The sequence below is a fragment of the Streptomyces sp. NPDC043738 genome, from assembly GCF_056436545.1.
The window spans coordinates 373678-430871 of record NZ_JBWKCJ010000002.1; the positions used below are offsets into that span (position 1 = coordinate 373678).

51 protein-coding genes and 1 tRNA gene (1 of these 52 running past the window's edge) are annotated in these 57194 nt (G+C 72.1%); 36 read left to right on the forward strand and 16 right to left on the reverse strand.

What is annotated here, in order from left to right; translation table 11 throughout:
* Positions 1-98 precede the first annotated feature (98 nt).
* Genes AC0680_RS04810 through AC0680_RS04820 form a run of 3 tightly spaced genes read left to right on the forward strand, consistent with a single transcriptional unit; the run spans position 99 to position 1578 of the window.
* Positions 99-446, forward strand: coding sequence for a PadR family transcriptional regulator (locus AC0680_RS04810; RefSeq protein WP_384424031.1), 348 nt, complete (start codon positions 99-101; stop codon positions 444-446).
* Complete coding sequence (locus tag AC0680_RS04815) at positions 443-1159, forward strand: hypothetical protein (protein WP_478624907.1); 717 nt, start codon at positions 443-445, stop codon at positions 1157-1159. Before AC0680_RS04810 ends, AC0680_RS04815 begins: the two co-directional genes overlap by 4 nt.
* Positions 1156-1578, forward strand: a complete 423-nt coding sequence (locus AC0680_RS04820; RefSeq protein ID WP_478624908.1) for a mycothiol transferase — start codon at positions 1156-1158, stop codon at positions 1576-1578. The genes AC0680_RS04815 and AC0680_RS04820 overlap by 4 nt, the downstream gene beginning before the upstream one ends.
* Positions 1579-1593: 15 nt before the next feature.
* On the opposite strand, the gene AC0680_RS04825 is transcribed toward AC0680_RS04820, so the two are convergent.
* Positions 1594-1667: transfer RNA gene (locus AC0680_RS04825), tRNA-Gly, on the reverse strand.
* Between the two features lie 702 nt (positions 1668-2369).
* On the opposite strand from AC0680_RS04825, the gene dcd reads away from it, so the two are divergent.
* Together dcd and AC0680_RS04835 are read left to right on the forward strand one after the other, a co-directional pair.
* Positions 2370-2945 (forward strand): dCTP deaminase, encoded by a 576-nt coding sequence (gene dcd, locus AC0680_RS04830; RefSeq protein ID WP_393485405.1) that lies wholly within the window; start codon positions 2370-2372, stop codon positions 2943-2945.
* Between the two features lie 79 nt (positions 2946-3024).
* Positions 3025-3513, forward strand: a complete 489-nt coding sequence (locus AC0680_RS04835; protein ID WP_384424587.1) for a phosphoribosyltransferase — start codon at positions 3025-3027, stop codon at positions 3511-3513.
* Between the two features lie 15 nt (positions 3514-3528).
* Here AC0680_RS04835 and AC0680_RS04840 read toward each other — a convergent pair whose 3' ends face one another.
* Positions 3529-4080 carry a hypothetical protein gene (locus AC0680_RS04840; RefSeq protein WP_478624911.1) on the reverse strand — a complete coding sequence of 184 codons (552 nt, stop codon included), beginning with the start codon at positions 4078-4080 and terminating at the stop codon, positions 3529-3531.
* Positions 4081-4375: 295 nt separating this feature from the next.
* Here AC0680_RS04840 and AC0680_RS04845 point away from each other — a divergent pair, with 295 nt between their 5' ends.
* Entirely contained in the window at positions 4376-5905 is a 1530-nt protein-coding gene (locus tag AC0680_RS04845) for a ricin-type beta-trefoil lectin domain protein (protein ID WP_478624913.1), read from the forward strand.
* Positions 5906-6052: 147 nt separating this feature from the next.
* On the opposite strand, the gene AC0680_RS04850 is transcribed toward AC0680_RS04845, so the two are convergent.
* Together AC0680_RS04850 and AC0680_RS04855 are read right to left on the reverse strand one after the other, a co-directional pair.
* On the reverse strand, positions 6053-6979 hold the full coding sequence (locus tag AC0680_RS04850; protein ID WP_478625096.1) for a Yip1 family protein: 927 nt from the start codon (positions 6977-6979) through the stop codon (positions 6053-6055).
* Positions 6980-7234: 255 nt separating this feature from the next.
* Positions 7235-9502: a (Fe-S)-binding protein gene (locus AC0680_RS04855; protein ID WP_478624915.1), complete on the reverse strand. Its 2268-nt coding sequence runs from the start codon at positions 9500-9502 to the stop codon at positions 7235-7237.
* A gap of 299 nt (positions 9503-9801) precedes the next feature.
* On the opposite strand from AC0680_RS04855, the gene dnaK reads away from it, so the two are divergent.
* Genes dnaK through AC0680_RS04875 form a run of 4 tightly spaced genes read left to right on the forward strand, consistent with a single transcriptional unit; the run spans position 9802 to position 13989 of the window.
* Positions 9802-11667 (forward strand): molecular chaperone DnaK, encoded by a 1866-nt coding sequence (gene dnaK, locus AC0680_RS04860; RefSeq protein WP_478624917.1) that lies wholly within the window; start codon positions 9802-9804, stop codon positions 11665-11667.
* The gene (gene grpE / locus AC0680_RS04865; RefSeq protein ID WP_478624919.1) at positions 11664-12317 is read left to right on the forward strand and encodes a nucleotide exchange factor GrpE; all 654 of its coding nucleotides are present in this window, start codon (positions 11664-11666) and stop codon (positions 12315-12317) included. Before dnaK ends, grpE begins: the two co-directional genes overlap by 4 nt.
* A gap of 45 nt (positions 12318-12362) precedes the next feature.
* Complete coding sequence (gene dnaJ / locus AC0680_RS04870; RefSeq protein WP_478624921.1) at positions 12363-13535, forward strand: molecular chaperone DnaJ; 1173 nt, start codon at positions 12363-12365, stop codon at positions 13533-13535.
* 1 nt (position 13536) lies between these two features.
* Entirely contained in the window at positions 13537-13989 is a 453-nt protein-coding gene (locus AC0680_RS04875) for a heat shock protein transcriptional repressor HspR (RefSeq protein WP_384424016.1), read from the forward strand.
* A 102-nt stretch (positions 13990-14091) separates the two neighbouring features.
* Here AC0680_RS04875 and AC0680_RS04880 read toward each other — a convergent pair whose 3' ends face one another.
* The 3 genes from AC0680_RS04880 to AC0680_RS04890 form a co-directional block, all read right to left on the reverse strand.
* Positions 14092-14496 carry a hypothetical protein gene (locus tag AC0680_RS04880; protein WP_384424015.1) on the reverse strand — a complete coding sequence of 135 codons (405 nt, stop codon included), beginning with the start codon at positions 14494-14496 and terminating at the stop codon, positions 14092-14094.
* A gap of 399 nt (positions 14497-14895) precedes the next feature.
* Positions 14896-15300, reverse strand: a complete 405-nt coding sequence (locus AC0680_RS04885) for a pyridoxamine 5'-phosphate oxidase family protein (protein ID WP_468976429.1) — start codon at positions 15298-15300, stop codon at positions 14896-14898.
* Positions 15301-15325: 25 nt separating this feature from the next.
* Positions 15326-15907, reverse strand: a complete 582-nt coding sequence (locus AC0680_RS04890; protein ID WP_478624923.1) for a Uma2 family endonuclease — start codon at positions 15905-15907, stop codon at positions 15326-15328.
* Positions 15908-16093: 186 nt separating this feature from the next.
* On the opposite strand from AC0680_RS04890, the gene clpB reads away from it, so the two are divergent.
* Positions 16094-18724 (forward strand): ATP-dependent chaperone ClpB, encoded by a 2631-nt coding sequence (clpB, locus tag AC0680_RS04895; RefSeq protein ID WP_478624924.1) that lies wholly within the window; start codon positions 16094-16096, stop codon positions 18722-18724.
* A gap of 169 nt (positions 18725-18893) precedes the next feature.
* Entirely contained in the window at positions 18894-19430 is a 537-nt protein-coding gene (locus tag AC0680_RS04900) for a YbjN domain-containing protein (protein WP_393485382.1), read from the forward strand.
* Between the two features lie 103 nt (positions 19431-19533).
* Here AC0680_RS04900 and AC0680_RS04905 read toward each other — a convergent pair whose 3' ends face one another.
* Entirely contained in the window at positions 19534-20712 is a 1179-nt protein-coding gene (locus tag AC0680_RS04905; RefSeq protein ID WP_478624927.1) for a pyridoxal phosphate-dependent aminotransferase, read from the reverse strand.
* Between the two features lie 232 nt (positions 20713-20944).
* Here AC0680_RS04905 and AC0680_RS04910 point away from each other — a divergent pair, with 232 nt between their 5' ends.
* The 14 genes from AC0680_RS04910 to AC0680_RS04975 all read left to right on the forward strand — a co-directional run bounded on the left by AC0680_RS04910 (position 20945) and on the right by AC0680_RS04975 (position 35717).
* On the forward strand, positions 20945-21250 hold the full coding sequence (locus tag AC0680_RS04910) for a hypothetical protein (protein ID WP_478624928.1): 306 nt from the start codon (positions 20945-20947) through the stop codon (positions 21248-21250).
* Between the two features lie 364 nt (positions 21251-21614).
* Positions 21615-22136: a DUF2617 family protein gene (locus tag AC0680_RS04915; RefSeq protein WP_384424008.1), complete on the forward strand. Its 522-nt coding sequence runs from the start codon at positions 21615-21617 to the stop codon at positions 22134-22136.
* Positions 22137-22404: 268 nt separating this feature from the next.
* Entirely contained in the window at positions 22405-24123 is a 1719-nt protein-coding gene (locus AC0680_RS04920) for a polyamine aminopropyltransferase (protein WP_478624930.1), read from the forward strand.
* A 132-nt stretch (positions 24124-24255) separates the two neighbouring features.
* Positions 24256-25119 carry an SRPBCC domain-containing protein gene (locus AC0680_RS04925; protein WP_478624931.1) on the forward strand — a complete coding sequence of 288 codons (864 nt, stop codon included), beginning with the start codon at positions 24256-24258 and terminating at the stop codon, positions 25117-25119.
* A 415-nt stretch (positions 25120-25534) separates the two neighbouring features.
* Entirely contained in the window at positions 25535-26389 is an 855-nt protein-coding gene (locus tag AC0680_RS04930) for an aldose epimerase family protein (protein ID WP_478624933.1), read from the forward strand.
* 10 nt (positions 26390-26399) lie between these two features.
* Positions 26400-26942, forward strand: a complete 543-nt coding sequence (gene pyrE, locus AC0680_RS04935) for an orotate phosphoribosyltransferase (protein ID WP_478624934.1) — start codon at positions 26400-26402, stop codon at positions 26940-26942.
* A 215-nt stretch (positions 26943-27157) separates the two neighbouring features.
* A complete protein-coding gene (gene fbaA / locus AC0680_RS04940) occupies positions 27158-28180 on the forward strand; it encodes a class II fructose-bisphosphate aldolase (protein ID WP_478624935.1) in 1023 nt (340 codons plus the stop codon).
* An 87-nt stretch (positions 28181-28267) separates the two neighbouring features.
* A complete protein-coding gene (locus AC0680_RS04945) occupies positions 28268-29662 on the forward strand; it encodes an MFS transporter (RefSeq protein ID WP_478624936.1) in 1395 nt (464 codons plus the stop codon).
* A gap of 531 nt (positions 29663-30193) precedes the next feature.
* Positions 30194-30607 (forward strand): DUF3151 domain-containing protein, encoded by a 414-nt coding sequence (locus AC0680_RS04950; protein ID WP_384424002.1) that lies wholly within the window; start codon positions 30194-30196, stop codon positions 30605-30607.
* Positions 30608-30755: 148 nt separating this feature from the next.
* Entirely contained in the window at positions 30756-31598 is an 843-nt protein-coding gene (locus tag AC0680_RS04955; RefSeq protein WP_478624938.1) for a tryptophan 2,3-dioxygenase family protein, read from the forward strand.
* Positions 31591-32853: a kynureninase gene (gene kynU, locus AC0680_RS04960; protein WP_478624939.1), complete on the forward strand. Its 1263-nt coding sequence runs from the start codon at positions 31591-31593 to the stop codon at positions 32851-32853. Before AC0680_RS04955 ends, kynU begins: the two co-directional genes overlap by 8 nt.
* Positions 32850-33611, forward strand: coding sequence for an alpha/beta hydrolase (locus tag AC0680_RS04965; RefSeq protein ID WP_478624941.1), 762 nt, complete (start codon positions 32850-32852; stop codon positions 33609-33611). The genes kynU and AC0680_RS04965 overlap by 4 nt, the downstream gene beginning before the upstream one ends.
* Before the next feature lie 85 nt (positions 33612-33696).
* On the forward strand, positions 33697-35064 hold the full coding sequence (locus AC0680_RS04970) for a sensor histidine kinase (RefSeq protein WP_478624942.1): 1368 nt from the start codon (positions 33697-33699) through the stop codon (positions 35062-35064).
* Positions 35061-35717, forward strand: a complete 657-nt coding sequence (locus tag AC0680_RS04975; protein ID WP_478624943.1) for a response regulator — start codon at positions 35061-35063, stop codon at positions 35715-35717. Before AC0680_RS04970 ends, AC0680_RS04975 begins: the two co-directional genes overlap by 4 nt.
* Before the next feature lie 110 nt (positions 35718-35827).
* On the opposite strand, the gene AC0680_RS04980 is transcribed toward AC0680_RS04975, so the two are convergent.
* Positions 35828-37468, reverse strand: a complete 1641-nt coding sequence (locus AC0680_RS04980; protein WP_478624945.1) for an ABC transporter permease — start codon at positions 37466-37468, stop codon at positions 35828-35830.
* Positions 37465-38424: an ABC transporter ATP-binding protein gene (locus tag AC0680_RS04985; protein ID WP_478624947.1), complete on the reverse strand. Its 960-nt coding sequence runs from the start codon at positions 38422-38424 to the stop codon at positions 37465-37467. Before AC0680_RS04985 ends, AC0680_RS04980 begins: the two co-directional genes overlap by 4 nt.
* 93 nt (positions 38425-38517) lie before the next feature.
* Here AC0680_RS04985 and AC0680_RS04990 point away from each other — a divergent pair, with 93 nt between their 5' ends.
* Positions 38518-39030, forward strand: coding sequence for a GbsR/MarR family transcriptional regulator (locus tag AC0680_RS04990; RefSeq protein WP_478624949.1), 513 nt, complete (start codon positions 38518-38520; stop codon positions 39028-39030).
* 45 nt (positions 39031-39075) lie between these two features.
* On the opposite strand, the gene AC0680_RS04995 is transcribed toward AC0680_RS04990, so the two are convergent.
* The gene (locus tag AC0680_RS04995) at positions 39076-40092 is read right to left on the reverse strand and encodes a diacylglycerol kinase catalytic domain-containing protein (protein WP_478624951.1); all 1017 of its coding nucleotides are present in this window, start codon (positions 40090-40092) and stop codon (positions 39076-39078) included.
* Positions 40093-40298: 206 nt separating this feature from the next.
* Between AC0680_RS04995 and AC0680_RS05000 the strand changes: the two genes are divergently transcribed.
* Positions 40299-41582 carry an adenylosuccinate synthase gene (locus AC0680_RS05000; protein ID WP_478624953.1) on the forward strand — a complete coding sequence of 428 codons (1284 nt, stop codon included), beginning with the start codon at positions 40299-40301 and terminating at the stop codon, positions 41580-41582.
* Positions 41583-41721: 139 nt separating this feature from the next.
* On the forward strand, positions 41722-42306 hold the full coding sequence (locus AC0680_RS05005) for a Uma2 family endonuclease (protein WP_478624955.1): 585 nt from the start codon (positions 41722-41724) through the stop codon (positions 42304-42306).
* Positions 42307-42338: 32 nt separating this feature from the next.
* Here AC0680_RS05005 and AC0680_RS05010 read toward each other — a convergent pair whose 3' ends face one another.
* Both AC0680_RS05010 and AC0680_RS05015 read right to left on the reverse strand, forming a co-directional pair.
* Positions 42339-44150, reverse strand: a complete 1812-nt coding sequence (locus AC0680_RS05010) for a serine/threonine-protein kinase (protein ID WP_478624957.1) — start codon at positions 44148-44150, stop codon at positions 42339-42341.
* A gap of 161 nt (positions 44151-44311) precedes the next feature.
* Positions 44312-45949 carry a serine/threonine-protein kinase gene (locus tag AC0680_RS05015; protein ID WP_478625099.1) on the reverse strand — a complete coding sequence of 546 codons (1638 nt, stop codon included), beginning with the start codon at positions 45947-45949 and terminating at the stop codon, positions 44312-44314.
* A 402-nt stretch (positions 45950-46351) separates the two neighbouring features.
* Here AC0680_RS05015 and AC0680_RS05020 point away from each other — a divergent pair, with 402 nt between their 5' ends.
* Entirely contained in the window at positions 46352-47047 is a 696-nt protein-coding gene (locus tag AC0680_RS05020) for a DUF4956 domain-containing protein (RefSeq protein ID WP_478624958.1), read from the forward strand.
* The gene (locus AC0680_RS05025; protein WP_478624960.1) at positions 47044-47838 is read left to right on the forward strand and encodes a polyphosphate polymerase domain-containing protein; all 795 of its coding nucleotides are present in this window, start codon (positions 47044-47046) and stop codon (positions 47836-47838) included. The genes AC0680_RS05020 and AC0680_RS05025 overlap by 4 nt, the downstream gene beginning before the upstream one ends.
* Before the next feature lie 18 nt (positions 47839-47856).
* Here AC0680_RS05025 and AC0680_RS05030 read toward each other — a convergent pair whose 3' ends face one another.
* Positions 47857-49170, reverse strand: coding sequence for a sensor histidine kinase (locus AC0680_RS05030; protein ID WP_478624962.1), 1314 nt, complete (start codon positions 49168-49170; stop codon positions 47857-47859).
* 2 nt (positions 49171-49172) lie between these two features.
* Positions 49173-49886, reverse strand: coding sequence for a response regulator transcription factor (locus AC0680_RS05035; RefSeq protein WP_478624964.1), 714 nt, complete (start codon positions 49884-49886; stop codon positions 49173-49175).
* A 226-nt stretch (positions 49887-50112) separates the two neighbouring features.
* On the opposite strand from AC0680_RS05035, the gene AC0680_RS05040 reads away from it, so the two are divergent.
* The 3 genes from AC0680_RS05040 (at position 50113) to AC0680_RS05050 (ending at position 53061) form a co-directional block, all read left to right on the forward strand.
* Positions 50113-51477, forward strand: coding sequence for an aminotransferase class III-fold pyridoxal phosphate-dependent enzyme (locus tag AC0680_RS05040; protein WP_478624966.1), 1365 nt, complete (start codon positions 50113-50115; stop codon positions 51475-51477).
* 127 nt (positions 51478-51604) lie between these two features.
* On the forward strand, positions 51605-52273 hold the full coding sequence (locus tag AC0680_RS05045) for a GntR family transcriptional regulator (RefSeq protein ID WP_478624968.1): 669 nt from the start codon (positions 51605-51607) through the stop codon (positions 52271-52273).
* Between the two features lie 137 nt (positions 52274-52410).
* Positions 52411-53061, forward strand: a complete 651-nt coding sequence (locus AC0680_RS05050; protein ID WP_478624970.1) for a hypothetical protein — start codon at positions 52411-52413, stop codon at positions 53059-53061.
* Positions 53062-53616: 555 nt separating this feature from the next.
* On the opposite strand, the gene AC0680_RS05055 is transcribed toward AC0680_RS05050, so the two are convergent.
* Entirely contained in the window at positions 53617-54378 is a 762-nt protein-coding gene (locus AC0680_RS05055) for an SLATT domain-containing protein (RefSeq protein ID WP_478624972.1), read from the reverse strand.
* A gap of 326 nt (positions 54379-54704) precedes the next feature.
* Between AC0680_RS05055 and purD the strand changes: the two genes are divergently transcribed.
* A complete protein-coding gene (purD, locus tag AC0680_RS05060) occupies positions 54705-55979 on the forward strand; it encodes a phosphoribosylamine--glycine ligase (RefSeq protein ID WP_478624974.1) in 1275 nt (424 codons plus the stop codon).
* A gap of 354 nt (positions 55980-56333) precedes the next feature.
* Positions 56334-57194: the 5' end (the start) of a hypothetical protein gene (locus AC0680_RS05065; protein WP_478624976.1), read on the forward strand. The gene runs 963 nt beyond the window's last position; only the first 861 of its 1824 coding nucleotides appear in the window; the start codon lies at positions 56334-56336; the stop codon falls past the right edge of the window.

Here is a 57194-nt window from a genome sequence, read left to right on the forward strand (position 1 = left end):
GCTCTGGGCTTGGGAATCAGGGGGCTTCGCCGAGCCGGAGACTACCTTGCACCGCACTAGCTTGTTGTGCATGACTCATGCTGTGTAAGGTACTGGTCATGGAGGAGACATCCGCTCTGCACGCCCAGTGGCTTCGGGGCGTGCTGGACATGTGCTTGCTCGCCTTGATGGCGGAGGCTCCCGTCTACGGCTACGAGATGACCGTCCGGCTCGGCAAGGCCGGACTGGACGTCGCGGACGGTTCGATCTACCCGGCCTTGGCGCGCCTGCGTAAACGCCAACTCGTCGAGGTCGAACGCCGCACTGGCGAGGGCGGCCCCGCCCGCACCTACTACAAGCCCAGCGAAGCGGGTTTGCAGTTGCTCCGGTCGATGCGCCGTGACTGGAGCGAGTTCGCCATGAACGTCACCACCATGATCACCGAGGCGGGACGGAAGGGACTGTGACGATGCTCGTCGAGGACGCGATATCCCAGGCCACGAAGGCGTGGCGCCGCCTGGGGGTGAACGAGGAAACGGCTCAGGAGATGGCCGAAGAGCTGGCCGCCGACCTGGACGCCGCGGTCCTCGACGGCCGGGACGTCAGCGCCTACGTCGGCGGTGACGTGGACGTGCTCGCCGGCTCCTGGGCGGTCGAACGCGGTCTGATCTCCCCCCACCCGCGCTTGAAGGAGACCGCCACCGCGGCGGCCAAGGGCGCCGCGCTACCTGCCCTTGCCGCCACGATCTTCTGGTTCGTGGGATGGGCCGGGGTGTTCGACAGCAGCTACGAATCCCTCGTCACCACGCTCGGCGGAGGGGTGCGGGTGGACGTGCGCCATTACCCCGATCCCGGCATCCCCGTGATGTGGGTGGGATGGGGTGTGTGCATGCTCGCCGCCTTCTTCTTGGTCCGGCGCGCCGTGGCCGCGCAGCTTCAGCAACTTCTCGCCCCCGCGCGCGAAGCGACCATGCGGGCCCTGGCCAAGACCCTCCCCCTCATCATCCTGGCGGCGGCCCTGGTCGCCGGTGCGATCGGCTTCCTGGCCCCTTACCTGTTCGGGTACTACGCCATCATCGGCTTGCCGGTCGGGCTGGCCGGGATGCTCGCCACCGTCGCAGCCGGAGCGGCCCTGGTCCGGCACCGGATCTGCCCGACGGTGGAATCACCGGCACGGTGACCAAGGGGCTGCACGAGAGGCCGAAAGGCCTGCGGCCGCCAACACGGCACGCGACGGGGCTCCTTACGGCACGCGCAGGGCCCACCGGAAGTCGGCGGCCTGCCGCCCTGCCGCGCAAGCCGGACGGTCTGTCCGACGAGGCTCTACGGGGCAGCCGGCTGCCCTCCGGCTGTGCGGCGCTGGAGCTGTTGAAGCATCTGGCCCATGTGGAACCGCGCTGGCTCCAGTGGGGCTTCGCCGGCCAGCGGTCGAACACCAGCGAGACTTCGACCCCGCTCTCCTCGGATCTTGAACGGCGGTGTGCGACGGCGAGCGGACGGCACGACCTCGTCCGAGCCGCACGTACGAACCCGCACCGTCCCCTTCTGGTGCGCGACGCCCGAACTGGTCCAGCCAACGAACAAGGCCCAGGTCCGTGACCTGGGCCTCAACTATGGAGCGGGTGACGGGAATCGAACCCGCGCTCTGAGCTTGGGAAGCTCATGTTCTACCATTAAACTACACCCGCGTAATCCCGCCTCGGATCGAGTGCGGAACATCGTCGCACACTCTACCTCATCGCCGCCGGGCGGTGCATTTGGCATGTCTGGGTGAGGGGTGTTGGCATGTCCGGGTGGGGGCTGCGGGGTGCTCGGTGAAGGTGGGGGCGGAGTGCGGCCCGTGGGTGGGATGCGGGTGCGGGGGGCGGGAGTTGAGGCGTACGGTTGGGCGTCGGAGTGCCGCGTGCGGTAGCACCCAGTTCATCCCCTAATGTGGCTTTTGTTGTCCACGCAGTTGGGAGAGGGACTTGATGGAGCGCACCGTCGTACGTTGTGCCGAGGGCCACGTGTTCAGCACCGCTTCGTTCCCCATGCAGACCACCGACCGGCTTGGTCCCGGACGGCTGTTGCGCTGCCCGCGCTGTGCTCGGCTGCGGCATTCGGTGCCCGTGGAGCACGCCAAGCGGTAAGACGCAGTGGTGGGGAAGCAGCGCAGTGGTAGGTGAGCAGCGCACGGAGAGCGGCAGGGAGCGGCATTAGGGGGCCGCAGTAGGGGGCCGCGGGGGTGAAGCGGTAACGGCGAAGGGCCGGAACGCGGCAGCCGGCAGCGGCCGAGAGAGAGCGACGAGGATCCGGAGGGGTCCGAAGACGGATGGGTGGGCCCGGTTCCCTGGTGGGAGCCGGGCCCTCGTCGTGCGGTGGGGGTGGTGCGGGCGCGTATCCTCGTGTGCGTGCTTCTCTCAGACAAGGACATCCGGGCCGAGATCGACGCTGGTCGGGTGCGCATCGACCCCTATGACGAGTCGATGGTGCAGCCGTCCAGCATCGACGTGCGCCTCGACCGGTACTTCCGGGTGTTCGAGAATCACCGCTATCCGCACATCGACCCCGCCGTCGAGCAGTCCGATCTGACCCGTGAGGTCGTTCCGGAGGGGGACGAGGCGTTCATCCTGCATCCGGGCGAGTTCGTGCTGGCCTCGACGTACGAGGTCATCTCGCTGCCGGATGATCTTGCTTCCCGACTGGAGGGGAAGAGCTCGCTGGGGCGGCTGGGGCTGTTGACGCACTCGACCGCCGGGTTCATCGACCCGGGCTTCAGCGGGCATGTGACGCTCGAGCTGAGCAATGTCGCCACGCTGCCGATCAAGCTGTGGCCGGGCATGAAGATCGGGCAGCTGTGCATGTTCCGGCTGACCTCGCCGGCCGAGCACCCGTACGGCAGCGAGCGGTACGGCTCGCGATACCAGGGGCAGCGCGGTCCGACGCCGTCCCGTTCGTTCCGGAATTTCCACCGTACGCAGGTGTGAGGCAGGCGCAGGCGCACAGCGGGCGCCGGGGCGCGTGGGTACAGGGACACAGAAGGTCTGAGAGAGATACGTGAGTGACGTGCGGGAGAACCTGACGTACGAGCGCTTCGGCGGCGCGATCCGCGAGCTGGCGCAGATGGTCGCCGACGACGGGTACGAGCCCGATGTCGTGCTGTCGATCGCCCGGGGCGGGGTCTTCGTCGCCGGGGGCCTGGCGTACGCGCTGGACTGCAAGAACATCCACCTGGTGAACGTGGAGTTCTACACCGGGGTGGGGACCACCCTGGAGATGCCGGTCATGCTGGCGCCGGTGCCGAACGCGATCGATTTCAGCGAGAAGAAGGTGCTGATCGCCGATGACGTCGCGGACACCGGCAAGACGCTGAAGCTGGTGCGCGACTTCTGCCTGGAGACCGTGGCCGAGGTCCGCAGCGCGGTGATCTATGAGAAGTCGCACTCGCTGGTGAAGTGCGAGTACGTGTGGAAGCGCACCGACGACTGGATCAACTTCCCGTGGAGCGTCGAGCCGCCCGTGGTGCGTCGTGAGGGGCAGATCCTCGACGCGTGAGGTGTCCGCGGAGGGTCAGAACAGCCAGGCCAGATAGGCGGAGACGGCGATTCCGGCGAGGGATGTGAGCGCCAGGCGCTTGGCGAACCAGGCGATCCGGGTGCCGCGTACCGCCGTGAAGAGGTCCTGACCCGACGTGCCCCTGCGGGGGAGGACGCCGCTCGCCGCCACGGGGAGCGCCGCCGAGCCGATCAGCAGGCCCAGGAAGGCGAAGGCGATGAGGGCCCAGGCCGAGCCCATGCCGGTGACGACGTAGCCGCCGCTGCCCTTGCGGACGTCGATCGTGTCGCCGGGGTCGGCCTCCCGGGTGTTCACCCGGGCGTGCGGGTCGCTCGGCAGGCCGTCACCGCCATCGGCCTCGGCCGGGCGGAAGGTGCCGTAGCAGTGGCGCAGGCCGCGGCCGTTTTGGCACTGGCTGACGGTCAGCTTGCCGCCGGTGCCCGCGAGTCCGGTCGCGGCGGCGGCCTGGGCCAGGGATACGCCGCAGATGCCGAGGGCCATCAGCAGGCCGATGACGCCGGCGGCGCGGCCCGCGACGGTGGGCCGCACATCACTCGTTGTGGGCATGGACAGACCATATGGCAGGGGGCGCCGCTGAGCGCGGGGGGTCCGGTGGTGCGGCGTGCGGGGAGGGGCTCGGCGGGTGAGGGGGAGTTCCTCGACGTGAAGGGGCGTGTGGGGCGCTGATCGTCCGTGGGGGTGAGGGAGTTGGCCGTGGGCCGGCTCCCTTTCGCATGTGCGTGGGCAGGTTTCGGCCAATCGCGCTCCCGGTGTTCCGCAGTTGCTTACCTGCGAGTAAATACCGGCGGTAACAGCGGGCGGGCAGGGAACAGCCGACCCGCGGAACCGGAGGGGAGGCCCCGTGGTGCGTGCGAGACGCAGGCGGCGGGTGAGGGCTGGGCTCGCGGTCGTGACCGCGGCCTTGACGGTGGCGTTCACCGGGGCGGCGGGCGGGGCGAGCGCCGCAGCGCCCCGGGCGGCCGGCGCCACACCGCTGCCGCCCGCCCTGGAGACGATCCGGGCGCAGCAGGCCGTCGAGCTCTACGGCGACCCGGCCGAGCGGCCCGTGGGAGAGCGGAAGACCTCGTTGATCTCGCTGGGGGACAGCGAGATCTCGGGGGAGGGCGTCGGGACCTACGAGCCGGGGACCGACGGGCCCGACAACTGGTGCCACCGGTCGCCGGACTCGGCGATCCACCGGACCGGGATCGCGGCGGACGTGACGTACAACGTCGCGTGCTCGGGCGCGTACAGCGGCAACATCGTGATCGGCGGGAGCAAGCAGTACGCCGACGAACTGGTGCAGAGCGACAGTCTGGCCATCGCGGCCCGCAACACCCGGCTGAAGATGGTGCTGCTGGTGGCCGGGGCCAACGACGATCTGCAGTTCGGGCCGGTGATGACGGACTGCGTGGAGCGCTGGTTCCTGCTGCAGGGCACCTGCGAGCCGAAGTACCAGCCGGGCTGGCAGGCGCGGGTGGACGCGCTGGTGCCGAAGGTCGAGCGGACGGTCGGCGATCTGCGGACCGTGATGCGCGACGCCGGGTACGCGGACGGCGACTACCGGCTCGTGGTGATGTCGTATCCGAGCCCGATCGGTCCGGACGTGGAGGACAACCCCCACTACCCGGGGAAGCTGCCGGGCGGCTGCACCGGCTACACCTCGGACGCGGCGTGGGGCCGCAATGCCGCGGTACCGGCCTTCGAGCGGGGCGTGCGCAAGGCCGCGCGGGACTCGGGGGCGACCTACCTCGACGCTTCGCGGCTCTTCCACGGGCACGAGGTGTGCATGGAGGAGACCTGGGCCCGCGGACTGTATGTGAACCTCTCCAATCCCTTCCCGCCGAACGCGAATTCGGTGCGGCAGTCCTTCCACCCCAACGCGCGCGGGCACGGCGCGTTCGCCTCGTGTCTGACCCAGCTGTACGCGGCGCCGGGGCTGCGGGAGGCGTCCTGCGCGGACGTGGCCAGCACCGGGCGGCCGAAGCTGTACGCGGGGGCCTGGGACGACGCGTACCGGCCGCTGAGGAACGCCGGTACGGGCAGCTGTGCGGACGCGACGGGCGGGGCCAGCCGCAACGGCACGGCGGTCGTCGGCTGGGACTGCAACGGGCAGCGCCATCAGGACTGGTGGTACGACGGCGAGCAGGGGTCGGTGCACGTGGGGCTGACCCAGGACCGGTGCCTGGACGTGCCGGGTGCGCGCTACGAGGCCGGCGCCGGGCTGGTGCTGTGGAACTGCTCGGGCGCGGCGAACCAGCGGTTCGTACGGGCGGACGGCGGTTCGATCCGGCCGGCCGCCGCCTCGTCGCTGTGCCTGACGCTGGACGGGGCGAAGGAGCCGCTCAGGCTGCGGGCCTGCGACGGGTCGGCGGGGCAGCGGTTCGCCTGAGGCCGGTGCGGTGCGGCGGGGCGCCCGCCGCCCGGCGAGGCGGGCGGGCGGCTCGGGAAGCCCGCCCGTGGTCGGTCGGGTACGTCGAAGGGGCCCGTCCCGGAGTCGAGTGCTCCGGGACGGGCCCCTGACGTGGCCGGGTCCGGCCTACAGCGTGCCGAGCTTGACCAGGGCCAGCAGCGCCACCAGCTGGATCGCGGCGGCGCCCAGGGCCTTGGGCCACGGCAGGTCGTGGGACCTGCTGACCATCGACGTCAGCAGATAGCCGGTCGCGAGCCAGGTCAGCCAGCCCAGGACCTGGACCAGGGTGGAGTCGCCGCCGAGGAACATCGCGAACAGCAGGCGGGGCGCGTCCGGGATCGTCATGATCAGCATGGACAGGCCGATGGTCGGCTGCCAGGCGCCGTCGCCGCCGAGCTGGCGGGCCATGGTGTGGGTGACCGCGCCCAGGATCAGGCTGCCGATGATGAACATCACAGCCGTGATCAGCACCCAGGGGATGCTGTTGGAGAGCGTGGCGTTCAGCACGTCCTCGCGGGCCTTGTCGAAGCCGAAGACCGCCAGCAGGCCGTAGACGAACGTGACGATCAGCGCCGGGGCCCAGACCTGGTGGTCCCGCATCTGCCAGAACGTGGCGTCGGGGCGCAGCACGATGCCGGGCAGCAGCTGCTTCCAGTGCAGCCGGGGGCCGGCGGGCGGCGCGGAGGTCTGGCCGGCGCGGTAGGTGCCGCCGGCCGCGTACTCGCCGTCGCCGTACTGGTCGGGGTGGTCGCCGTGGTCCGGCGCCTCACCGATGCTGAACTGCCGGGTGGCACCCGGGTTGTTGTCCTGGGCGTACGGCGCGTAGGACTGCTGCTGGGGCTCGTAGCCGCCGTCGCCGAAGTACTCCGGCTCGCCGTACTGCCCCTGCGGCTGCGGCCGTCCCTGCGGGCCGCCGCCGTACTGCTGCGGTGCCTGCTGCCACTGCCCATGCGGTGGTGGGGGCTGCTGCCCGTACGGTCCTTGCTGTCCGTACGGGGCCTGCTGCCCCTGCTGTCCGTTCTGCGCGGGGCGGGCATCCCGTCCGCGACCCATCCTGAATCCAGCCACGCCTTCGAAAGTACCTGGTCCGCGCGGAACAGGTGGCCGAGCCGGGCTCAGGGCCGGGGTTTGCTGCGGAGCTGTGACATCCCCTAGGGGGAGCCCGGAGGGGGCGGTGCCGGGACCGGGGGGCCGGCGGTCACGAGGAGGCTGCCGATGCCGGTGCGGCGGATTCCCGGAACACGCCGACGGCCGGCCCCCCGAACCTCTGGGGGAACCGGCCGTCGGTCAACGCTCCTACGGGCGCCGCTACTTCACCGGCTCGGGCTCCGGAGCCGTCTCCGACTCCTCGTCACCCGCCGGATCGATGGGGGTCTTGACGGAGTCCAGCAGCAGCTGGGCGACGTCGACGACCTGGATCGACTCCTTCGCCTTGCCGTCGTTCTTCTTGCCGTTGACCGAGTCGGTCAGCATCACGAGGCAGAAGGGGCAGGCCGTCGAGACGATGTCGGGGTTGAGGGAGAGGGCCTCGTCGACACGCTCGTTGTTGATGCGCTTGCCGATGCGCTCCTCCATCCACATGCGGGCACCACCGGCGCCGCAGCAGAAGCCGCGCTCCTTGTGGCGGTGCATCTCCTCGTTCCGCAGGCCCGGCACCTTGGCGATGATCTCGCGCGGCGGGGTGTAGACCTTGTTGTGGCGGCCCAGGTAGCAGGGGTCGTGGTAGGTGATGAGCCCCTCGACCGGGGTGACGGGGATGAGCTTGCCCTCGTCGATGAGGTGCTGCAGCAGCTGTGTGTGGTGGATGACCTCGAACTCGCCGCCCAGCTGGGGGTACTCGTTCGCGATGGTGTTGAAGCAGTGCGGGCAGGTGGCGACGATCTTCTTCTTGGACTTCGGCTTCTTCGTCGACTCGTCCTCCGAGTCCTCGCCGAAGGCCGTGTTCAGCATCTCGACGTTCTGCTGACCGAGCTGCTGGAAGAGGAACTCGTTGCCCAGGCGGCGGGCCGAGTCACCGGTGCACGCCTCGTCGCCGCCCATGATCGCGAACTTCACGCCCGCGATGTGCAGCAGCTCGGCGAAGGCCTTGGTGGTCTTCTTCGCCCGGTCCTCCAGGGCGCCCGCGCAGCCGACCCAGTACAGGTAGTCGACCTCGGTGAGGTCCTCGATGTCCTTGCCGACGACCGGGACCTCGAAGTCGACCTCCTTGGTCCAGGCGAGGCGCTGCTTCTTGGCCAGGCCCCAGGGGTTGCCCTTCTTCTCCAGGTTCTTGAGCATCGTGCCCGCCTCGGACGGGAACGAGGACTCGATCATGACCTGGTAGCGGCGCATGTCGACGATGTGGTCGACGTGCTCGATGTCGACCGGGCACTGCTCGACACAGGCGCCGCAGGTGGTGCACGACCACAGCACGTCCGGGTCGATGACGCCGTTCTCCTCCAGCGTCCCGATCAGCGGGCGCTCGGCCTCGGCCAGCGCCGACGCGGGCACGTCCTTGAGCTGCTCCTCGGTGGCCTGCTCCGTGCCCTCCATGTCCTTGCCGCCGCCGGCCAGGAGGTAGGGGGCCTTGGCGTGCGCGTGGTCGCGCAGCGACATGATCAGGAGCTTGGGGGAGAGCGGCTTGCCGGTGTTCCAGGCGGGGCACTGCGACTGGCAGCGACCGCACTCGGTGCAGGTGGAGAAGTCGAGGATGCCCTTCCAGGAGAAGTGCTCGATCTGCGAGACGCCGAACTGGTCGTCCTCGCCCGGGTCCTCGAAGTCGATCGGCTTGCCCTGGCTGGTCATCGGCGGCAGCGCGCCCAGCGCCACGTCGCCGGAGGCCTCCCGCTTGAACCAGATGTTGGGGAAGGCCAGGAAGCGGTGCCAGGCGACACCCATGTCGGTCTTCAGGGCGACCGTGATCATCCAGATGAAGGAGGTCGCGATCTTCAGGCCGGCGAAGAAGTAGGTGAGGTTCTGGAGCGTGGAGACGTCCATCCCCTCCAGCCACGACACGACCGGGTACGAGATGAAGAACGAGGCCTCGTAGCCGTCCACGTGGTGCTGGGCGCCTTCGAGCGCGTGCAGCATGAAGATGCAGACGCCGACGATGAGGATCACGGCCTCGACGAAGTACGCCTGGCCGATGTTGGAGCCCGCGAAGCGGGACTTGCGGCCCGGCTTGTCCGGCCGGTTCAGCTGCCGGATCACGATGAGCGTCAGGATGCCGAGCGCCGTCATCGTGCCGAGGAACTCGACGAAGACGTTGTACGGCGCCCAGTCACCGATGATCGGCAGGAGCCAGTCGGCCTTGAAGAGCTGCCCGATGGCGTTGACGATCGTCAGCAGGAGCGAGAAGAAGCCCACCGCCACGAACCAGTGCGCCACGCCGACGATGCCCCAGCGGTTCATCCGGGTGTGGCCGAGGAACTCCTTGGCCACCGTGACGGTGCGCTGTGTGGGATCGTCGGTGCGGGTGCCGGCGGGTACGGGCTGGCCTAGCCGCATGAAGCGGTAGATCTGCAGGAGGGCGCGGCCGAACAGCGCGACGCCGACCGCGATTAGGACCAGCGACACGATGATCGCGGCGAGTTGCATGACGGGCTCCTCGAACCTGCGAGAGCGGAAGACTGAGAAAGCTGAGCGGTAACTACTAAGCGGTAACTTTTTAGTTCTGCGGCTGAGGTTACCCATTCTCCCGGGCGCCATGAAGCCGCCCGGCCGGTGATCTGTGTCGCGAAGGCAACCCTGTGCGGCGGCCCGGCGTCTTCGGTGGCGGCCGGGTGACCGTAAGGGCGACATAAAAGTTGAGTGGCTCAGACTCAGGTCTGTTGACAGGTTTTTCTCGGTGTTGCACTCTTGAGCCTGTTCCACTCAAGTCAGCTGGAGGAATTGAAATGGCACGTGCGGTCGGCATCGACCTGGGTACGACGAACTCCGTCGTCAGTGTTCTCGAGGGCGGTGAGCCCACCGTCATCACCAACGCCGAGGGCGCCAGGACCACGCCGTCCGTCGTCGCCTTCGCCAAGAACGGCGAGGTGCTGGTCGGCGAGGTCGCGAAGCGCCAGGCGGTCACCAACGTCGACAGGACCATCCGGTCGGTCAAGCGCCACATGGGCACCGACTGGAAGATCGGCATCGACGGCAAGGACTTCAACCCGCAGCAGATGAGCGCCTTCATCCTGCAGAAGCTCAAGCGGGATGCCGAGGCGTACCTGGGCGAGAAGGTTGTCGACGCGGTCATCACCGTTCCGGCCTACTTCAACGACTCCGAGCGCCAGGCCACCAAGGAGGCCGGTGAGATCGCGGGCCTCAACGTCCTGCGCATCGTCAACGAGCCCACCGCGGCCGCCCTGGCCTACGGCCTGGAGAAGGACGACCAGACCATTCTGGTCTTCGACCTCGGTGGCGGCACCTTCGACGTCTCGCTGCTGGAGATCGGCGACGGCGTCGTCGAGGTGAAGGCCACCAACGGTGACAACCACCTCGGTGGTGACGACTGGGACCAGCGCGTCGTCGACTACCTGGTCAAGCAGTTCACCAACGGCCACGGCGTCGACCTGGCCAAGGACAAGATGGCGCTCCAGCGTCTGCGCGAGGCCGCTGAGAAGGCGAAGATCGAGCTGTCGTCCTCGACCGAGACGACGATCAACCTTCCCTACATCACCGCCTCCGCCGAGGGCCCGCTGCACCTGGACGAGAAGCTCACCCGCTCGCAGTTCCAGCAGCTGACCGCGGACCTGCTCGACCGCTGCAAGACCCCGTTCCACAACGTCATCAAGGACGCCGGCATCCAGCTGTCCGAGATCGACCACGTGGTCCTGGTCGGTGGCTCGACCCGTATGCCGGCCGTCGCCGAGCTCGTCAAGGAGCTGACCGGCGGCAAGGACGCCAACAAGGGCGTCAACCCCGACGAGGTCGTCGCCATCGGCGCCACCCTCCAGGCCGGTGTCCTCAAGGGCGAGGTCAAGGACGTCCTGCTGCTGGACGTCACCCCGCTGTCCCTCGGCATCGAGACCAAGGGCGGCATCATGACCAAGCTCATCGAGCGGAACACCACGATCCCGACCAAGCGCTCGGAGATCTTCACCACCGCCGAGGACAACCAGCCCTCCGTGCAGATCCAGGTCTACCAGGGCGAGCGCGAGATCGCGGCGTACAACAAGAAGCTCGGGATGTTCGAGCTGACGGGCCTGCCGCCGGCCCCGCGCGGCGTCCCGCAGATCGAGGTCTCCTTCGACATCGACGCCAACGGCATCATGCACGTGACCGCGAAGGACCTGGGCACCGGCAAGGAGCAGAAGATGACCGTCACCGGCGGCTCCTCGCTGCCGAAGGACGAGGTCGACCGGATGCGCCAGGAGGCCGAGCAGTACGCGGACGAGGACCACCGCCGCCGCGAGGCCGCCGAGACCCGCAACCAGGGCGAGCAGCTGGTCTACCAGACCGAGAAGTTCCTCAAGGACAACGAGGACAAGGTCCCCGGTGAGGTCAAGACCGAGGTCGAGACCGCCGTCGCCGAGCTGAAGGAGAAGCTCAAGGGCGAGGACACCGCGGAGATCCGCACCGCCACCGAGAAGGTCGCGGCCGTCTCCCAGAAGCTCGGCCAGGCCATGTACGCCGACGCCCAGGCCGCGCAGGGCGCTGCCGGTGCCGAGGGTGCCGCTCCGGGTGCCGAGCAGGCCAAGGCCGAGGACGACGTCGTGGACGCCGAGATCGTCGACGACGAGAAGCCCAAGGACGCCAAGGGTGGTGCCGCGTGACGGAGGAGACCCCGGGTTTCGAGGAGAAGCCTGACGTCCCCTCCGACGCCGCTCCCGAAGACGCGGCGCAGGAGGCCGAGTCCGCCGACAAGGCGGGCTCGGCCCCGGCCGGGGATGTACAGGACGTAGCGCTCCAGGCGCAGCTGGACCAGGTGCGTACCGCGCTCAACGAGCGCACCGCGGACCTCCAGCGGCTCCAGGCGGAGTACCAGAACTACCGCCGTCGGGTGGAGCGGGACCGGGTCACGGTCAAGGAGATCGCCGCGGCGAACCTCCTGTCCGAGCTCCTGCCCGTGCTCGACGACGTCGGCCGCGCCCGCGAGCACGGTGAACTGGTCGGCGGCTTCAAGTCGGTGGCCGAATCGCTGGAGACCGTGGTCGCCAAGCTCGGTCTGCAGCAGTTCGGCAAGGAGGGCGAGCCCTTCGACCCGACGATCCACGAGGCGCTGATGCACTCGTACGCGCCGGATGTCACCGAGACGACGTGCGTTGCGATCCTGCAGCCCGGGTATCGCATCGGTGAGCGAACGATCCGCCCCGCGCGGGTCGCCGTCGCCGAGCCGCAGCCGGGCGCGCAGAGCACCAAGTCCGGATCCGAGGACGAGGCCAAGGCCTCGGACGAGGAGAGCGGTGGCCCGGACGAGGGCTGACGTGAGGACCAACGAGAAAATCGCAGGAAAGGAGGGACGTCGGGGATGAGCACCAAGGACTTCGTCGAGAAGGACTACTACAAGGTCCTCGGCGTCCCCAAGGACGCCACCGAAGCGGAGATCAAGAAGGCGTACCGCAAGCTGGCCCGGGAGAACCACCCGGACGCCAACAAGGGCGACGCCAAGGCCGAGGAGCGCTTCAAGGAGATCTCCGAGGCCAACGACGTCCTGGGCGACGCCAAGCGCCGCAAGGAGTACGACGACGCCCGGGCGCTGTTCGGCAACGGCGGCTTCCGGCCCGGCCCCGGCGGGGGCGGCGGCAGCTTCAACTTCGACCTGGGCGACCTCTTCGGGGGCTCGGGCGGAGCCGGCGGGGCCGGGGGCTTCGGTGGCGGGCTCGGGGACGTCTTCGGCGGCCTGTTCAACCGCGGCGGCGCGGGTGCGCGTACCCAGCCGCGGCGCGGCCAGGACATCGAGTCCGAGGTGACGCTCAGCTTCACCGAGGCGGTCGACGGGGCCACGGTCCCGCTGCGGATGTCCAGCCAGGCGCCCTGCAAGGCGTGTTCGGGAACCGGCGACAAAAACGGTACTCCTCGGGTCTGCCCGACCTGTGTCGGCACCGGCCAGGTCAGCCGGGGCGCGGGCGGCGGCTTCTCGCTGACCGACCCGTGCGCCGACTGCAAGGGCCGGGGCCTGATCGCCCAGGACCCCTGCGAGGTCTGCAAGGGCAGCGGACGCGCGACGAGCGCCCGCACGATGCAGGTCCGCATCCCCGCGGGCGTCTCCGACGGGCAGCGCATCCGGCTGCGCGGCAAGGGCGCCCCGGGCGAGCAGGGCGGCCCGGCCGGCGACCTGTATGTCGTCGTGCACGTCGGCGCCCACCCGGTCTTCGGACGCAAGGGCGACAACCTCACCGTCACGGTGCCGGTGACCTTCCCGGAGGCCGCGCTCGGCGGCGAGGTGAAGGTGCCGACGCTGGGTGGTCCGCCGGTCACGCTGAAGCTGCCGGCCGGCACCCCCAACGGACGCACGATGCGGGCCCGCGGCAAGGGCGCGGCCCGTAAGGACGGCACTCGCGGTGATCTGCTGGTCACCATAGAGGTGCTCGTCCCCGAGGACCTCGGCGACAAGGCGAAGGAAGCGCTGGAGTCCTATCGCGAGGCGACCGCGGGCCACGACCCGCGGGCGGAGCTGTTCCAGGCCGCGAAGGGAGACTGAGATGGACAGCCGGGGCGGGCAGCGTCGTAATCCGTATGAACTGACCGATGAGTCGCCGGTGTACGTCATCTCCGTCGCGGCTCAGCTCTCCGGCCTGCATCCGCAGACCCTGCGGCAGTACGACCGGCTGGGTCTGGTCTCGCCGGACCGGACGGCCGGGCGGGGCCGCCGCTATTCGGCCCGGGACATCGAACTGCTCCGTACGGTGCAGCAGTTGTCCCAGGACGAGGGCATCAACCTCGCCGGCATCAAGCGCATCATCGAGCTGGAGAACCAGGTCGCGGCCCTGCAGCAGCGGGTCGCGGAGCTGCAGGGCGCCCTGGAGGGCGCGGCCAGCGCGATGCGGCAGCGGGAGGCGGCGGTGCACGCCTCCTACCGGCGTGACCTGGTGCCGTATCAGGACGTCCAGCAGACCAGCGCGCTGGTGGTGTGGCGGCCCAAGCGGTCCGAGTAGCGGACGGCGGGGCGCGCCGCGCGTGCACGTGGCGAAAAGGGCCGGGTGATCCCGGCCCTTTTTGTCATCTCCGTGAGTGTGCTTCCCCGTGCGCCGGGCCGGTCAGCAGCCGTTGTACCCGGCCGTCGGCATCGACAGCCGCCGGTGCACCTGCGACTTCATCGCCAGCGTGTAGACCGGCTCGTCGAGGTCGGCGGTCTCCAGCCGTACGCCGGCCGCCGCGCACCGTGCGGAGAACTCGTCGGCGCCGTCGATGGCGTTCTCCAGCGCCCGGCGGTTGGGCGTGACGAACACATCGACCAGGCCCTCCTCGACGTCCCGCCACAGCGCGCGGTGGTCGGCGCGCAGCTGATGCAGGCTGAGCTGGCAGGTCAGGTGGTAGTCACGGGCCGCCGCCCACTGTTGGCACATGTCGTGCTGGCTGCGGTCGTCGACCAGGAACGGATCCTCGTCCAGTTCGGACAGCGGCATAAGGCAGGCGATCGCCGTGACTCGGACCGAGTTCATCGTGCCCTCCGGGGCGTGGCGACTGTGGGGGCGACGATACCCCCGAGGGCGGCCCGTGGTGGAGGGGCTGTGCCGGGCGGCGAGGCGTAACCGCAGGCGTGGCAGATCTTCCAGCCGTCCTGGTTCACGGCGAGTTGGCCACCGCAGCGCGGGCAGAGCTCGGCGTGCGGTCTCGGTGGGGCGGGGTGCGGTGGGCGCGGAACGGTCGTCACGATGCTCAATGCCGACGCCATGCGGCCTCCAGCTGCCGTCTCATGCACGGGACAGGTCCGATCCCGCCCGTTCATTGCGCGGAGCTGTTCGGTTTCCTGTCGTACCTGAGTACCAGTTGGGCAGTTGTCGCCTGCTGTGGAGGGTGTGTTTTCGGCCAGGGCCGGCCCGGGGTGCGGATACGGGCTCTCAGGCCCGTCCCATCGCCCGGGTCACCGCGATCTCGATCATGACTCGATCGGGGTTCGGCGACGGAGTCCGCCCGTACCGTTCGGCGTACCTGCGCACCGCGTCGGCCACCGTCTCGGCGTCCGTACGCACCCGCGCGACGCCCTCCAGGGTCGCCCAGCGCCCCTTGTCGACCTGGCACACGGCGACGGTCGCGCCGTCCGCTCCGGCGGCGAGGATGTTCTTGACCTTGGTGCTGTCCTTGCGGGTGATGACCCGCGCGATCCGCTGCCCGGCGTCGTAGGTGACGCCCACGGGGACGACGTGCGGCGTCCCGTCCGTACGCAGCGTGGTGAGCGTCGGCATCAGGTACTCGCCCCAGAAGGCGAGGTACTCGGGGGTGAGGGCGGAGAGGTCGTGGGCCATGGGGGCAAGGGTAGGCCCGGCCCGGTCAGAGGAAGTCGGTGGTGTCCAGGTCGAAGGAGAAGGGGGCGGGGAGGGGGAGGGGTTTGCCGAAGGGAGCGGTGAGGTTGCCTGCGTAGTCCTCGCCGGAAGGCTCACTGAAGAGCGTGACCGAGGACTTGTCGCGGTCGACAAGGAGGTAGAGCGGGATGCCGGCGCGGGCGTAAGCGTGGCGCTTGGCGATGCTGTCCTTCTGGGGTTTGCTCGACGTCACCTCGACGACCATGGCGACGCCGGCGCTCGGCATCCAAGGAGGGGCGCCGCGGAAGAGACGCAGTGCGCGTGGGGCGATGGTGGCATCGGGGATCACGTGGTCCGCGGGCTGGCCCTCTGCGCCGCGCAGGACGAGTCCCTTGTAGCCGGAGGAGTCCATGGTGGTTGCCGACTCCCGTCGGACCTGCCCATCGATGGTGCTGAGGTAGTCCTCGTGATCTCCGTCAGTCGGTGGCGTCACAACAATGTCCCCCTCGATCAGCTCGACCCGGAAACCCTTTGGGGTCTTCAGGGCGAGGAAGTAATCCAGGAGGGTCTCTTCGTCGGTCGCCAAGGGCTCGTGTGCCATAGCCGTCATGCTGCACCTCCTTGTGGTCGAAGGCCAGCGTTGCCCAGTGGGGCTAGTGACAGAGGCATATTCGAGTCCGTTCCCTCGCACGAGTGAGCCATGAGTGAGCCTTGAGTGGAATAGACTCAACTTATTGCACGTTGGTGCCTGCAAGCAGAAGCATCGGAACAGCACACACAGGGAGGACACCGGGCCGTGGACGCCGAGCTGACCAACAAGAGCCGGGAGGCGCTGAGCGCCGCCAATGACCGGGCGATCACCGCCGGGCATGCGGACATGACGTCCGCGCATCTCCTGCTGGCGCTGCTGGCCGGGCAGGACAACGAGAACATCATGGACCTGCTGGCCGCCGTCGAGGCGGACGCCGCCGTGCTGCGCAACGGCGCCGAGCGCCAGCTCGCCGCGTTGCCCAGCGTGCAGGGCTCGACGGTCGCCCCGCCGCAGCCGGACCGCGATCTGCTCACCGCGATCGCGGACGCGACCCAGCGGGCCAAGGAGCTGGGCGACGCCTATGTCTCGACCGAGCATCTGCTGATCGGGATCGCCGCCAAGGGCGGCCGTACCGGCGAGCTGCTGGAGCAGCAGGGTGCCTCCGCCAAGAAGCTGCTGGCCGCCTTCGAGGCGAGCCGCGGCGGGCAGCGGGTGACCAACCCCGACCCGGAGGGCACGTACAAGGCGCTGGAGAAGTTCGGCACGGACTTCACCGCGGCCGCCCGCGAGGGCAAGCTCGACCCGGTCATCGGCCGGGACCACGAGATCCGCCGGGTGGTGCAGGTGCTGTCCCGCCGGACGAAGAACAACCCGGTGCTGATCGGCGAGCCGGGCGTCGGCAAGACCGCCGTCGTCGAGGGCCTGGCCCAGCGGATCGTCAAGGGCGATGTGCCCGAGTCGCTGCGCAACAAGCGGCTGGTCGCGCTCGACCTGGGGGCGATGGTCGCGGGCGCGAAGTACCGCGGTGAGTTCGAGGAGCGGCTGAAGACCGTCCTGGCGGAGATCAAGTCCAGCGAGGGCCAGATCATCACCTTCATCGACGAGCTGCACACGGTCGTCGGCGCGGGCGCCGGCGGCGACTCGTCCATGGACGCCGGCAACATGCTCAAGCCGATGCTGGCCCGCGGCGAGCTGCGGATGGTCGGTGCCACGACGCTCGACGAGTACCGCGAGCGGATCGAGAAGGACCCGGCGCTGGAGCGGCGCTTCCAGCAGGTGCTGGTCGCCGAGCCGACCGTCGAGGACACGGTGGCCATCCTGCGCGGTCTCAAGGGCCGCTACGAGGCGCACCACAAGGTGCAGATCGCCGACTCCGCGCTGGTCGCCGCCGCCACCCTCTCCGACCGCTACATCACCTCCCGCTTCCTGCCCGACAAGGCCATCGACCTCGTCGACGAGGCGGCCTCGCGGCTCCGTATGGAGATCGACTCCTCGCCCGTGGAGATCGACGAGCTGCAGCGCGCCGTCGACCGCCTGAAGATGGAGGAGCTGGCGCTCAAGAACGAGACCGACGCCGGTTCCGTCCAGCGGCTGGAGAAGCTGCGCAAGGACCTCGCCGACAAGGAAGAGGAGCTGCGCGGCCTGACCGCCCGCTGGGAGAAGGAGAAGCAGGGCCTCAACCGGGTCGGTGAGCTGAAGGAGAAGCTCGACGACCTGCGCGGACAGTCCGAGCGCGCCCAGCGCGACGGCGACTTCGACACCGCCTCCAAGCTGCTCTACGGCGAGATCCCGGCCGTCGAGCAGGAGCTGGAGGCGGCGGCCGCCGCCGAGGCCGAGCAGGAGGCGTCCAAGGAGTCCATGGTCAAGGAGGAGGTCGGTCCGGACGACATCGCCGATGTGGTGGGCTCCTGGACCGGCATCCCGGCGGGCCGGCTGCTGGAGGGCGAGACCCAGAAGCTGCTGCGCATGGAGGACGAGCTCGGCAAGCGGCTGATCGGCCAGGCCGAGGCCGTACGGGCGGTCTCCGACGCGGTGCGGCGCACCCGCGCCGGGATCGCCGACCCGGACCGCCCCACCGGCTCGTTCCTCTTCCTCGGGCCGACCGGCGTCGGCAAGACCGAGCTGGCCAAGGCGCTCGCGGACTTCCTCTTCGACGACGAGCGGGCGATGGTCCGGATCGACATGTCGGAGTACGGCGAGAAGCACTCCGTCGCCCGACTGGTGGGCGCGCCGCCCGGTTACGTCGGCTACGAGGAGGGCGGTCAGCTCACCGAGGCCGTACGCCGCCGCCCGTACTCCGTCGTCCTCCTGGACGAGGTGGAGAAGGCCCACCACGAGGTCTTCGACGTCCTGCTCCAGGTGCTCGACGACGGACGGCTCACGGACGGCCAGGGCCGCACGGTCGACTTCCGCAACACCATCCTGATCCTGACCTCCAATCTCGGCTCCGCCTTCCTGATGGACCCGCTGCTGAAGGAGGACGAGAAGCGGGAGAAGGTGCTGGAGACGGTCCGGGCCTCGTTCCGGCCCGAGTTCCTCAACCGGCTCGACGACGTGGTGGTCTTCCACCCGCTCGGCACGGACCAGCTGCAGCGGATCGCCCGGCTCCAGCTCGACCACCTCCAGCGCCGCCTGGGCGAGCGCCGGCTGACGCTGGACGTCACCGACAGCGCCCTGACCTGGCTCGCCTGGCTCGGCCAGGAGCCGGTCGACGGCGCCCCCGCCCCCGACATGTCCTACGGCGCGCGCCCCCTGCGCCGCCTGGTCCAGACGGCCATCGGCGACCAGCTCGCGCGCGCCATCCTGGCGGGTGACGTGCTGGACGGGGACACCGTGCGGGTGGATGTCGACGGCGATCGGCTGTCGGTGCTGCCGGTGCGGGAAGGTGCGGCCTGAGCTGCGAGGACGGCTCCCCGGGCCGGTCCGGCGGACCGGCCCGGGTGCCTGATCGTGCCGCCTGGTCGTCGCCTTGACCGACACCTTGCCCGCACCGGCCCCTCCGGGCTTGCCAGGACGGGGCGGATGTGGGGGAGGATGGCAAGGACCATACGAAGGGAATTCCACGGTGAGCATCGACCCGTCCTCGATTCCGAATTTCGGGGGCCAGCCCGAACCCGAGCCGTCGGGGCCTGAGGGTCCCGTCGTGCCAGACCAGGACCTGGTCAAGCAGCTCCTCGACCAGATGGAGCTGAAGTACGTAGTCGACGAGGAGGGTGACCTCGCCGCCCCGTGGGAGCAGTTCCGCACGTACTTCATGTTCCGGGGCGAGGAGGAGCAGCAGATCTTCTCCGTCCGTACGTTCTACGACCGTGCCCACGGCATCGACGAGAAGTCGAAGCTGCTGGAGGCGATCGACGACTGGAACCGCCGGACGCTGTGGCCCAAGGCCTACACCCACACCCATGACGACGGCACGGTCCGTCTGATCGGTGAGGCATCGATGCTGATCGGCACCGGCGTCTCGCTCGAACACTTCGTGTCGAGCACGGTCAGCTGGGTCCGCGCCTCGATCGAATTCGACAAGTGGATCGTCGAGCAGCTCGGCCTGGAGGCCGAGATCGAAGGCGACTCCGACGACAAGCCGGGCGACGACGAGGCCTGAGCCCCGTCCGTCCCACACCCACCCGGCTGCGAAGGCCCCGGAGCTGTCGGCTCCGGGGCCTTCGTCTGTGCGCGGGGGACGGAGAGGAGCGTCGACGCGCCCTTCAGAGCCGCTTCAGCCGTCCCGCCGCCTCCTGCAGCAGATCGACGCTCTTGCAGAAGGCGAAGCGGACGTACGGTGCGCCCCGGTCCTTGTGGTCGTAGAAGACGGCGTTGGGGATGGCGACGACGCCGGCGCGTTCGGGCAGGGCGCGGCAGAAGGCGAAGCCGTCCTTTTCGCCGAGGGGGCGGATGTCGGTGGTGATGAAGTACGTGCCCGAGGGGCGGAAGACCTGGAAGCCGGCGTCGGCGAGGCCGGTCGCCAGGATGTCGCGCTTGGCGCGCAGATCGTCGCGCAGGCCGGTGTAGTAGCCGTCGGGCAGGGCGAGGGCCTCGGCCACGGCGTACTGGAAGGGGCCGGCGGAGACGAAGGTGAGGAACTGCTTGGCGGAGCGGACCGCGCTCACCAGCTCGGGCGCCGCCGTGACCCAGCCGACCTTCCAGCCGGTGAAGGAGAAGGTCTTGCCGGCGGAGCCGATGGTGACGGTGCGGTCGCGCATCCCGGGGAAGGATGCGAGGGGCAGGTGCTCGCCCTCGAAGACGAGGTGTTCGTAGACCTCGTCGGTGATGACGAGGAGGTCGCGCTCCACCGCCAGCTCGGCGATGGCCGTCAGCTCGGCGCGGGTCAGGACCGTACCGGTGGGGTTGTGAGGGGTGTTGAGGAGGATGAGGCGGGTGTCATCGGTGACGGCGTCGCGCAGCTCGTCCAGGTCGAGGCGGTACGTCGCGGACTCCGGATCGGCGTGCAGGGTCACCGGGACGCGCCGGCCGCCGGCCATCGAGATGCAGGCGGCGTAGGAGTCGTAGTACGGCTCCAGCGCGATGACCTCGTCGCCCGGCTCCAGCAGGGCGAGCAGCGAGGCCGCGATGGCCTCGGTCGCGCCGGCGGTGACCAGGACCTCGGTGTCGGGGTCGTAGGCCAGACCGAGGTGGCCGTAGAAGCGCTCCTGGTGGGCGGCGACGGCGGTGCGCAGTTCGGGGACGCCGGGGCCGGGCGGGTACTGGTTGCCGCGGCCGTCGCGCAGGGCACGGACCGCTGCCTCTCTGACCTCCTCCGGACCGTCGGCGTCGGGGAACCCCTGGCCGAGGTTGATGGAGCCGGTCCGTAGGGCGAGTGCTGACATTTCGGCGAAGATCGTGGTGCCGAATTCGGCGAGGCGGCGATTGAGCAGCGGTCGGTCCATGCGCGCCATCCTCCGCCGAACCTCTGGACTTCCTCAACTGTGCTTTGAGACTCCCGGGCTCGGGCATCAGCCCCGCGTACAGGACAGTGACGGCCGTCGACGCGGACGGCCGGCGGCGCGGACGGTGCCGCGAGCGGCGCACGGGGCGCCGGACGGAGCGATGCGCCCCCACTGCCTAAAGGGCGTGGGAGGTGCCCCCACTCTTCGGGGGACGAGAGGGAGTGTGAGGCAGATGGGAATCGTGGTCTTCCTGGTGATCTGCGCGGTGGTGCTCGGGCTGGTGGCCCTGGCCTCGCGGAGCGGCACCGGCGGGCGGGGCGGGAGCGGCTACCGCAAGTCGAGCAGTAGCAGTAGCAGCAGCGGCAGCTGGTGGGCCGCCGGCGGAGCGGGTTCGAGCGGCGGCCACCACGGGGGCGGACACCACGGTGGCCACTCGTGCGGCGGCGGCTCCTCCTGTGGCGGTGGCTCCTCCTCCTGCGGCGGTGGCGGTGGCGGTGGCGGTGGCGGCTGCGGCGGTGGCGGCGGCGGGGGCTGCTGAGTCGCCCGCGGCAGCACCTCCGCGCGGCGCCGGTCGGACCGGCCGAAGGGCTCGTTCAGCTGCACACATGCGGGTGGCTCTTGCCCCTTCGCATATGCGCCCGGCGGGTGTTGAAGAAGAGGCCAACACCCGCCGGTCGTAAGGATGTTGAACAGTTGAACTGCATGGCCCTCTAGGGGATGGAAACCCGGCGAAGATGGGTAAAAAGGCTGTGGGCGACCGGGCTTTCATGATTCCCTCTTCATAGAGAATCCCCCACGTTCTCCGATCCCACGTGGGCACGAGCCGGCGGGCAGACGTGCATCCCTGATCCTTCTCGGGCGGGCCGGCCCACCATTCCACTGCGTGCTTGCGGAGCCGACCCATGCTCACCACTTTGACGACGGCGTACACCGATACCCGTGCATCCGACCTGGCCTGGGCGCTGGGCAGGGAACCCCTGCCGGCCCTCGCCGTTCTCGACCTCCAACTCCACGGCGCCCAGGTGCAGTTGAGACTGCTGGGCGCCTCTCACCAGGTGCTTCTGGAGGAGGAGCACGGCACCTGTTCCGAGACGGTCGCCTGTATGCCGGGCAGCAGCACCCCGCTGCCGCTCGGTGTGGCGAAGCGCCTGGGGGACTGGGAGTACGAATTCGCCGCGCATGTGGAGACGCTCTCGCGCGGCTCGTTCGCGGGCCGCGCGCAGGAACTGCTCGCGCTGGTCGCCGAGCATCCGCACGGTCTGGCCGGTACGTTCCCCGGCTCGCCGCACGCCTTCACCGCGATGCTGGCGCAGTGTCAGCAGGGGCAGGTGCGCTGGCGGACCTGGCACGCGTATCCGCAGGAGGGCCGACTGGTGGCCACCCGTACCCGCGTGGGCGTACGCGCGGCGGTCGCGGCGGTCTAACGGGGCACCGGCGGAAGTGACCAGACGGGTCGGCGTCGCCGGCGGTCGCAGGGGAGCCGGGGGCGAAGGGTGTGGCGGCCGTCGGGAGTGCGCGCCCGGGGCCCTGAGGTGCGTTGGGGCGCGTGCAGCGTTGTGTGCGCCGGGCGCGCGGCGCGGGAGCCTTGAGCTGCCCCACGCATCGACATCGCCCCAACTGACGCGTGTAGCCCGCAGAGTGCACTCGTGTGGGTGACCTAGGGGCGTCGAATCGTCACGTAGCGTTCATTTCATGATCGACCCGCCAGAGTCCGCTTTTACCGGCGCCCTCGGGCCGCCGGAGGCCATGACACCGGCGCGACTTCCCGTGCCGGCCGGGCTCGGCAGGCTGCTGGTCCTCGCCGTGGTCTTCGTCTGCGCCGCCTGCGGCCTGGTCTACGAACTCGAACTGGTCGCCCTGGCGACGTACTTGGTCGGCGACTCGGTCACCCAGGCCTCGGTCGTCCTGTCCGTCATGGTCTTCGCGATGGGCGTCGGCGCGCTGCTCGCCAAGCGGATGCGCTGCCGGGCGGCGATCGGCTTCGGCGCGGTCGAGGCCGGCCTCGCGCTGGTCGGCGGCTGCTCCGCGATGGCGCTCTACGCCTGCTTCGCGTGGTACGGCCAGTCCCGCTCCGTACTCGTCGGCTTCTCCCTGGCCATCGGCGTGCTGATCGGCGCCGAGGTGCCGCTGCTGATGACGCTGATCCAGCGGGTCCGCCGGCAGGACGCGGGCGGCGCGGTCGCCGACCTGTTCGCCGCGGACTACGTCGGTGCGCTCGTCGGCGGACTGGCCTTTCCCTTTCTGCTCCTGCCGAGCCTGGGCCAGCTGACCGGCGCGCTGGTCACCGGCGCGGTCAACGCGGCGGCCGGTGGCGTGCTGGTGCTGTGGCTGTTCCGCCGCGATCTGACCGCCCGCGCCCGCTGGGTGGTGTTCGGCATCAACGTCCTGGTGCTCGCGCTGCTGGCCGCGGGGGTGTTGCTGGCCACGCCGTTCGAACGCGCCGCCCGCCGGGCGGTGTACGGCTCGTCGGCGCGGGTGGCGGTGCAGACCGGAGTCCAGGAAGTGGTGATGACCGGTGGCACGGGGCCCGTCGTCGGTGCGGGGCGGGGGAGGAAAGGTTCCGGCCAGCCGCTGGAGCTGTATCTGGACGGGCGGTTGCGGGTCAGCGCGGACACCGAGTTCCGCTACCACGAAGCGCTGGTGCATCCGGCGCTGGCGGGGGGACCGCACGCCCGGGTGCTGGTCCTGGGCGGTGGCGACGGCCTGGCGGTGCGCGAGATCCTCCGCCATGGCGGGGTCCGCTCGGTGACCGTCGTCGAACTCGACCCCGGCGTCGTGCGGTTGGCGCGCACGGACCCCGGACTCTCGCGCCTCAACCAGCACTCGCTGGACGATCCGCGGGTGCGTGTGGTCACCGCCGACGCCTTCGAGTGGCTGCGGCGGCACGGTGCGCACGGCCGGCCCCCGGAGCCGTACGACGTCATCGTCTCCGATCTCCCCGACCCCGGGATCACCGCCAGCACCAAGCTCTACTCCCAGGAGTTCTACGGCCTGGCGGCGCGGGTGCTGGCCCGCGACGGGCGGCTGGTGGTGCACGCCGGGCCACCGGTCACGCGGCCGCGGTCGTACTGGACGGTGGAGACGACGATGCGGTCGGTGGGCCTGGCGACGGTCCCGTACCGCCTGTCGGGCCGCCCCGCGGATTTCTCCGGCGGCCCGGACCGACTGGGGGGACCGGCCCGGTCGGCGGCCGTGGAGGCGCCCGCCACCGCCCCGTCGCCCGGCGGGCCGCAGTACTGGGGCTTCGTACTGGCCGCCCGGCGCACCCCGCGGTTCGTGCGCGCGTCCGATGCGCCGCATCTGGGGGGTCTCACCGTCGACGAGCTGCTGGCCGGCCGGAGCGGGGCGACCCGGGCCAGGCTGTCCGGACTGCCGGCGTCGACGCTGATGCACCCGCGGTATCTGGACTGATGCGACGGGCCACCGTGCGCGCGGGCGAAGGGCGGACCGGCGGGCCCGGGAGAGGGCGGGCCCGACGCGCACAGCGCCCACACCCGCCAAGGGGTCCCCTCGGCGCCGGAGAAGGAATTAGGCTCCCATGTCATGGAGCATGAGGTGTACGTTCCGTTTCCCGTCGGGACCGTGCGGCAGGCGCTCACCGAGCCGGAGCGGGTGGCGCGCTGTGTCCCGGGAGTCCAGCTCGACGCCGACGCGGCCCCGCACTGCCCCGAGGGCCGGCTGCGGCTGCGCATCGGAAGCTCCACCATCACCTACCGCGGCACGCTGACGGTCAGCGGCGCCGCGGACGACAGATCCGGCGAGGACGGCGCACCCGCCACGGTGACCGTGGAGGCGAAGGGCACCGAGGCGCGGGGCGACGGCGCGGTCGTGCTGACGCTGGCCGTACGCCTCTCCCCGGCCACCGAGCCCGGCCCCGGCACGACCCTGGCCTGCGCCGGCACGCTGCACAGCGACGGCCGGCTCGCCGAGGCCAGCGACCAGGCCGCCCGGTCCGCGGGCCGTCGGCTGCTGGACCGCTTCGCGGAGAACCTGGCGGCGGATCTGCGGCAGCGGCCGGTGGCCGACGCCGACGACTCCGACCGGCACGGCGTGTTCGACACCGAGGTGCCGCCGCCCTCCCTCGATCCGCTCAGCGACGAGGACGCCACCGGGGCGGCGGACGACCTGGCCGCGGAGGGCGCGGCGCAGGACCCGCACCCCGAGCACGCCTACGGCGAGGACGCGGACGGTGCCGCCCCCGCGGAGGCCGCGCACGCCCGCCGGACGATGATCGGGCGCAGCGCGGAGGAGGTCGACCACGCTCCGCCCCGCGGACGCTACGCGCCGGTGCCCGCACCCGAGACGAACAGCACCTCGGCGACCCTGCGGTGGGCGGCCCCGGCCGCGGCGGTCGTCCTGGCGTCGGCGGTGGTGGTGGGGCGCGTGCTGCGGCGTCGGCGCGGGTAGCCCGTTCGCTGCGCTTGGCTGGCTTCCCACGTTTTCGGCTTTCCCGCCGTGGGGGTTTCGCTTGGTTCGCCTGCGGCGGGCTGGGTGCCGCTGCGCGGGGCGTTTTCGGCAGCGGGTGCGGCCCTCCGGACTCCGTCCTGCGGTCCGCCCCCTCCCGTGGGAGGGGGGAAGGAGACCGGTGGGGCTGGGCGTCAGCGTTCGTGTGCCGGTAGTCGACGGAGCAGGTGTGGCCCCACCGGCCCGTCTTCCCACCCACCACGGGAGGGGACAGACCGTAGGACGGAGTCCGTAGGGCTGTCACCGCACCCGACAAACCACCGCCCGCCGCAGGCGCTACGGCGAACAACACGCACGGCGCCGCAGCCGACGACGTGGGAAGCAGGCCGAGCGCAGCGAAACATGGGAGGGTCGGACCGTGAGCACCGACAACCCCACTCAGCCCGCGCCGCAGGCGGCGGGCGTGCGGCTGGCGGCCGGGGCCGCCGAAGTGACCGTTCAACCGGACAACGGCTGCCGCATCGGCAGCCTCCGCGTCGGCGGTACGGAGCTGCTGCGGCAGGGCACCCACTACGGCTGCTTCCCGATGGTCCCGTGGTGCGGCCGGATCGAGAACGGCCGGTTCCGCAATGGCGGGGAACTGCACCAGATGCCGGTCAACGCCGCACCGCACGCCATCCACGGCACCGGCCGCAACCTCCGCTGGCGCACCGCGCGTTCGAGCGCGACGCAGGCGGTCTTCACCTACGACCTCGCGGACCCGGCTGCTCCGTGGCCGTACCCGGGGCAGGTCACCCAGCTCGTCGAACTGGCCGAGGACGGCGGTTCGCTCACCCTCACCATGGGCGTCGAGGCGGCCGCCGACTCCTTCCCGGCGCAGGCCGGCTGGCACCCCTGGTTCCTGCGCAATCTGGGCGAGGGCGGTGAGGACGCGCAGCTCGACTTCGCGGCGGAGTGGCAGGAGGAGCGGGGCGCCGACCACCTCCCGACCGGGCGGCGGATCGTGCCGAAGCCGGGGCCCTGGGACGACTGCTTCGGCATGCCGCGGGGCGTCGATGTCACGCTCACCTGGCCGGGCCGTCTGGAGCTGAGGGTCACCAGCCGCGCCGAGTGGGTCGTGGTCTACGACGAGCAGGAGGCCGCGGTCTGCGTCGAGCCGCAGTCCGGGCCGCCGAACGGCCTCAACACGCTGCCGCACCTGGTCACCCCCATCGACCCCCTGGAGATCTCCACGACGTGGAGCTGGCGGAGCCTGTCCCCGGGCACCGCCTAAGCTCATGGGCATGAGTGACGACGTGCGCGGCGACCTGCTGCAGCAGATCAAGGACAAGGCCGTGGTGCACGGCAAGGTGACGCTTTCCTCCGGCAAGGAGGCCGACTACTACATCGACCTGCGCCGGATCACCCTGGACGGCGAGGCCGCGCCGCTGGTCGGTCAGCTGATGCTGGACATCACCGCCGATCTTGATTATGACGCGGTGGGCGGGCTGACGCTCGGTGCCGATCCGGTCGCCACCTCGATGCTGCACGCCTCCGCCGCCCGCGGCCGCCGGCTGGACTCCTTCGTCGTGCGCAAGGCCCAGAAGGCGCACGGCATGCAGCGCCGTATCGAGGGCCCGGACATCAAGGGCCGCCGGGTGCTGGTCGTCGAGGACACCTCCACCACCGGCGGCTCGCCGCTGACCGCCGTCGAGGCGGCGCGCGAGGCGGGTGCCGAGGTCGTCGCGGTCGCCACGATCGTCGACCGTGGCGCCGCCTCGGCGATCGCCGAGGCCGGGCTGCCTTATATCACGGGCTACCAGCTCGGTGACCTCGGTCTGGGCTGAGGACTGCCAAAGGGCCACGAGAGCCGGTACGTGCCGCTCTGACCTGCGCCTTTGCTGAGGGGTGCGGTGTTTCACGTGAAACACCGCACCCCTTTCGCATGACGGCCGGATGGGCGATGTGGAGCTGTCGGCCGAGTCTGGAAAGATGTGGCCCGGCGAAGTCCTCGCCTGGTCAGGGCCAAGAACGCACACCCGCATACACAAGGAGCGGACAGATGCCCATCGCAACCCCCGACGTCTACAACGAGATGCTGGACCGGGCGAAGGCAGGCAAGTTCGCCTACCCGGCCATCAACGTCACGTCGACGCAGACGCTGCACGCCGCGCTGCGGGGCTTCGCCGAGGCCGAGAGCGACGGCATCATCCAGATCTCCACCGGTGGTGCGGAGTTCCTGGGCGGCCAGTACAACAAGGACATGGTGACCGGTGCCGTCGCGCTCGCCGAGTTCGCGCACGTCGTCGCGGCCAAGTACGACATCACCGTCGCGCTGCACACCGACCACTGCCCCAAGGACAAGCTGGACGGCTACGTCCGCCCGCTGATCGACATCTCCGCGGAGCGGGTGGCCAAGGGCCAGAACCCGCTGTTCCAGTCGCACATGTGGGACGGCTCGGCCGAGAACCTGGCCGACAACCTGGCCATCGGCCAGGAGCTGCTGGCCAAGGCCTCCGCTGCCAAGATCATTCTTGAGGTCGAGATCACCCCGACCGGTGGCGAGGAGGACGGCGTCACCCACGAGATCAACGACGAGCTGTACACCACGGTCGACGACGCGCTGCGTACGGCCGAGGCGCTCGGTCTCGGCGAGAAGGGCCGCTACCTTCTCGCCGCCTCCTTCGGCAACGTCCACGGCGTCTACAAGCCGGGCAACGTCGTGCTCCGCCCCGAGCTGCTGAAGGACCTCCAGGAGGGCGTCGGCGCCAAGTACGGCAAGGCCGCCCCGTTCGACTTCGTCTTCCACGGCGGCTCCGGCTCCACCGAGGAGGAGATCGCCACCGCGCTGGAGAACGGCGTGGTGAAGATGAACCTGGACACCGACACCCAGTACGCCTTCTCCCGCCCGGTCGCGGACCACATGTTCCGCAACTACGACGGCGTGCTGAAGGTCGACGGCGAGGTCGGCAACAAGAAGACCTACGACCCGCGCAGCTGGGGCAAGCTGGCCGAGGCCGGCATGGCCAAGCGGGTGACCGAGGCCTGCGCCAACCTGCGCTCCACGGGCACCAAGATCAAGTAGTCCCGTACGGCTCCAAGGCCCCGCATCTTCCCGGAGGTGCGGGGCCTTCGCCGTGCGCGGCTCCCTGCCGCCGGGCAAGCTCGCCGTATGAGCGAACGGCATGGGTCGCAAGCCCCCGGCGGGGTCCGGCTGGCCTCGGCGCAGGGTCGGTGGGTGCTGACCACGGCCGTGCTGGGCTCCGGCATGGCGCTGCTCGACAGCACGGTCGTCAATGTCGCACTGCCGAGGATCGGCGAGGACCTCAACGCGGATCTGGCGGTCCTGCAGTGGACCGTGACCGCGTACCTGCTCACGCTCTCCTCGCTGATCCTGCTGGGCGGGGCGCTGGGAGACCGCTACGGGCGGCGTCGGATCTTCGTGATCGGCGTGGTCTGGTTCGCCGCGGCCTCGCTGCTGTGCGGCCTCGCGCCGGGCGCCGGGGTGCTGATCGCGGCCCGGGCGCTGCAGGGCGTCGGCGGGGCGCTGCTCACGCCCGGCTCGCTGGCGCTGATCCAGGCCGTCCTCCACCCCGACGACCGGGCGCGGGGCGTCGGCGCCTGGTCGGGCCTCGGCGGGGTGGCGGCGGCGGTCGGCCCGTTCGTCGGTGGCTGGCTGGTCGACGGCCCCGGCTGGCGCTGGGTGTTCTTCCTGAACGTGCCGCTCGCCGCGGTGTGTGTGCCGGTCGCGCTGCGGCACGTACCGGAGACCCGGGAACGGGACGCCCCAGAGCGCGGCGGCTTCGACGTACGGGGCGCGGTGCTGGGGGCGCTGGCGCTGGCCGGGGTGACCTATGCGCTGATCGCCGCGCCGGGCCGGGGCACCGCGCCGGGCGTGCTGGTGCCCGCGGCGGCCGGGGTGCTGCTCGGGGTCGTCTTCGTGCGCGTCGAAGGGCGCCGTGCCGATCCGATGCTGCCGCCCGCGATCTTCCGCATCCGGCTGTTCTCCGCCATCAACGTGGTGACGGTGTGCGTCTACGCCGCGTTCAGCGGGTTCTTCTTCCTCTCCGTCCTCCAGCTGCAGGTCGTGGCGGGCTATTCGGCGGTACAAGCGGGTACCGCGCTGCTGCCGACGACCGTGCTGATGCTGCTGCTCTTCGCCGATGTGCTGCCCGCGATGGTGGTGCTCGGTGCGGGGATGGTGACGCTGGTCGCGCCGCTCACCGCGACCGTGCTGGCATCGGTGGACGTCGACCGGGCTGGCCTGGCCAGCGGTATCAACAACGCGGCGGCGCGGGCCGCGGGCCTGATGGCGGTGGCCGCGCTGCCGCTGCTGGCGGGCATGGGCCCGGAGGCGTACCGCTCGGCGGAGGAGTTCGCGGCGACGTTCCGGCGGGCGATGCCGTTGTGCGCCGGCGTGCTGGTGGCCGGCGCACTGATCGCCTGGTCGACGGTCCGCCCCGCGGTCCTACGGGGCCCTGAGCCGCCCCCGGAGAAGCGGTGCCACCCCGAGTGCGCCTACCACTGCGGGGTGAGCGCACCGCCGCTGGATCCGGGGGATCGCTAGTCCGCCGGTCCGCTGCGCTTTGCTGCGGCCCACGTTTTCGGCCTTCCCGCCGTGGGCGTTGCTCGCCGTTTCGCCTGGCGGCCCTTTCGCTGCGCTTTGCTGCGGCCGACGTTGTTGGCTTTCGCGCCGTGGCGCCTGCGGCGGGCGGTTGTTCGTCGGGTGCGGTGACAGCCCTACGGACTTCGTCCTACGGTCTGTCCCCTCCCGTGGGTGGGTGGGAAGACAGGCCGGTGGGGGCTGGCCCCCTCACTCGACTACCTGCACACGAGGGCTGACGTACACCCCCACGGTCTTCTCCCACCCACAACGGGAGGGGGCGGGCCGGAGGGGTAGGGGTGTGGGACGTAAAGCGCAGCAGTCCCACACCCCTACCCCGCAGGCCCGTCACCGGCAGCCGAACAGCCCCGCGCAGCGGAATCCGCCCGCCGCAGGCGCAACGGCGAGACGAGGCACGGCGGGAAAGCCGAAAACGTGGGAGGCGGGCAAAGCGCAGCGGAAGGGCCAAGCGCAGCGAAACGCGATACTGGTCCCATGGCCATTCACGAGAACCTGCTCGGGGGACCGCCCCCGACCCATCTGCCCGACGACCCGGAGCCCCGCGAGCTGCTGGCCGCGGGCACCGCGCCGTCCGATGTCGCCGCGAAGTACCCGACCTCCTGCCTGGCCTGGGCGCAGCTCGCGGACGACGCCTTCGCGCAAGGCCGGGTCGTCGAGTCGTACGCCTACGCCCGCACCGGTTACCACCGCGGTCTGGACGCGCTGCGCCGGGCCGGCTGGAAGGGCCACGGCCCGGTGCCCTTCGAGCACGAGCCCAACCGCGGCTTCCTGCGGGCCCTGCACGCCCTGGCCCGCGCCGCCCAGGCGATCGGCGAACAGGACGAGTACGAGCGCTGCACGACCTTCCTGCGCGACTCCTCGCCGACCGCGGCCGACACCCTCTCCTGAGCCGTGACCTGGCCCGCCTGGCTCTCTGACCAGGCGGGCCTTGCCATCTGCGGGGACCATTGCGGAAGATGCCCGGTGGGGACCGGGGCCCCCGTGCCGGCATGGCAGGGGCGGACCGCTACCCGGAGTACGTTTCGAGGAGACAGCGATGTCCCACGAGGTAACCGGCGGGGCTCAGGAGCCTGAGACCCCGAACCTCGACTTCGCAGGTACCACCCCGTACGAGGACTACGTCCAGGCGGACGTTCTCACCCACCTCCAGCACCCGCTCTCCGAGGACCCCGGCGAGATGGTCTTCCTGGTCACCACGCAGGTCATGGAGCTGTGGTTCACCGTCATCGTCCACGAGTGGCAGACCGCCGCCGCGGCGCTGCGCCGCGACGACCTGACGGTGGCGATGGACGCGCTGCGCCGCTCGTGCCACGAGCTGGAGGCGCTGAACGCGGCCTGGAAGCCGCTCGCCAAGCTGACCCCGGCGCAGTTCAACGCCTACCGCAGCGCGCTCGGCGAGGGCAGCGGGTTCCAGTCGGCGATGTACCGGCGGATGGAGTTCCTGCTCGGCGAGAAGTCCTCGTCCATGCTGGTGCCGCACCGCGGCGCGCCCCGGGTCCACGCCGAGCTGGAGAAGGCCCTCCAGGAGCCGAGCCTGTGGGACGAGGTGCTGCGGCTGCTCGCGCGCCGCGGCCATGCCGTCCCCGAGGCCGTACTGCGGCGGGACCCGGCGCAGCGCTACGAGCCGGACCCGGCCGTCGAGGCGGCCTGGGGCGAGATCTACGCCGGTCCGCAGGAGTCGGAGCTGGTCCGGCTCGCTGAGGCGCTGACTGACGTCGGCGAGCTGGTGTGGCGCTGGCGCAACGACCACCTCGTCGCGACCCGGCGGGCGATGGGGGCGAAGATGGGAACAGGCGGTTCCGCGGGTGTGGCCTGGTTGGAGAAGCGGGCCCGCAAGAACGTCTTCCCCGAGCTGTGGACGGCGCGCAGCCATGTCTGAGACTCCCCGCACCTCCGGCGGCGCCGGCGAGCGCGAACAGGCCGTCCGCGCCCGGCAGTTGGACGCCGCCGATCCGCTCGCCGCGATACGCGACCGCTTCACCCTCGACGACACGGTCTACCTCGACGGCAACTCCCTGGGAGCGCTGCCCCGCGCGGTGCCCGGCCGGATAGCCGAGGTCATCGGCCGCGAGTGGGGCGAGCTGCGCATCCGCTCCTGGACGGAATCCGGCTGGTGGACCGCGCCCGAGCGGATCGGCGACAAGATCGCCCCGCTGATCGGGGCGGCCCCCGGCCGGGTGGTGGTCGGCGACTCGACCAGCGTCAACATCTTCAAGGCCGTGGTCGGTGGCGTCCGGATGGCCGGGAAGGGCTGCACGGAGATCCTGGTCGACGCCGCGACCTTCCCGACCGACGGCTATATCGCCCGGTCCGCGGCCCGGATGACCGGTCTCGCGGTGCGGCCCGTGGAGCCCGCGCGGATCGCCGACGAGGTCACCGAGCGGACCGCGCTGGCGCTGGTCAACCACGTCGACTACCGCACCGGCGAGCTCAACGACCTGCCCGGCATCACCCATGCGCTGCACTCCGCGGGCGCGCTCGCCGTCTGGGACCTGTGCCACAGCGCCGGCGCCCTGCCGGTCGGCCTCGACGCGCACCACGTCGACCTCGCCGTCGGCTGCACGTACAAGTACCTCAACGGCGGCCCGGGGTCGCCCGCGTACCTCTACGTCCGCGAGAGCCTCCAGGAGCGGTTCGAATCGCCGCTGCCGGGCTGGAACTCGCACGCCGACCCGTTCGCCATGGACCCCGCCTACGCTCCGGCGGACGGCGCGGCGCGCGGCCGGGTCGGGACCCCCGACATCCTGTCGCTGCTCGCGCTGGAGGCGGCGCTGGAGGCCTGGGACGGGGTCGCCATCGAGGACGTCCGCACCAAGAGCCTCGCCCTGACGGACTTCTTCCTGGAGTGCGTCGGCGCCTACGTACCGCCGGGCCGGGCCCGGTCGGTCACACCGGTGGACCACCAGCGGCGCGGCAGCCAGGTGTCGCTGGCCTGCTCGGGTGCCGGCGCGGTGATGGAGGAGCTGATCCGGCGCGGGGTGGTCGGCGACTTCCGCCGGCCCGACGTGCTGCGCTTCGGCTTCACCCCGCTCTACACCTCCTTCGCGGAGGCGGAGCGGGCGGCGTGGACGCTCGGCGAGGTGCTGGGGGCGCTGCCCGGGGGCGAGCCGCGGGCGGCCGGAGCGGGCGGGTGAGCGTGCCGGACGAGGAGACGGCGCTGCTGGGGCTCGCCCTGGTGGCGCCGGACCGCACGGTGGCGTACGGGCCGCATCCGGACCAGATCGTCGACTTCTACGGGCCGCGGGCGGGCGCGGACACCCCCTCGGGGGCGCCCGGTCCGCTGGTGGTGCTCCTGCACGGCGGGTTCTGGCGCGCGGCCTACGACCGCCGCCATCTGTCGCCGCTCGCCGCCGAGCTGGCCGGGCGGGGGCTGCCGGTGGCGCTCGCGGAGTACCGCAGGGTCGGTGCCGGGGGCGGTGCGCCGCAGACGTTCGAGGACGTCGCGGCGGCCGTCGAGGCGGCGGTGCGCGAGGTACCCGGCGCCGCGGGCGTCGTCCTCGTGGGGCACTCCGCGGGCGGCCATCTCGCGCTGCTGGCCGCCGCCCGCCCCGGCACCCCGGTGACCCGGGTGATCGCCGTCTCGCCGGTCGCCGATCTCGCCCGCGCCCATGAGCTGCGGCTGAGCAACGGCGCGGTCGCCGAGCTCCTGGGCGCGGGCCCCGGGCTCCCGGAGCGCCTGGCCGCCGCGGACCCCGCCCGCCGCCCGCCACCGGGCGTCCCGGTCACGATCCTGCACGGCGCCGATGACGACGATGTCCCGCTCGGCATCTCCCAGCGCTACGCGGCGGCGCACCCGGGCGGTACGGACCTGCGCGAGCTGCCCGGCGTGGGCCACTACGCGCCGGTCACGCCCGGTACGCCCAGCTGCCGCCTCCTGGTCGCGCTGTTGTGACCGCCGGGTAGTACTTGAGACGGACCTCCGGAGATCCCCACTGGTGGGGACGCCCGGGGGCCGGTCTCTGCTTACCGTTGTCAGCGTGAACGAGAAGACCCAGACGCAGAGCACCCTGCGTTCCGAGGCCCGGATAGCTCATGGCGCGCTGCACCGGCTGCGCCAGGACCTGTTCGTCGACGCCTTCGCCTTCCGCCCGATGCCGCCGCTGGAGGACGCCAAGGTGTCCCGGTGGGTGCCCTGGCTGCCCGAGCGGATCCGGCACTGGGCGCGCTGGCTGCCGCACTTCATCGTGGTCGGCTTCGCGGTGCTGGTCTTCCTGGCGACCTTCGCCATGAGCTACGACATCGGCCCGCTGCGGGGCCTGCTGGTGACGGGCTACTGCCTGCTGGTGGCCGCCCCGCCCGCGCTGACGCTCTTCCGCCCGGTGGGGGCGTACTGGATCTCGTTGTTCGCGGTGGTCGCGGGGTGGTTCGTCACATCGGCCTTCTCCCCGTACGGCAGTCCCTTCGGTGATGCGGCCTTCCCCGTCCATCTGGCCGTGATGGCACTCGTGGTGCTGCGGACCCGGCCGCGGCTGGCGATGGAGATGTGGCTGGTCACCTTCGGTGTGACCGGCGTGCTGTCGGTGTTCAGCGGAAACGGTGCGGGCGATGTGCCGCCGGTGGCGTTCTTCTCCGGCCTGGTGCTGATCGCCGCCGCGGCGGTGCGCGCCTGGCGCGAGGAGCGCCGGCAGGTCGTCGAGACCCAGACCGCCACCGCCGAGGAGCGGTCCCGGCGCACCCTCCTGGAGGAGCGCGCCACCATCGCCCGCGAGCTGCACGATGTGGTCGCGCACCACATGTCCGTGATCGCCATCCAGGCCGAGGCCGCCCCCTACCGGGTCGAGAACACCCCGCCGGAGCTCGCCACGTCCTTCGCCACGATCCGGGAGAACGCCGTCGCCGCGCTCACCGAACTCCGTCGCATCCTGGGCGTGGTCCGTTCCGAGGACCCGGACGCCTTCGCCGACGGCGCCCCGGAGGCCCCGCAGCCGACGCTCGCCAGCCTCGACTCGCTGCTCGACAGCGTCCGCGGCGCGGGACTGACTGTGGAGGCCGTGATCACCGGCGCGCCCCGGCCGCTGCCGCAGGGCGTGGAGCTCTCCGCCTACCGGATCGTCCAGGAGGCCCTGAGCAACGCGCTGCGCCACTCGCCGGGTGCCGACGCCCGGGTGGAGATCTCCTACGTCCTGGGCGGGATCGGCCTGCGGATCATCAACGGCACCCCGAGCCGGCTGGCCAAACCGTCCCCGGGCGCGGGGCACGGCGTGCTGGGCATGCGCGAGCGGGTACAGATGCTGGGCGGCGAGATGACCGCCGACCACACCGAGGACGGCGGCTTCGAGGTCGCCGCGTTCATCCCGGTGTCGAACGCGGCGGGGGAGACCACGCCCAAGGGGAGCGGCGCATGATCCGGGTACTGATCGTCGATGATCAGGTGATGGTCCGCGAGGGCTTCTCCGTCCTGCTCAACGCCATGCCGGACATCGAGGTCGTCGGCGAGGCCGTCGACGGGCGCCAGGCGGTGCGCAAGGTCTCCGTCCTCAAGCCCGATGTCGTCCTGATGGACATCCGGATGCCGGAGATGAACGGCCTGGAGGCGACCCGCGAGATCGTCGCGGCCAACGCGGACGCCAAGGTCCTGGTGCTGACCACCTTCGACCTCGACGAGTACGTGTACCAAGCGCTGCGCGCCGGAGCCAGCGGCTTCCTGCTCAAGGACGCCTCGGCCGGCCAGCTCGCCGAGGGCGTGCGCATCGTCGCCTCCGGTGAGGCGCTGCTCGCCCCGACCGTGACCAAGCGCCTGATCTCCGAGTTCTCCCGCCTGGGCACCCCGCGTGCTCCCGCCCAGGAGCGCATCGCCGATCTCACCGAGCGGGAGACGGAGGTGCTGGTGCTGGTGGCCCAGGGATTGTCGAACGGTGAGATCGCCGAGCATCTCGTCGTCGCGGAATCCACGGTCAAGACGCATGTCAGCCGCATCCTGGTGAAGCTGGGGCTGCGCGACCGCACGCAGGCGGCGGTGTTCGCGTACGAGGCGCGACTGGTGACGCCCGGGGGTTGAGGTTCGCCGTCCACAGGCTGTGGACAAGAAGGTGCGCCGCCGGAGTCCGCTACGGCTCCGGCGGCGCACGGATGTGGGGGCGGCGGTTTCACGTGAAACCGCCGCCGGGCTCAGCCGATGTCGCGCCGGCGGAAACCGGCGAGGCCGACGGCGGTGAAGACGGCGGTCAGGCCCAGGAGCCAGAGGAACGGGGCCGCGGTGGCCTCGGCTCCGGGGAGCTTGGGCAGATGGCCGTACGGCGAGAGGTCCATGACCCACTGGGGGAACTGCAGGCTGGGCCCGATCCACCCGATGGCCAGGCAGCCGCCCACCACGGCCCAGACGGCGGTGGTGGCCTTGGGCAGCACCCCGAAGACCAGGACCGCGAGACCGGTGAGCGTCCAGACGGCCGGGACCTGCGCGAGGGCGGCCGCCAGCACCGGGCCCAGGTGGCCGCCGACGTCGCCGGCCGAGACGCCGTACGACAGACCCAGGGCCAGGCCGCCGAACGCCAGGATGACGGCGGTGCCCGCGTAGGCGACGGCCAGATGACTGCCGGCCCAGCGGAGCCGGCCCACCGCGCCGGCCAGCACGGGCTCCGCGCGCTCACCGGTCTCCTCGCCGCGCAGTCGGAGCACCGCACCGGCCGCGTAGATCGCCGCGACCATGCCGAGCATGCCCAGCATCGTGGCCAGGAAGGCGTCGGTCAGCCCCTGCTGCCCGCCCATCCGCTCGAAGATCTCCCGTGTCCGCCGATTGCCGCCGACCAGGTCGGAGGCGCCCTTGGCGATTCCGCCGAAGATCCCGCCGGCGCACAGGAGGCCGAGCGTCCAGCCGAGCAGGGTGGTGCGCTGGAGCCGCCAGGCCAGGCCGAAGGGGCCGCTCAGTGAGCGCGGTGCGGCGGCCGGTCCGGGGCGGGCGGGCAGGAAGCTCATGCCGATGTCGCGGCGGGCGGTCAGGGCGTAGGCGGCGTACACCGCCAGCGCGGCCGCCGCGACGAACGGCAGCAGCACCCACCAGCGTTCCCCGGCGTACGGGCGGAGGTTCTCCGACCAGCCGATCGGCGAGATCCAGGTGAGCGGGGAGGTGGCGTCGGCGGTGGCGGCGTCGCCCGCGGCGCGCAGCGCGAAGGCGAGGCCGAGGACGGCGCCGGTCAGCCCCTTGGCCATCCGGGCGCTCTCGGTGAGCTGGGCCGCGATGGCGGCCAGGCCGGCGAAGAGCATGCCGGTGCAGCCGATGGCCAGGCCCAGCGCCAGCGAGCCGGCGGCCGGCTGCCCGGACCGGGCGAGGCCGCCGGCGATCAGTGCGGCGAGGGCGGCGTCGGCGAGCAGCGCCGCCAGCAGGGCCGCGGTCAGCGGTGCGCGGCGGCCGACCATGGCGGCGGAGAGCAGCTCCTGACGGCCCGTCTCCTCCTCCTCGCGGGTGTGCCGGACGACGATCAGCAGGCTCATCACCGCGGCGAGGACGGCACCGAAGCCGGCCATCCGCCAGGCGATCAGGCCGCCGACGGAGTCGGCGAAGACCGGCCCGTACAGCGCGCGCATCGAGCCGTTGGAGTTCATCGAGCCGGCCAGCTCGGCGCGCTGGGCGGCGGTGTCGTAGAGCGCTTCGAAGGACGACCCCGTGGCGGCGACGGCGACGGCGAGCGCCAGCACCCAGGCCGGGATCATCACCCGGTCGCGGCGCAGCGCGAGGCGCAACAGGGCGCCGGTGCCCGCCAGATGGCGGGCGCGTGCCGGGCGGGCGGAGAGGTGTGCGGCCACGGCGGTCATCGTGCGACCGCCCCTTCGGCGCCGAACTCGGCGGGCCCGTCGTCCTGGTAGTGCCGCAGGAAGAGCTCTTCCAGGGTCGGCGGGGTGCTGGTCAGGCTGCGGACGCCGGAGGTGCCGAGCGAGCGCAGTACGGCGTCGAGCTTGTCGGTGTCGACCTGGAGGCGGACGCGGTGCGCCCGGCCCTGCTCGATCGGCTGGGTGGCGAGGTCGTGCACTCCGGGGAGCGCGGCCAGCCCGTTGGGCGGGCCCGCGAGTTCGGCGATGACCGAGGTGCGGGTCAGATGCCGCAGCTCGCCGAGGGAGCCGGATTCGACGGTCCGCCCCTTGCGGATGATGCTGACGCGGTCGCAGAGCGCCTCGACCTCGGAGAGCACGTGGCTGGAGAGCAGGACCGTACGGCCGCGGTCGCGCTCCTCGGCGACGCAGTCCTGGAAGACCTCCTCCATCAGCGGGTCCAGCCCGGAGGTCGGCTCGTCGAGGATCAGCAGGTCGACGTCCGAGGCGAACGCGGCGACCAGAGCGACCTTCTGGCGGTTGCCCTTGGAGTACGTGCGCCCCTTCTTGGTGGGGTCGAGTTCGAACCGCTCCAGGAGGGCGGCCCGCCGCGTGGCGTCCAGCCCTCCGCGCAGCCGCCCGTACAGGTCGATGACCTCGCCGCCGGAGAGGTTGCGCCACAGGGTGACGTCGCCGGGGACGTAGGCGATGCGGCGGTGCAGTTCGACGGCGTCGTGCCAGGGGTCCTTGCCCAGGAGCCGGGTGGTGCCGCCGTCGGCGCGCAGCAGGCCGAGCAGGACGCGGATGGTGGTGGACTTCCCGGCGCCGTTGGGGCCGAGGAAGCCGTGTACCTCGCCGGCCTCGACGTTCAGGTCGAGGCCGTCCAGTGCATGGGTCCGCCCGAACGACTTGTGGAGGCCGTCCACCCGGATGGCGGGAGCGGGAGCGATTGCCGTGGTCATGATTTTGAAGCTACGCTAGTTTCACAAATTTGTGAAGTTAAGAAACCGTATAAAGTCGGGGGAGCGGGTCTGATCAGGGGAGATGATGCGGATATGAGTCAGCAGCGACAGCAGAGCGACGAGGGGCGCACCCAGGAGGCGGTCTCGCAGTTCGTCGAGCGCTTCGCGGCACAGCTGGTCGAGGCGGGCATGGCGCGGATGCCCGCCCGGGTCTTCGCCTGCCTGCTCTCCTCGGACTCCGGCGTGCTGACCTCGGCGGAGTTGGGCGAGCGCCTCCAGATCAGCCCCGCCGCCGTCTCCGGCGCGGTCCGCTACCTCGCCCAGGTCGACATGGTCAGCCGGGAGCGCGAGCCCGGCTCCCGCCGCGACCGCTACCGCGTCCACAGCGATCAGTGGTACGAGGCGCTCGCGCGCCGGGAGAACGTCCTCACCCGCTGGGAGGGCACGCTGCGCGACGGCGTCGAGAGCCTCGGCGCGACCAGCCCGGCCGGCCGCCGGCTCAACGAGACCGTCGTCTTCTTCGAGTTCCTGCAGAAGGAACTGCCCGTCATGCTGGAGCGCTGGCGCGAGCACCGCGACGAGCTGCGCAGCCGGTACGAGGACTAGGGCCGTTCCGGCGGGGCGCCTGCGTGGCCCCCTCTGCCGTGGCCCTCACCCGTTCCGCGGGAGCTGGAGCCGCCAGGCCCCCGGCTGCACGGTCCAGGTCCGGGTCCTGACCGGGCCGCCGACCACCGCGTCCGCCCGGTAGTGGAAGTCCGTGCCGGAGACCGTCACCGCCCGCGCCCGGGCCCGTACCGGCCGCCCCTCGTCCGGCCAGTGCACCACGACCTCGGCCAGCGCCCGGCCGCCGTCGGAGCCGTCGACCCGGCCCGACCACGCCCCGGCCTGGGTGGCCGGGACCACCGACACCCCGCGCACCGGCCGGTCCAGATCGGCCAGCAGCACCCCGTCCGCCTCGATCCGCAGCCGCTGGCCCGGCACCCGGGCGCGCCGTCCTCCCAGGCCCGCCGCCGGCGCCAGCAGCGACAGCGCCGTACGGGCGGTGCGCGCCGCCGGCCCCCACCACGGCCGGTGCTCCTGCGGGCTCCCGGCCCCGCTCGGGCGGGTGCACTCCCACCGCCCGTCCGCCGTCCCGCCCCGCACGGCCCCCGGTCCCGGTGGGTCGGCCGGGGCGGCCGCACCGGGCACGAACGCCCCGGGACGCCCGTGCCGGGCGCCGCCGCCGTCGCTTGCGCACGGGATGCGCAGCCCGCCCAGCACGATGCCGTCGCTGTCGTCCGTGAGCAGGTCCATCGCCCGCTCGCCGCCGTCCAGGACGGCCCGGGCGGCGGCGACGGTGTCCGTGGGCACGCCCAGCGTCCGGCTCAGCGCGACGGCGGCCGGCGCCCCGACCGGGACCATCGAGACCGGCACCCCGGCCAGCTCCCGTTCCTTGTGCAGCAGGCCCACGACCCGCAGCAGCGCCCGGTCGTCGCCGATCACCACCGGTCGGCGCTGCCCCCGCCGGGCAAGAATCCGCGCGAATTCCTCCGGCCCCTCGGGGAGGCAGATTTTCGCCCCCGCGCCCGCACACAGGACGTCCTTCGCGATCCGCACGGATTCCCCGTCGGTACTGCGGGCGACCGGGTCGATGACCACGAGCAGGGGATGCCCCCGAACGGAGTCCACGGGAGAGTGCCCAGAAGGCTGCGCCGACACCTCGGTCCTTCCTCAGGTAGCATCTCGGTGCAAGAGCCCCTTGCGCTATTGCGCCAGGGGCTTCGTCTATTCCGGGGCACCGGTCCAACGGCTCTAGCGATGACGGACGCGTGAACACGCACGCTGACGCCATCCACGCACGTTGGACATGCCCCGCCCGGAAGGGGTGTACGCCTGTGCCCGCACTTGTGCTGCTCGGTGCTCAGTGGGGTGATGAGGGCAAGGGAAAGGCCACCGACCTGCTCGGTGGGTCCGTTGACTATGTGGTGCGCTACCAGGGCGGCAACAACGCCGGCCACACGGTCGTCGTCGGCGACCAGAAGTACGCGCTGCACCTTCTCCCTTCCGGAATCCTCTCGCCGGGGTGCACCCCGGTCATCGGCAACGGCGTCGTCGTCGACCCGGCGGTCCTGCTCTCCGAGCTGAGCGGACTCAACGAGCGCGGCGTCGACACGTCCAAGCTGCTGCTCAGCGGTAACGCGCACCTGATCACCTCGTATCACACGACGCTCGACAAGGTGACGGAACGCTTCCTCGGCAAGCGGAAGATCGGCACCACCGGCCGCGGCATCGGCCCGACCTACGCCGACAAGATCAACCGCGTCGGCATCCGGGTGCAGGACCTCTACGACGAGTCGATCCTGACCCAGAAGGTCGAGGCGGCCCTCGACGTCAAGAACCAGTTGCTGACCAAGCTCTACAACCGCCGCGCCATCGAGGCCGGCCAGGTCGTGGAGGAGCTGCTGGGCTACGCCGAGCAGATCAAGGGCTACGTCGCCGACACCACGCTGATCCTCAACAAGGCGCTCGACGACGACAAGGTCGTGCTCTTCGAGGGCGGCCAGGGCACGCTGCTGGACATCGACCACGGCACGTACCCCTTCGTCACGTCCTCGAACCCGACCGCGGGCGGCGCCTGCACGGGTGCCGGCGTCGGTCCCACGAAGATCAACCGCGTCATCGGCATCCTCAAGGCCTATACGACGCGTGTCGGTGCCGGACCGTTCCCGACCGAGCTGTTCGACAAGGACGGCGAGGCGCTGCGCACCATCGGCGGCGAGCGCGGTGTCACCACCGGCCGTGACCGCCGCTGCGGCTGGTTCGACGCGGTCATCGCCCGCTACGCGACCCGGGTCAACGGCCTGACCGACTTCTTCCTCACCAAGCTGGACGTGCTGACCGGCTGGGAGCAGATCCCGGTCTGCGTCGCGTACGAGATCGACGGCAAGCGCGTCGAGGAGCTGCCCTACAGCCAGTCCGACTTCCACCACGCGAAGCCGGTCTACGAGATGCTGCCGGGCTGGTCCGAGGACATCACCAAGGCGAAGACGTTCTCCGACCTGCCGAAGAACGCCCAGGCCTACGTCAAGGCGCTGGAGGAGATGTCCGGCGCCCCGATCTCCGCGATCGGCGTCGGCCCCGGCCGCGACGAGACGATCGAGATCAACTCGTTCATCTGACGCGCGTACGTTTCACGGCCCCGGTCCCGCCTCTGGGGCCGGGGCCGTGTCGTTCACTCGTGCGAGTGATCCGTTACGGAGCGTGCCCGGAGCGCCGCTTTCCCGGAGAGACTGGCCACCGCCAGGAAGGGAGTGCAACATGACGGTTATGGCCGAGCCCATGTCTCAGATGGCGGTGGAGGACTTCGAGCAGATCGCCTCCACCGCGCCCGAGACCGTCACGTTGGAGTTCATCAACGGACGGCTTGAGGTGAAGCGCGTGGCGGACGGTGATCACGGGACGATCATCATGTGGTTGATCAGGCAGTGCATGCAGGCCCGCCCGGATCTCGACCTCGACCCGACTCAAGGCTTGAAGGTCGGGGAGTACCGCAAGGGTCGGGCGCGCCCGGATGGCGCGCTTGCGCCCATCGCGTACTTCGCTGGTCCTGGCGAGTGGACCGATCCTGATGGTGTGCTGATGACCGTCGAGGTCACGTCTTACGACGGGGACACCAATCGCCGCGACCGCCAGGAAAAGCCAGCCGCCTACGCCGCCGCGGGCATCCCCGTCTATCTGCTCATCGACCGCGACATTTGCGCGGTCGTCGTCTACAGCAACCCTGACCCCCAGCGGGGTCGCTACCGCGCCCTCATCGAGGCCCCCTTCGGCGAGCAGGTCACCCTCCCCGCCCCGGTAGGCATCACCCTCGACACCGAGATCCTCAAGAACTACGTGCGCTGACGACGCACTCCACCGGACCGCCGGTCGTGCCGCTACCCCGCCCTGGAGTACGTGCGCGGCGGGTTGCCGTCCCGGAACGTCCGCCGCAGGGTCCCGTCGTCGGCCAGGCGGAAGACCGAGGTGCCGCTCGGCGTGCAGCCGGGGGCGGCGCGGTCGATGACCGAGGGGCCGACGGTCAGTTCGCCGTCCTGGGCCGCGTACAGGTCGGCGCGCGCCGTACAGCGCCCCGCGGGCCCCTCGACGACGGTGGTGAGGACGGTGCTGCCCGCCGGGGCCTGGCGGAGGGTCAGGCGCTGGCCGCCGGGGCCGGAAGGGTCCGAGAGCTGCCAGGTGCCGAGGTAGCCGGCCGGTACGGTGCCGGCGGACGGCGCGGAGCGGCGCAGCGTCGCGGTGCGGCCGGCTGCCGCCCACTTCAGGGTCCCGGCGCTGCCCGCCTCCAGGGTGTGCTCGCCGAGCGCGGTGCAGCGGCCCGCCGGGACCGACCGCACGACCTTGGTGTCCAGCCGTAGCGCCGGGCGGCCGTCGTGCGCCGTGACGGACACCAGCGTGCCGTCGCTGCGGCACTCGTAGGTCGCGCCGAGGCTGGTGCTGTTGGCGACCACCTCGCCGACCTTGCCGTTGCTGATCACGAACCGCCGTTGCTGCCCGGTCGGTTCGCCGTCCCGCAGCACCGGGCCCGCCCAGGTGCCGAGGTAGCGGGCGGGGATGTCGGAGGCGCGGTCGCGGCCGTCGGCGTCCGCGCCGCCGCCGAGCAGGGGCACGGCGACGGCGGTCGCGGTGGCCGCGACCACCGCGGTGGCGGCGAGCGGCAGCCAGTGCGGACGGCGGCGGGGCCGGGGCGCGGCGGGCGCGGGCGCCGGCCGGGGCGCGACCCTGGTGGCCGTCAGCGTCGGCGGCTGGCCCCCGGGCGGGGTGTCGGTGTCCAGGAGCCGTACGGCGTGCTGCCCCAGGCTCGCGATCAGCTCGGCCGGCAGCCAGGGGGCGGACGACGGACCGCCGGGGGCCGGCCCGAGCCGGCCGGTGATCTCCTCGGGCGCGGGGCGCGCCGCCGGGTCCTTGGCCAGGCAGTCCTCGATCAGACCGCGGATCCCCGCCGGCGCCCCGCCGAGGTCCGGCTCCTCCTGGGCGATCTTGAACATCACCGCGTGCACCCCCGAGGCGGCGCTGCCGAACGGCTGCCGCCCGGTCGCCGCGTACGCCAGCACCGAGCCCACGCAGAACACGTCGCTGGCCGGTCCGACGCGCCGCCCCTGGACCTGCTCGGGCGACATGAAGCTGGGCGAGCCGACGACCGTGCCGCTACGGGTCTGGGTCTGGTCCCCGACCGCGTCCAGCGCCCGTGCGATGCCGAAGTCGATCACCCGCGGACCGTCGATGGTCAGCAGCACGTTGGACGGCTTCAGATCGCGGTGCACCAGCCCCACGCCGTGGATGTCGAGCAGTGCGCAGGACAGCCCGTAGGCGAGCCGGCGCAGCGAATGCTCCGGCAGCGGCCCGTGGCTGCCGCCGCGGCCGTGGGAACCGCCGACGACCTCGCTCAGCGTCGGACCGGCGATGTACCCGGTGGCGACCCACGGCACCTCGGCCTCGGTGTCCGCGTCCAGCACCGGCGCGGTCCAGCGCCCGCCGACCCGCCGCGCGGCCGCGACCTCGGCACGGAAGCGGTCGCGGAACTCCTCCTCGGCCGCCAGCTCGGCCTTCACCAGCTTCACCGCGACGGTCCGCCCGCCCTCGGAACGCGCGAGATAGACCCGGCCCATCCCGCCGCTGCCGAGCCGGCTGATCAGCCGGTAGTCGCCGATCCACTGCGGATCGTCGGCCGTCAGCCCACGCAGGCCGTCCATCCGGGCGCCCTCCCCCGTCTCGTCGCCACGCCTGAGGCGCGTTCCGGCGGCAGGCGTTCCCCGAGCCTAGGCGGCCGCGGATCGCGGGCCGGACGACGGTCCGTTACGAGGCGGGAACGATCCGGGCGGTGTCACCGGCGCCGGCGGGCTCCCCCGGGCCGTCACCCCGTCCTGCGGTACGACAGCGCCTTGCCGTCGTCGGAGATCCGGCGCAGCGCTCCGCCCACCATCTCCAGGGTGCTCGGCTTGCCGGGAGTGCAGCTGTCGGACGGACCGGAGGTCACCGTGGAGGGGCCGAGCCGGACCGGCGGGCCCGCGCTGGAGAGGGTGGCGGTGAACTCGCAGCGGTAGCTGGCCCCGGTGGCCGTCATCGTCAGCACGGTGTCGCCGGCCCCGCCCTGGGTGAGGGTGAAGCGCCGGACGTCGGTGCCCGAGTCGCCGACCGTCGTCTCCCAGGTGCCCAGGTAGTCGGTGGGAATGCCGCCGTGCGCCGCGGGCCGTGCCGGACCCGGGCTCGGCTTGCCGCCGTCGGCGTCCGCCGACCGTACGCCGCTGTCCTCCTCGCCCAGCAGCGAGTACGCGGTGGCCGCCCCGGCCCCGGCGAGCGCCAGCGCGGCCACCGTGAGCAGGGCGGTGCCGATCCGGCGGCGGGGCCGGGGCGCGGCCGGCGCGGGCGCCGGGGCGGCGTAGGCGGGCCGGCCCTGGTGGGCGGCGGTCGGGGGGTAGGGCGTCGGGCTGTGCGGAACGGGGCGGGGCGGCGGGGTGCCGCCGCCGGCCGGGGTGGCCGAGACGCTGGTGGGCAGGGCGTGTACACCGGGGTCCGCGGGCGCGGGGGCCGGGGCGCCGGCCGGGGCCGTCGCGTCGTTGGCCGGCTCCTCGCCGTGCGGGTTCTCCGCCTCCAGCAGCTCCACGGCGTGCCGCCCCAACCGGGCGGTCAGTGCACCGGGCAGCCACGGCTCCTCGTCCGCGCCCGGCCCGGCGCCGTCCCGCTCCGCCAGCGCCACCAGCTGCTCCGGGGTGGGCCGTTGTGCCGGGTCCTTCGCCAGGCAGCCGCTGATCAGCTCGTGCAGCCCCTCGGGCAGCGCGGACAGGTCGGGCTCCTCCTGGGCGACGCGGTACATCAGCGCGTGCGCCGCGCTGTCGGCCGTTCCGAAGGGCTGCCGCCCGGTCGCCGCGTAGGTGAGCACCGAGCCGAGGGAGAAGACGTCGCAGGCCGGTGTGAGCGGTTCGCCGCGCACCTGCTCGGGCGACATGAAGCCGGGGGAGCCGACCGCCGCGCCGGTCCGCGTGACGCCGTTTCCGGTGACCGCCTCCAGCGCCCGCGCGATGCCGAAGTCGATGACCCGGGGCCCGTCGATGGTGATCAGCACGTTGGACGGCTTGAGGTCGCGGTGGATGATGCCGGCGGTGTGGATGGAGCCCAGCGCGCGGGCCAGCCCGGCGGCCAGGATCCGCACCGTGCGCTCGGGCAGCGGCGTGCCGCTGCCGCCGATGACCTGCTGGAGGGAGAGACCGGCGAGATAGCCCGTGGCGAGCCAGGGGGTCTCGGCCTCGGTGTCCGCGTCCAGCACCGGCGCGGTCCACTCCCCGCCCACCTGCTGCGCGGCCCGCACCTCCCGCCGGAAGCGCGCCCGGAACTCCTCCTCGTCGGCCAGCTCCGCGCGCACCAGCTTGACCGCGACGGTACGGCCGCGGTCGGAACGGGCCAGGAACACCCGCCCCATCCCGCCTTCGCCGAGCCGCCCGAGCAGGCGGTACTCACCGATCCGCCGCGGATCCCGCGCCCCCAGCGGCGCCAGCCCCGCGGGCCGCCCCTCGCGCCCCGGCCGCTCCTGCCGCCCAGCACGTCCCGGCTCTTCCACGATCCGTCGTCCTTCCCCCGAATTCGCCCGTAGGCGATCAGGCGCGGGCGCGTTCGCACACGGGTCCACGCCGCCCGTCTCCGCGGTGAGGATATCCAGGGGCCCCGGGCCGCCGGGAGTCCGCGGGTCCCCTTCCCGGCGCTCCCGGGGCCGCTCGCTCCCGCGCGGGCCGCCCCGGCCTTCAGGTCCTTTCCGGCCCTGACCCGTAGGACCGGCCTTAACCCGTGCCGGGGGCGGCCTTAACCCGGCGGTCCCTAGCGTGCGTGGCCCAGGGCCGGCCCGGCCGTGCCCCCGGGGCGGGCCCTGGCGAACCGACCGTACGAAGCAGGGGAGTTGAGGATGGCCGTGGAGACCTACGGGCAACTGGCGGCGCGGCTGGGGATCGATCTGGCCGCGGTGGGAGCGCTGACCTTCGCCGTGTACTACCCGCGGCACCGGCGGCGGGATCTGATTCCGGCCTATCTGGCGCTGAACGTCGCGCTGTTCTCCGTGGTCGCGGCCCTCGCACGGGTGGGGGCGGGCGGCGGCACGGCGCTCGGGTTCGGGCTGTTCGGGGTGCTGTCGATCATCCGGCTGCGCTCGGACTCCATCCAGCACGAGGAGGTCGCCTACTACTTCACGACCCTGGTGCTGGGCCTGCTGTGCGCGCTGCCGCATCTGCCGCTCGCCCTCGCCGGAGCGCTGGCCGTGCTGTTGTTGCTGGTCATTCATGTCGCCGACCATCCGCGGCTGCTGTCGGGCACCCGCCGTGCGGTGGTCACCCTGGATGTCGTGCACGCCGATCAGGACGCCCTGCGCGCCGACTTGGCGCGGCGCCTGGGGGAGCCGCTGAGCTGGACGGTCCAGAAGGTGGATTTCGTCCGGGACTTGATGGTGGTGGATGTTCGTTTCCGCGCACCGGAACTTTCCCGGCCGGTGAAGCGTCGAACGCGTACGACGGCAACGCCTGCGACCACGACGACCACGGCGCCGCCCGGCGCCCCCCGGTCCCGCACGATCCCCCTTCCCCACCCGCCCGCCAAGGAGACCGTGTGATCCCCGCCGTACGCGCCCTCGCCCGCGCCGCCATGGCCGCGCGCCCCGTGCCGCTCGCCGACGTCCAGGCACGGGCCGAACTCCTCGCCCGCTTCGACCGCAGCTACCTGGTCCCGGTGGAGGTCTTCGCCGCGTTCGCCGCCGAACTCACCGACCACCGCCGCCCCGGAGGCCCGTTCGCCGCGCTGTGCATCAACGGGCGCCGCTGGTTCCGCTACCACTCCGTCTACTACGACACCCCCGACCTGCGGTCCTTCCACGACCACCGGCAGGGCCGCCGGCTGCGCTACAAGATCCGCGAGCGGCTGTACGAGGACACCGGGGAGCGGCAGTTCGAGATCAAGCTCAAGGGGCGGCGCGGCGAGACGGTCAAGCACCGGCAGCCCCTGCTGCCGGGCGACGCGGCCCTCGGCGCGGCCTCGCGCGGCTTCCTGGCCTCCGTACTCGACCGCCGCTACGGCATCGCGGCCCCCACCGAGCTGGACCGCTCGATCGAGACCGACTACATACGGGCCACCTTCGTCGCGGACGGACAGCGCGTCACCTGCGACGCGGCGCTGCGGTGCCGGGACCTGACCACCGGGCGCACGGTACGCGCGGACGGCGGACTGGTCCTGGTCGAGATCAAGACCACCGGCCGTCTGACGGCGGCGGACCGGCTGCTGCACGGCCACGGCCTGCGGGCCGCCGAGTTCACCAAGTACTGCGGCGCGTTGGCGGCGCTGCGCCCGGACCTGTCCGCCAACCACTGGCGGCGGGCGGTCCGCACGGCCTTCCCCACGGCCGCCTGACTCCGCCCCCGCCGGCGCTCAGCCCGACCCGCTCCCGAACTCCACCGCGATCCGGGCCCCGCCGCCCGCCGCCGCGCCGAACTCCACCGTCCCGCCCGACTCCCGGGCGGCGCTGCGCACGATGTCCAGGCCCAGACCGGTGGAGCCGCCGGCGCTGTTGCCGCGGCCGGGGACATGGCCGTCGGGGAAGCCGGGCCCGTCGTCCTCGACGACCAGCCGGCCACCGCCCCCGTCCCCGCCCGCGACGGACAGCCGCATCCCGGCGCCCTCCGGCGTGTGGTCGAGGACATTGCCGATCAGCGCGTCGACCGCCGCCGCCACCTCGGCCGGCTCGGCCCGTACGAGCACCACCGCCCGGTCACCACCGGGCGCGGCGAAGGCCAGGACACGCCCCTGGTCCTCCGCCAACGGCCGCCAGAAGTCGGCGCGTTCACGCACGACCCTGGCCAGATCGGCGCGCACCGCCGTGCCGCCACCGCCCCGCAGCGGCCTGCGGGCGGTGCGGATCACCTCGTCCACGCCGCGCTCCAGCGCCGCGGCGTCCGCGGCGATCCGCTCCGCCTCCGCCGGGTCGCGCAGGCCCTCCGCGTCCAGGCGCAGCGCGGCGAGCGGGGTGCGCAGGCGGTGCGCCAGATCGGCGGCGTTCTCCCGCTCGGCGGTCAGGAAGCCGTCGATGCGCTGGGCGAGATGGTTGAGCTGACGGGCGACGAGGCGCAGCTCGGGCGGACCCGAGGGCTCGGCGCGGGCGGTCAGGTCGCCGCCGGCCAGCCGGTCCGCCACGGCCGCCAGCCGGCGGGTGGAGCCGACGAGCCGGGAGCCGAGCCGGTCGGCGAAGAGCAGCCCGAGCAGCATCAGCCCGGCGCCGATCCCGGCGAACGCGAGCGCGGAGGTGAGCGTCCCGGCGGACAACTGCCCCTCGGTGAGGCCGACATGGACCACGGCCGTACCGCCGGCCGCGCCCTGTACGGGCACCAGGACGGTGCGGCCGCCCTCGGGGGGCTCGTAGGTGAACGCCCGCCCGTAGCGCGCCAGCCGCACCGCGTCGGTGACGGGGGCCGGGGGGCCCAGGACCGTGCCGTCGGCCAGGATCACCGACGTACGGGGCAGGCCGGGGCCGTTGGCCGAGCCGACGAGGGTGGCGGCGGCGCGCCGGTCGACGGGCCCGGCGAGTACCTGGCCGACAGCGGCGGCCAGGGAGTGGGCGCGCGCGGTGGCGTCGGCGGTGGCCCGGTCCGCGGCGTGGCCGCGGGCCAGCAGGGCGAGCGGGACGAGCAGCGCGACCAGGACGAGCGCGGTGGTCGCGGCGGTGAGCCGGAGGATGCTGCGGCGCACGGCTAGGCCGGCCCGTGCGCCGAGGCGTCCGGGCCGGCGTCCGGCGCGGCCAGCTTGACCCCCACGGTGCGGACCGTGTGCAGATAGCGCGGCCGCTGCGCCGTCTCGCCCAACTTCCGCCGCAGCCACGACAGATGGACGTCCACCGTCTTGTCGGCGCCGCCCAGCGGCTGCTGCCACACCTGTGCGAGCAGCTCCCGCCGCGAGACCACCTGACCGGCCCGCCGCGCCAGATAGGCCAGCAGATCGAATTCGCGGGGCGTCAGCTCCAGCGGCGCACCCGCCAGCGCCGCCTCGCGCGCCGCCTCGTCCAGCACCAGCTCCCCGACGCGCAGCGGCGGCCGGGGCTCCTCGGTGCCCAGCCGCCGCAGCACCGCCTTGATCCGGGCGTCCAACTGGGCGGCCCCGAACGGCTTGACGACGTAGTCGTCCGCGCCGTGCCCGAGCACGGCCACCATGTCCGGCTCGTCGTCCCGCGCGGTGGCCACGATCACCGGGACGTCGCTGACCGCCCGCAGCATCCGCAGCACCTGAACGCCGTCCACATCCGGCAGCCCGAGATCCAGTACGACCAGGTCGGGACGGCGGGTGACGGCGGCGTCGAGCCCGGACATCCCGGTCGCGGCGGTGGCGACGGCATGGCCGCGGTCCCGCAGCGCCCGCACCAGCGCGCCGCGTACCTGCGGATCGTCCTCGACGACGAGTAGATGCGGCATGCAGCCACCGTAGCCAGCGCCGGTCCACCGACGGCAGGTGCCCGACGGAACCCGCCGTCCCGCCGCGCTGGAGCTTCCTACAGCACCGCCGACATTCTGTCCGCCCGCGTGGTGAGTGCCATACAACGTGTCGGTACCGGTCCGCCGAAGGTGATCCTTACGCTGAGAGGCGTTCGCCGCGCCCATCCCCCGGCGGACCCGAGCGACCCGATCCGAGGTACTGACCGTGACCACGACGCACTCCGCCGCCGACCCTGCCGCCGGGCGGGCCGTAAAGGCCGACGACCGCGCGCACGTCTTCCACTCCTGGTCCGCGCAGGGCCTGATCGACCCGCTGGCGATCGCCGGCGCCGAGGGCTCGTACTTCTGGGACTACGACGGCAACCGCTACCTCGACTTCTCCTCCCAGCTGGTCAACACCAACATCGGCCACCAGCACCCCAAGGTCGTCGCCGCGATCCAGGAGCAGGCCGCGAAGCTGTGCACCATCGCGCCCGGCTTCGCCGTGGACGTCCGCTCCGAGGCCGCCCGGCTGATCGCCGAGCGCACCCCCGGGGACCTCGACAAGATCTTCTTCACCAACGGCGGCGCGGAGGCCGTCGAGAACGCCGTCCGGATGGCCCGCCTGCACACCGGCCGCACCAAGGTCCTGTCGACCTACCGCTCGTACCACGGCGCCACCGCCGCCGCGATCAACCTGACCGGCGACCCGCGCCGCTGGCCCTCCGACACCGCCTCCGCGGGCGTCGTCCACTTCTGGGGCCCGTTCCTCTACCGCTCCCCCTTCCACGCCGAGAACGAGCAGCAGGAGTGCGAGCGCGCCCTCGCCCACCTCGAGCAGACGATCGCCTTCGAGGGGCCGCAGTCGATCGCCGCGATCATCCTGGAGACCGTTCCGGGCACCGCCGGCATCATGGTCCCGCCGGCCGGCTACCTCGCCGGCGTCCGCGAGATCTGCGACCGCCACGGCATCGTCTTCATCCTCGACGAGGTCATGGCGGGCTTCGGACGCACCGGCCGCTGGTTCGCCGCCGACCACTTCGGCGTCACCCCGGACCTGCTCACCTTCGCCAAGGGCGTCAACTCCGGCTACGTCCCGCTGGGCGGCGTGGCGATCAGCGCCGAGATCGCCGCCACCTTCGAAACGCGCCCCTACCCGGGCGGTCTGACGTACTCCGGCCACCCGCTGGCCTGCGCCTCCGCCGTCGCGACGATCAACGCGATGGCCGAGGAGCGGATCGTGGAGAACGCGGCCGAGATCGGCGAGAACGTCATCGGCCCGGCCCTCCGCGAGATCGCCGAGCGCCACCCCTCCGTCGGCGAGGTCCGCGGTCTGGGCGTCTTCTGGGCCCTGGACCTGGTCAGGAACAAGGAGACCCGCGAACCGCTGGTGCCCTACAACGCCTCCGGTGCCGCCAACGCTCCGATGGCCGAATTCGCCGCGGCCTGCAAGCGCGGCGGTCTGTGGCCGTTCGTGAACATGAACCGGACGCATGTCGTCCCGGCCTGCACGGTCACCGAGGCCGAGGCGAAGGAGGGCCTGGCCGCCCTCGACGAGGCCCTGACGGTGGCGGACGCGCACACGGGCTGAACCGGCTGCCCGCAGGCGTACGGCGCCGACGGCCCACACCGTCCGAGACGTGCGCGCGGCCCTCGCCTATCGTGGGCGGGGGCCGCTCCCACCTGCGCGGTCATGGACGTCGAAGGAGACGCACACGATGGCCCCCGGCGGAGACAGCTCGGTCATACGTCGCAGCACCCTGCGCCAGCAGATCGCCGACGCGCTGCGCGACGAGCTCCTGTCGGGCCGGCTGCCCTCCGGCCACCCCTTCACCGTCAAGGAGATCGCCGACCAGTACGGCGTCTCCGCGACCCCCGTGCGCGAGGCCCTGCTGGACCTGTGTGCCCAGGGGCTGCTCGACGTCGAGCAGCACCGCGGCTTCAAGGTGCACGCCTTCACCGCCGACGACTTCCGCGCCATGGTCGAGGCCCGCACCCTGATCATCGAGGGCATCTTCCGCAGCGACGCCGACCGGGCGCTGCGCGCCACCCCCGGGCAGGTGCTGATCTCCATCCGCCGCCGGGCCGAGGAGGCCGAGCGGGCCGCCCGGGCCGGCGACCTGGACGTGCTCATCGGCTACGACCTGCGGTTCTGGCGCGAGCTGAGCAGCATCGTGAACAACCCCTACATCAGCGACTTCCTCGACCGGATCCGCGTCCAGACCTGGATGTTCGCGGTCCCGCTGCTGCGCCGCGAGGACGATCTGAAGGGCCACCTCTGGCAGGGCCACAGCGCCCTGGCCGACGCCCTGATCCGCCACGACCTGCCCGCCGCGCAACGGCTGATCGCCGAGTACAACGAGCACTCCCTCGCACTCGTCCGCTAGGGCGCCATCGCCCGGCGCTCACCCTCGTCGGATCGCGCGGCTGGCACTACGCTGTCCCGACTCGGCCGTAATGGGCCGTACCCGAAGCTGTACGTGCGCCGGTGTCCCCGTCCCCGACCGGAAGCGAGCCCTCACTCGTGGCATGTGACCTGTGGCTGGTACCCCTCGTCGATGTGCTGTGCCACAGCCCCGACAACCCGTTCTCCGAAGAGATCGCCGCCTACGACAAGGCCCTGACGGAGGCGGGACTGCCACCGGTCCCGGTCTTCAGCTACATGCCGGGCCTGTCGGGTGACGTCGCCCCCATCGCCGGCTTCGACTACGACGCGCTGCACTTCCTGCGCCGCGCCTACCTGCTGCGCCTGTGCGGCCTGGAGGTGACTCCGGTCGACGAACTGGGCGGCGACTACGAGCAGTTGCTGGAGATGTTCGAGACCACCGCGCAGCAGTCCCACCTGGTGTGGCACTACGACCACGCGGGCGCCTACGTCCCGGTCGACTTCCCGCATCCGCTCGCCAACGACGAGTTGCTGGAGGGCGGCGGCCCGCTGGGCTCCTCGCACGGCCTGCTGCGCGAGCTCGAACTGGTCGCGCCGTCCCTGGGGATCGATCCGGCCAATCCCCCGGCCGCCCCCGCACCGCCGTCCGGCCCCACCTCCCTGGAGGAGCGCGCGGGCGCGGCGCCCCTGGACGACGGCCCCTTCGCCCGGGAACGCCATGTGTGGCTCGGCCTGCACGCGGCCGCTACCCGAAGCCTGGGCCAAGGCTCCATGATCGTCTTCAGCTAGGCGCTGCGCCCGTCCGCTGCGCTTTGCTGCCCTCCCACGTTGTCGGTTGTCCCGCCGTGGGGGTTCGCGTGGTTCGCCTGCGGCGGGCTGTTGCCGCTGCGCGGGGCTGTTCGGCTGCCGGTGACGGGCCTGCGGGGGGGGGGGGGGGGGGGGGGTGTGGGTTTTTCCCCCCCCCCCCCCCCCCCCTCCGGCCCGCCCCCTCCCGTGAGGGGTGGGAAAAAACCGTGGGGGTGGACGTCAGCCTTCGTGTGCCGGTAGCCGACGGAAGGGGCCCGCCCCCACCGGCCTGTTCACCACCCACCTACGGGAGGGGACAGACCGTAGGACGGAGTCCGTAGGGCTGTCACCGCAGCCGACAACACCACGCCCGCCGCAGGCGCAACGGCGAGAAACCAGCACGGCGCCGCAGCCGACAAACAACCGCCCGCCGCAGGCGCCACGGCGCGAAAGCCAACAACGTCGGCCGCAGCAAAGCGCAGCGAAAGGGCGAAACGGCGAGCAACACCCGCGGCGGGGAAAGCCGAAAACGTGGGATGCGGGCCAAGCGCCAAGCGCCTAGCGGGGCGGCTCCGGAGGCCGCTGTCGCGGCATGTTCGGCCGCGCGCGGTGCGGCACCGCGAACCGCCCCGGCGGCCCCGCCCCGTCCGGCCGCGCCCCCGCCCACGGCACCATCGCCTGCGTGGCCTGCGGCACCGGTCCGGCCCGGAACTCCGCCATCCAGTCGGCCGTCTCGGTCCGCACCAGCTCCCCGAGGTCCTCGTTGAACCGCCGCAGCACCCCCAGGCAGCGCTCCACCGCCTCGCTCGCCGTCCCCTCCGTCGGCCCGAGCACCTCGCGTACGCCCTCCGACGCCCAGTCGAACTGCAGCGCCTCCAGCCGCCGGTGAATGGCCTGGGCGGTCGCCAGATCCCGCATCCAGCCGGCCGTCACCCCGAAGTACCGGTCGCCGGCCACGCACACCGCCGCCAGCAGCAGCGACAGACAGCCCCAGGACGCCCCGCCCTCCCAGACCCCGGCCAGATCCAGCAGCGGCAGCGCCCCGCCCACCGTCACCCCGGCCGCGGCCCCCAGCCGCAGCGCCCGCGCGCCGCGGCGCTTGGCCAGCCGGTCGTGCAGATACCAGTCGGCGGCGCGCAGCGCGCCCTCCTCGGTCCAGAGATAGAGCGCCTGCAGGCGGCCGCCCGGCTCGCCCCAGTCGCCGAGCGGAAAGGCCCGCCCGGCGAGGTCCCGCCGGGCGCGGCCCCGCCTCCCGTACCGCCGGGGGGAGCGCCCGCCCTCCCGAGGGGGCCCCTCGGGCTGCATCTCCGGCTGACTCACCCGTGTACTCCCTCTCTGCGCTCTCTGCTCCACCCCGCCAGAACGTGCGGTGCGCGCGTGACATTCGTGGTGCACGCGTGACATGACGTGACGACCGTCACGCACAGCCCCCTTCCTACCGCCGAACGGCTGGCGTCGGCCCCTAGATCACGCTATTTCCGCCCAGAAGTGGTGCGGAGTCGGCTATGGGGACATCGGGGATCTCACCCGAAAGAGTTGCCGCGGCCGTGGAGGGGCCGCGGTGGTTTCCGGCCGCCGCACCGCCCTTGTGCGATCGGCGCAAGCCCGGCGTCCGGCCGCCTGGTGCGTTCGTCTAGGCTGCCACCGTGAAGGTCCTCGTCATCGGCGGCGGCGCCCGCGAACACGCCCTGTGCCGCTCTCTGTCCCTCGACCCCGACGTCACCGCGCTGCACTGCGCTCCCGGCAACGCCGGCATCGCCGAGGTGGCCGAATTGCACGGGGTCGACGCCCTCGACGGCGCGGCCGTCGCCGAACTCGCGGCCGGCCTGGAGGCCGACCTGGTCGTCGTCGGGCCCGAGGCCCCCCTGGTGGCGGGCGTCGCGGACGCCGTACGCGACCGCGGCATCCCGGTCTTCGGCCCCTCGGCCCAAGCCGCCCAGCTGGAGGGCTCCAAGGCCTTCGCCAAGGACGTGATGGCCGCCGCGGCCGTCCCCACGGCCCGCAGCTACGTCTGCACCACCCCGGAAGAGATCGACGAGGCCCTGGACGCCTTCGGGGCGCCGTACGTCGTCAAGGACGACGGCCTGGCCGCCGGCAAGGGCGTCGTGGTCACCGAGGACGTCGAGGCGGCCCGCGCCCATGCGCTGGCCTGCGACCGGGTGGTCATCGAGGAGTTCCTCGACGGCCCGGAGGTCTCGCTCTTCGCGATCACCGACGGCGAGAGCGTCGTCCCGCTGCAGCCCGCCCAGGACTTCAAGCGCGCCTACGACGGGGACCAGGGCCCCAACACCGGCGGCATGGGCGCGTACAGCCCGCTGCCGTGGGCCGACCCCAAGCTGGTCGACGAGGTCATGGCCACCGTCCTGCAGCCCACCGTCGACGAGCTGCGCCGCCGCGGCACCCCCTTCTCCGGGCTGCTCTACGCGGGCCTGGCGATCACCTCCCGCGGTGTGCGGGTGATCGAGTTCAACGCCCGTTTCGGCGACCCCGAGACCCAGGTCGTCCTGGCCCGCCTCAAGACCCCGCTCGGCGGACTGCTGCGGGCCGCCGCCACCGGCGAGCTGGCCGCGCTCCCGCCGCTGCGCTGGAGCGACGACGCGGCCGTGACGGTCGTCATCGCCTCCCACAACTACCCGGGCACCCCGCGCACCGGCGATGCCGTCGAGGGCCTGGCCGAGGTCGCCGAGCAGGACGCCCCGAACGCCTACGTCCTGCACGCCGGCACCCGGCGCGACGACTCCGGCGCGGTGCTCAGCGCGGGCGGCCGGGTGCTGTCGGTCACCGCCACCGGCGCCGACCTCACCACCGCCCGCCGGCGTGCCTACCGCGCCGTGGACCGGATCTCCCTGGACGGCTCCCAGCACCGTACGGACATCGCCGCCAAGGTCGCGGACGAGGCGGCGCAGGCGTCGGGCGCATAGGGGGCACCAGCGGCCCCCGGGCCGTACGGGCCCCTACGCCCACACCCCTTACCGCGGGTTCCCGGCTTTACCCAAAGCCATTCCATCGAGTGACCACACCAGATTCCGGCTGACGAGGCCCACACCCCCAACTAGGGTGCCGCGCAAGCGTCCTGCGGATGCCGTGCCCTGCTACGGCGCGGTTGCCGCGGTGGCGTCCGGCAAGTGGCTCACCGGCATTGCGATGTCAGTGGCCAGTGCCACAGTGGTGATGAGCGAGGTCGCTCGCATCACTGCGAAGCGCAGTGTTCGAAGGCGTCCGTCCCGTGTTCTCTCCGTCCGGCTCCATCAGGACAGCAGGGGGTGTACAGGCTCGTGGCAAGTCCGGAAACAGGCGTCCTGGCGGCGCGTGCCCGCGCCCTCGCCGTGCTGCGGGTGCGCGGCGCGGCGCTGGCGGTGGCGCTGCTGCCCGCGGCCGCGGCGGTGGTGCTGTTCGCCGGCAGGGTGAGCGGCCATCTCGGTACGGGCGGCGGCTGGGACCTCGCCCGCTGGATCGTCAGCGGCGCCGCGGTGCTCAGCCTGCTGCTCGCGGCCCTGGTGGCGACCGTCGTCGCGCGTGCCCGGCCCGCGCTCAGCCCCTCCGTGCCGATCTCCGAGAAGTCGGCCCCCGACCTCTACCGCCTCGTCCGCGATCTCGCCGACCGCCTGGAGGTCCCCGCGCCGTCCGCGATAGCGCTCACACCGGACTGCGACAGCTGGCTGGAGGACCGTACGCACCGCGCCCACGGCCCGCCCGACCGCGGTGAGCGCCCCCCGGCCGAGGCGCGGCGGGCGCCCAAGGCACCGGTCCTGGTCATCGGATCCCCGTTCCTGTGGTGGATGCGGGTCGGGGAGCTGCGCGCCCTGCTGGCCCCCGTCGTCGCCGGCACCGGCCCGTCGGCCCACCCCGACATAGCCGCCGCCCGCCGCTTCATCCGCGGCCTGGACGCCGCGGTGGCGGTCTCGGCCCGTGCCCGCGGCCCGCTGCGAGGTCCGGCGCTCCGCTTCGTCGGCCAGGTGGCGCGGCTGCTGCTGCGGGCCTGCCGCGAGCACGCCATGATCATGGAGCGGGCCGTTGCGGCCGCCGCCTCCGAGCGCGCCCAGAACGTCGACTACGGCCTGCGGATCGTCGCCCAGGAGCAGGTCGGCCTCGCCTACGCCGGCTGGGACCGGCTGCTGACCCGGGTCGCGCTGCCC

Excerpts from the sequence above, each read along its gene's own strand:
- AC0680_RS04810 (WP_384424031.1), top strand. The coding sequence starts at position 99 with ATGGAGGAGACATCCGCTCTGCACGCCCAGTGGCTTCGGGGCGTGCTG.
- AC0680_RS04840 (WP_478624911.1), bottom strand. The coding sequence starts at position 4,080 with ATGCCCACAACGAGTGATGTGCGGCCCACCGTCGCGGGCCGCGCCGCC.
- AC0680_RS04850 (WP_478625096.1), bottom strand. The coding sequence starts at position 6,979 with ATGGGTCGCGGACGGGATGCCCGCCCCGCGCAGAACGGACAGCAGGGG.
- AC0680_RS04855 (WP_478624915.1), bottom strand. The coding sequence starts at position 9,502 with ATGCAACTCGCCGCGATCATCGTGTCGCTGGTCCTAATCGCGGTCGGC.
- dnaK (WP_478624917.1), top strand. The coding sequence starts at position 9,802 with ATGGCACGTGCGGTCGGCATCGACCTGGGTACGACGAACTCCGTCGTC.
- dnaJ (WP_478624921.1), top strand. The coding sequence starts at position 12,363 with ATGAGCACCAAGGACTTCGTCGAGAAGGACTACTACAAGGTCCTCGGC.
- AC0680_RS04875 (WP_384424016.1), top strand. The coding sequence starts at position 13,537 with ATGGACAGCCGGGGCGGGCAGCGTCGTAATCCGTATGAACTGACCGAT.
- AC0680_RS04880 (WP_384424015.1), bottom strand. The coding sequence starts at position 14,496 with ATGAACTCGGTCCGAGTCACGGCGATCGCCTGCCTTATGCCGCTGTCC.
- AC0680_RS04885 (WP_468976429.1), bottom strand. The coding sequence starts at position 15,300 with ATGGCCCACGACCTCTCCGCCCTCACCCCCGAGTACCTCGCCTTCTGG.
- AC0680_RS04890 (WP_478624923.1), bottom strand. The coding sequence starts at position 15,907 with ATGACGGCTATGGCACACGAGCCCTTGGCGACCGACGAAGAGACCCTC.
- AC0680_RS04905 (WP_478624927.1), bottom strand. The coding sequence starts at position 20,712 with ATGGACCGACCGCTGCTCAATCGCCGCCTCGCCGAATTCGGCACCACG.
- AC0680_RS04910 (WP_478624928.1), top strand. The coding sequence starts at position 20,945 with ATGGGAATCGTGGTCTTCCTGGTGATCTGCGCGGTGGTGCTCGGGCTG.
- AC0680_RS04915 (WP_384424008.1), top strand. The coding sequence starts at position 21,615 with ATGCTCACCACTTTGACGACGGCGTACACCGATACCCGTGCATCCGAC.
- AC0680_RS04920 (WP_478624930.1), top strand. The coding sequence starts at position 22,405 with ATGATCGACCCGCCAGAGTCCGCTTTTACCGGCGCCCTCGGGCCGCCG.
- AC0680_RS04925 (WP_478624931.1), top strand. The coding sequence starts at position 24,256 with ATGGAGCATGAGGTGTACGTTCCGTTTCCCGTCGGGACCGTGCGGCAG.
- pyrE (WP_478624934.1), top strand. The coding sequence starts at position 26,400 with ATGAGTGACGACGTGCGCGGCGACCTGCTGCAGCAGATCAAGGACAAG.
- fbaA (WP_478624935.1), top strand. The coding sequence starts at position 27,158 with ATGCCCATCGCAACCCCCGACGTCTACAACGAGATGCTGGACCGGGCG.
- AC0680_RS04945 (WP_478624936.1), top strand. The coding sequence starts at position 28,268 with ATGAGCGAACGGCATGGGTCGCAAGCCCCCGGCGGGGTCCGGCTGGCC.
- AC0680_RS04950 (WP_384424002.1), top strand. The coding sequence starts at position 30,194 with ATGGCCATTCACGAGAACCTGCTCGGGGGACCGCCCCCGACCCATCTG.
- AC0680_RS04955 (WP_478624938.1), top strand. The coding sequence starts at position 30,756 with ATGTCCCACGAGGTAACCGGCGGGGCTCAGGAGCCTGAGACCCCGAAC.
- kynU (WP_478624939.1), top strand. The coding sequence starts at position 31,591 with ATGTCTGAGACTCCCCGCACCTCCGGCGGCGCCGGCGAGCGCGAACAG.
- AC0680_RS04975 (WP_478624943.1), top strand. The coding sequence starts at position 35,061 with ATGATCCGGGTACTGATCGTCGATGATCAGGTGATGGTCCGCGAGGGC.
- AC0680_RS04980 (WP_478624945.1), bottom strand. The coding sequence starts at position 37,468 with ATGACCGCCGTGGCCGCACACCTCTCCGCCCGCCCGGCACGCGCCCGC.
- AC0680_RS04985 (WP_478624947.1), bottom strand. The coding sequence starts at position 38,424 with ATGACCACGGCAATCGCTCCCGCTCCCGCCATCCGGGTGGACGGCCTC.
- AC0680_RS04990 (WP_478624949.1), top strand. The coding sequence starts at position 38,518 with ATGAGTCAGCAGCGACAGCAGAGCGACGAGGGGCGCACCCAGGAGGCG.
- AC0680_RS05005 (WP_478624955.1), top strand. The coding sequence starts at position 41,722 with ATGACGGTTATGGCCGAGCCCATGTCTCAGATGGCGGTGGAGGACTTC.
- AC0680_RS05010 (WP_478624957.1), bottom strand. The coding sequence starts at position 44,150 with ATGGACGGCCTGCGTGGGCTGACGGCCGACGATCCGCAGTGGATCGGC.
- AC0680_RS05020 (WP_478624958.1), top strand. The coding sequence starts at position 46,352 with ATGGCCGTGGAGACCTACGGGCAACTGGCGGCGCGGCTGGGGATCGAT.
- AC0680_RS05035 (WP_478624964.1), bottom strand. The coding sequence starts at position 49,886 with ATGCCGCATCTACTCGTCGTCGAGGACGATCCGCAGGTACGCGGCGCG.
- AC0680_RS05045 (WP_478624968.1), top strand. The coding sequence starts at position 51,605 with ATGGCCCCCGGCGGAGACAGCTCGGTCATACGTCGCAGCACCCTGCGC.